Genomic DNA, 55466 nt, shown 5'->3' with positions numbered 1-55466 from the left:
CTGGCAGCCTGTAACAACCCCCGCGCGGGCGGCACGTTCGGCGGTGGCGGGGCCGATGGCTTCGGCAATGACAGCGGCTACGGCACCGGCATCAGCACAGGCGAGTTGGGAGACCCCAATGACCCCCGCTCGATCGCGCATTTCAACCAGCGCATCGGGGATCGCGTGTTCTTTACTGTCGACAGCTCCAGCCTGACCACGGAAGGGCGCGAAACGCTGAACGCTCAGGCGCGCTGGCTGAATTCCAACCCGCAATACGCCATCATTGTCGAAGGTCATGCGGATGAACGCGGCACCCGCGAATATAACGTGGCACTTGGTGAACGCCGCGCGAATGCCGTGCTGCAATATCTGGTCAGCCAGGGGGTCAGCGCCGGGCGTATGCGCACCGTCAGCTATGGCAAGGAACGCCCTGTTGAAGCCTGCGCTGCACAACGCTGCTGGGACATCAACCGCCGTTCGGTCACGGTCATTTCCGGCGGTCTGACGGGGTAACATCATGCGCATGCTGCGGATCACGACCATCGCCATTCTGATGCTGGGGCCGGTTTCGGCCCCGGCATTCGCGCAGCAAACGCCCCCTGCGGCGCAACAGGGCGACAGCGTTGCCCAGTTGCGCAGCGAAATCAGCGCCCTGAGTGCGCTTGTGGCGGGGTTGGCGGCGGAATTGTCCTCTGGTGCGGGCAGTCCGGAAAACCTGCAGGGGTTCGACGGCAGCGTGATTGACCAGATCGAACGCACCCGTCAGGAACTGGCCAGTCTGACCGCGCGGGCCGAGGCATTGGAACACCGCATACGTCAGGTCGTGGATGATGCATCCAACCGGATCGGGGATATGGAATTCCGCCTGACCGAACTGGAAGGCGGGGATACATCCGCCCTGCCGCCCACGCGCCCGCTTGGCGGTGGAACCGGTGCCGCCGCCGCTACGGGCAATGGGGTCAGCGATCCCGAAGCCGCGCCGCAGCTTGCCGCAGGCGAACGCGCGGCCTTTGATGCCGCGCAAGCACTGATCGACGAAGGCGATACCGATGCAGCCAAATCCGCGCTGTCGGTCTTTCTGGAAACCTATCCCGGCAGTCCGCTTGGCGCGCAGGCAAGTGCGCTGCTGGCACAAGCGCAGCGCGACAGCGGCGCGGAATCCGATGCGGCGCGCACATGGCTGAACCTGTATCTGGCCAATCCCGAAGGGCCGGACGCCCCGCCCGCACTTCTGGAACTGGGCAACAGTCTGGCGCGGCTGGGACAAATGGCCGAATCCTGCGTGATGTTCGAGGAACTGTTTACCCGTTTCCCGGATGCCGCACAGGCCGTTGATGCCCGCGAGGCCCATGGCCGGAACGCATGCCCCTGACGCGGGCAGATACCGGTCGGAACAGGCTGCAAAACGCATTCGCCGCCGAAATGGCGCGGGCGTACCAAAACGCCCCCCTCCGGCGTCTGGGTCTGGCGGTTTCGGGCGGGGGCGATTCGATGGCCCTGATGCGGCTGGCGCAAGATTGGGCGACCGCGCAGGGCTGCGAACTGTTTGTGGCAACCGTCGATCACGGCTTGCGTGACGGCTCCGCCGCCGAGGCTGCGATGGTCGCACGCAGCGCAACTGCTCTCGGCCTGCCCCATCAGACGCTTGCATGGCGCGGCTGGGACCGGCGCGGCAACCTGCAGGACATGGCACGGCAGGCTCGTAAACATTTGCTGGCAGAATGGGCGCAGGCCAACGCGCTGGACGGCGTGGCACTGGGCCACACGCGCGATGATCAGGCCGAAACATTGCTGATGCGCCTTACGCGCGGGTCCGGGGTCGAAGGGTTGACCGGCATTGCTGCGCAGGACCAGTCGCACGGCACCAGATGGCTGCGCCCGTTGCTGGCCATGGCCCGGGCGGAATTGCGCGACTATCTGCGCGCTTTGCAACAGGACTGGGCCGAAGACCCGTCCAATCTTGATACCGGCTTTGACCGGATCAAGGCGCGGCAGGCATTGCAGCATCTGGCCGTGCTGGGACTGGACGCTGCGCGGCTGGCGGCAACGGCAGAACGCATGCAGGCCGCCCGCGAAAGCCTTGATTTCCTGGCCGATACACAGGCGCAGACCATTCTGACACAGGATCATGGCGATTTCATTTTCGACGCGGAAGCATTGGCGGCCCTGCCCCGCGATACGCGCACAAGGCTTGTCGCGCGGGCCTTGCAGACCATTTCCGGTAATCCCTATCGCCCGCGTCTGGATGCGTTGAACGCGGCGCTTGCCTGCAAGACGCGGGCCACGCTTCATGGCTGCATCCTGACACGCAGCAAGGGCAAGCTGCGTATCACCCGCGAATACAGCGCCGTTGCGACGTTGCGCGCACCGCTTGGCGCGCCATGGGACGGGCGCTGGCGCGTGCTGCCTGTCACCGCCCCGCCCGATGATATGCAGAACCTGCATATTGCCGCACTGGGGCCAGAGGGCGCAGATCAATGCCGCCCGCGCAGCGCGTGGCGCCTGCCCTATGCGTCGCTGCTGGCCAGTCCCGCCATCTGGCGCGACACCACGCTTGTTGCCGCGCCACTGGCCATGACCGCCTGCGGATGGCAGGCAAAACCATGTCATGACGGGCTGAATGCGCATATTTGAGCAGATCGTGGATTGATTGCACAAGACTAATAGCTATGTAACAAGGGTATAAGCGCATCTTCGGGGTGCGACAGAATTCCAGACCGCGCCAGATGGCGCGAAAACAGGTAAATCCGCACCCCAGGTGCGGCAAAAACGCGAATTGTGGGCGGCATTGCGTGCTTTTGGGCCGGACTGGACCCGCACACTTTTCAATACAAAGGAGACGCGCGTGGGTAACGCACGGAATTTTGCTTTCTGGATCGTGCTGTTCTTGCTGATGATCATGCTTTTTAACATGTTCAGCAATGGTCAGGGCACATCATCGGCGCGCAGCGTGAATTATTCGGATTTCGTGCAGCGGGTTGATTCGGGCGCCGTCAGCCGTGTCACGATTGATGGCGAACGCATTGTGTTTGTCGGCAGTGACGGTCAGCAATATTCGACAGTGCGACCAGATGACGCAGGCCTGACCGAACGCCTGCTGGATGCCGGAATCCCGGTGGAGGCGCGTCCGCAGCAACAATCGGGCTTCCTGTCCACGCTGATGCTGTGGCTGCCCTTCCTGCTTCTGATCGGTGTCTGGATCTATTTCATGAACCGCATGCAGGGTGGCGGGCGCGGCGGCGCAATGGGCTTTGGTAAGTCCAAGGCGAAACTGCTGACGGAAAAGCATGGCCGCGTGACCTTTGATGATGTTGCGGGCATTGACGAAGCCAAGGACGAGCTGGAAGAAATCGTCGAATTCCTGCGCAACCCGCAGAAATTCAGCCGTCTGGGCGGGAAAATCCCTAAGGGCGCGCTTCTGGTCGGTCCTCCCGGTACGGGTAAAACGCTGCTGGCCCGCGCGATTGCAGGCGAAGCGGGCGTGCCCTTCTTCACCATTTCGGGGTCCGATTTCGTAGAAATGTTCGTGGGTGTCGGTGCCAGCCGCGTGCGCGACATGTTCGAGCAGGCCAAGAAAAACGCGCCCTGCATCGTTTTTATTGACGAGATTGACGCCGTGGGCCGGTCGCGTGGCGTGGGTTACGGCGGTGGCAATGACGAACGCGAACAGACGCTGAACCAGTTGCTTGTTGAAATGGACGGGTTCGAAGCGAATGAAGGCGTCATCATCGTCGCGGCCACCAACCGCCCCGATGTGCTGGACCCTGCCCTGCTGCGCCCGGGCCGGTTCGACCGCCAGGTGCAGGTGCCCAATCCCGATATCAAGGGCCGCGAGCGTATTCTTGGCGTGCATGCGCGCAAGGTGCCGTTGGGGCCGAATGTTGATCTGCGTATCATCGCACGCGGCACGCCCGGCTTCTCGGGCGCTGATCTGGCGAACCTTGTGAACGAAGCCGCGCTGATGGCCGCACGTTCCAACCGTCGCTTTGTCACGATGGAAGATTTCGAAAACGCCAAGGACAAGGTCATGATGGGCGCGGAACGCCGGTCCATGGTCATGACCGAGGACGAAAAGAAACTGACCGCCTATCACGAAGCTGGCCACGCTGTGGTCGGCCTGCATGTGCCGGAACATGACCCGATCCATAAGGCGACGATCATCCCGCGCGGGCGCGCGCTGGGTCTGGTGCTGTCCCTGCCCGAACGCGACCAGTTGTCGGTAAGCTATCGCAAATACAAGTCCAAGATCGCCATGGCGATGGGCGGGCGCGTGGCCGAAGAACTGATATTCGGCCCGGATGCCGTTACCTCTGGTGCGGCAAGTGACATCCAGCAGGTCACCAAGATCGCGCGCGCCATGGTCACGCAATTCGGCTTTGACCCCGAACTGGGCTATGTCGATTATGCCAATGAACAGCAAAGCTATCTTGGCAATTATGGCGGTGGGTCCAACCATTCCGGCATGACCCAGAAAATGATCGACGACAAGGTGCGCGAACTGGTGCAGGAAGGCTATGATACTGCCAAGCAAATCCTGACCGAACATGCCAATGATCTGGAAAACCTTGCGCAGGGCTTGCTGGAATATGAAACCCTGACCGGGCCGGAAATCGCGCGTGTCATGCGTGGTGAGCCGCTGAACCGCGGCGATGATGATGCTGACACCCCCAGCAACGGCACCCCGTCAGTTGCGGCAATCCCCAAAACCCGTGGCCGCAAACGCGACGACGAAGGCGGTGACGGTCTGGAACCCGAACCCTCGGCGTAAGGGACTGAGATACAAACAAAAGCCCCGGCCATGTGCCGGGGCTTTTTGCTGGCGCCTTGCCCTGTCCGGTGGAAATATGGAACGGATCGAAGCAGTGCTGAAACAGCGCGTGGCGGACGAAGCCCGCGCCACCGGTGGGCCGGGGTCTGCCGGTCCGGCGTTATAGGGATGCGCTTTATGCTGGCTGCATAACTCCGGCATCAAAGGCTTGAATTGACGCTGGCGGTATCGGCAGGCCGCGGGACGGCCCACCGGTGGTGCGGCGGCCTATCGGCCTTTGCTCCGCGCCTTTGGGAATTCCCCGCTACGCGCTTGCGCCGCCCGCACGCAAACGGCGTTGAACCCGCGCCGGGCAGTCAAATCACGCCTGAAGATGCCGCAGCCCCTGGGTTACATCGGTGCGCAGGGCCAGGCGCAGCGCGGCATCATCGCCCGCGCGCAACGCTTCCAGGATCAGGCGGTGATGCGGCGGTGCTGTCGTGCGGCGCAAGCGCGTGTAAAGCGCGCGCATGGTCGGACCAAGCTGCAACCACACTGTTTCCAGAAGCCCCAGCATGGCCGGGCTTTGCGCGCGCAGATACAAGGTGCGGTGAAATTCCAGATTGGTGCGGATATATTCCACAGGGTTTTGTTGGTTCACCGCACGGGCATTGGCATCATTGATGATATCCATCCGGTCAATCAAGGCCAGATGCGCCCGCCGCAAGGCGCGGCTGCCAAGTTCCGGTTCCAGCAGCGCACGGATCGAGGCCAGCTCCTCAATGCGTTCATTGCTGAGTTCCGGTGTGGTCACACGCCCCGACGCCGAGAGTGTCAGCGCTCCTTCCGCCGACAGGCGGCGCACGGATTCCCGTGCAGGCGTCATACTGACCCCGAAGGATTTGCCGATCCCGCGCAGGGTCAGCGCATGTCCGGGCGGCAATTCCCCATGCATGATTTGCTGGCGCAGGCCGCGATACACCCTGTCATGTGCAGACAAGGGCGCGGATTCGGCGGGAACAGTGGGGCGCAGGACGGATTTTGGCATGGAAAATTGTGATCACGAAATCAGCGTCGCGTCAATGCGCGTCCTGACATGGGCATCCCTGCCCGCAACCTGCTACGACCAAAGCGCGATTTTCAGATCGCGGCAAATACCCTAGGCTTGCGGCTATGGTTTGGCAAAGACAGGGACTCCCCCGATGCAGATGAACGATACTTGCAAGATCGCAGCCTCGCCGCAGCAGGTCTGGAATGCGTTATTCGATGCAGATGTGCTGAAAGCCTGCGTGCCGGGGTGTCAGGAATTATCCGGCACCCCTGATCAAGGCTATGAAGCCGTGGTGGTTCAGAAAGTAGGCCCGGTGAAAGCGACATTCAAAGGCATGGTCACTATGGCAGATGTGGTCACGGGCGAAAGCTGCACCCTGATCGGCGAGGGAAAGGGCGGCGTTGCAGGTTTCGCCAAGGGGCAGGCGCAGCTGCGGCTGGAACCGACAGATGATGGCGGCACCATACTGCACTATGGTGTTGATGCCTCTGTCGGGGGCAAGCTTGCCCAGTTGGGCAGCCGGGTTGTCGATGGCTTTGCACGCCGCATGGCAACGGAATTCTTCACCCGCTTTCAGGCACAGCTGGAGGGACCGGAAGACCCCGCCCCTGATGACGACGCTGAAACACCGCCTGAAGAAGCGCCTGAAAAACCAAAATCCTGGACCAGTCGCATTCTTGGCAGATAATTGGCGCGAAGCCTGCGCAGAGACTGGCTTGCGCGTTCCATCCTGATCAGGTAATAATTTTTTACCAATTTCGGGTTGTTCGCGATTTCAGGCGGGGGGACATCATGCCAGTCATCACCAATATCGAGGATCTGCGCCGTATTTATGAACGGCGCACCCCGCGCATGTTCTATGATTACGCGGAATCAGGCAGTTGGACCGAGCAGACATTCCGCGAAAACATCCGCGATTTCAGCCATATCCGGCTGAAGCAGCGCGTAGCGGTTGATATGTCGGGGCGCAGCACCGCGTCACGCATGATCGGGCAGGATGTTGCCATGCCCGTGGCCCTTGCCCCGGTCGGGCTGACGGGAATGCAATCAGCCGATGGCGAAATCAAGGCCGCCCGCGCCGCCGAAGCTTTCGGTGTGCCCTTCACCCTGTCAACGATGTCGATCTGTTCCATCGAGGATGTTGCGGAACACACGACAAAACCTTTCTGGTTTCAGGTCTATACGCTGAAGGATGATGATTTCATGCGCCGCCTGTTTGAGCGGGCGCGTGCAGCGCAATGTTCGGCCGTCGTTGTTACGGTGGATCTGCAGGTTCTGGGCCAACGCCACAAGGATCTGAAAAATGGCCTGTCGGCCCCGCCCAAACTGACCCTGAAATCCATTTCCAACATGATGACAAAAGTCCCGTGGGGGCTGGAAATGCTGGGCACGAAGCGGCGGTTCTTCGGCAATATCGTAGGCCATGCCAAGGGGGTCACTGACCCGTCATCACTGTCCACATGGACAGCGGAAGCGTTCGATGTCGCGCTTGACTGGAAACGCATCGCGCAATTCAAGGAATGGTGGGGCGGCAAGCTGATCGTCAAAGGCATCATGGAACCGGAAGACGCGCGCCGCGCAGTTGAAATCGGCGCGGATGCGATCATTGTGTCCAACCATGGCGGGCGCCAGCTTGATGGTGCGGTCAGTTCCATCCGCATGTTGCCTGCAATTATGGATGCGGTGGGCGACAAGGTGGAAGTGCATCTTGATAGCGGCATACGGTCGGGGCAGGATGTCCTGAAAGCGCTGGCACTGGGCGCGACCGGCACCTATATCGGGCGGGCCTTTACCTATGGTCTTGGCGCGATGGGTCAGGCCGGTGTCACCAAAGCGCTGGAAATCATCCATAAGGAACTGGACATCACCATGGCGCTGTGCGGGGAAACCGATATCCGTAACCTTGGGCCGCATAACCTGTATGTCCCGCAGGGCTTTGGCGACCCGACAGTGCCATTGTGATGTCATCCTGACCGCTCAGGCGCGCGTAAGGGGCGGGAAAACCCTTTTTTCCTTTTCAACCCACCGAATCTGCCCTATAGCCGCCTGACTTACAGCCCGCACCCTTGGAGGCGGGCATTTAAACTTGTAACATATGGAGAATTCCAATGGCTGGTGAGATCCCGGATCTTTTGGCCGAGGTACGGACGGGGACAGGCAAGGGGGCCGCTCGTCAAGCTCGTCGTGAGCATAAAGTACCCGGTATTGTTTACGGTGGCGGTGCAGAACCGTTGGCTGTGAATTTCAACTATCACTACCTGATCAAGCAGCTGAAGGCTGGTCGCTTCCTGTCACGGTTGTTCAACCTGAAGGTCGAAGGTCAGGAAGATGTGCGCGTGATCTGTCGCGGTATTCAGCGCCATGTCGTGAATGGCCTGCCCGAACATGTTGACCTGATGCGCCTGCGCCGCACCAGCCGGATCAACCTGTTTATTCCGGTTGAATTCATCAACCATGAAAAATGCGTCGGTCTGAAACGCGGTGGCATGCTGACAGTTGTCCGCCCCGAGGTGGAACTGAACGTGCTGGCTGGCGAAATCCCCGAGAAACTGGTTTTCGATCTGGAAGGTCTGAAAATCGGCGACACAATCACGATTTCGGCCATCGACCTGCCCGAAGGCACCAAATCGACAATCGACCGTGACTTCGTGATCGCAAATATTGCCGCGCCGCGCGCGCTGGTTGCATCCGACAACGAAGAAGAGGAAGAAACCGCCGAAGAATAAGGCCGTTTCGACATTCCCGGTTATATTACGAGGCACCTTTCGGGGTGCCTCGTTTTTTTTGTGCGGCTCAGGTCGCAGGGGTGTAAGGGCGCGACGCGCGCCATCGCCCACCCCAAAGCGCGGAACAAGGCCGACAGGCCGCCGCGCCACCGGTGGGCCGTCCCGCGGCCTGCCGGTTTTGCTGGCGTCATGCCAGGCCGTTGAGCTTAGGAGCATGCCGCCTGCATAAAGTGAACTTCTATAACGTCGGACCGGCAGACCCCGGCCCACCGCTGGCGCGGGCTTTGTCTATAATTCGGCACCTGTCGTTTCACGGACTCCCAAGCCGATTACCGCTATTGCCTGTAACGGGAATGGGGTAATGCACGTTCGGCGCTTTTCACGCCTGCGCTGCACCTTTATGCTGCGGCGCAGACAGGGGATATGTCATATGAAACTATTTGTCGGTCTGGGCAATCCGGGGGCGAAATACGCCGCCAACAGGCATAATATCGGCTTCATGGCCGTTGACCGCATCGCGGCGGAACACGGTTTTTCGCCGTGGCGATCGAAGTTTCAGGCAGAGGTAAGCGAAGGCAAGCTGGGCGCGGAGAAACTGGTCCTGCTGAAGCCCGGAACATTCATGAACCTGTCAGGGCAATCCGTCGGCGAGGCGATGCGGTTCTACAAGCTGGACCTGTCTGATCTGGTGGTGTTCCACGACGAACTGGACCTTGCCCCCGGCAAGATGCGCCTGAAACAAGGTGGCGGCCATGCGGGGCACAACGGGTTGCGGTCAATTCACGCGCATCTCGGCGCAGATTACGCGCGTGTGCGCCTGGGCATTGGCCACCCCGGGCACAAAGACCGGGTGTCGGCCTATGTATTGTCGGATTTCGCAAAATCCGATCAGGAATGGCTGGATCTTCTGTTGCAGGGTATCGCGGACGGGGCTGCGGCACTGGCCACCGGCGATGGCCCGCGATTCGCCAATCTTGTGGCGCTGCGCACTACCCCTGCGCGCAAACCCACCCCGAAACCTGATGCGCCAAAGCATACCCCCCAGCAGCCCGACGCCGCCCCAGCCGATATGCGAAGCCCGCTGCAACGGCTGATGGATCGCTTCAAATGACATTCCGGGAACATGCGCGCCAGCAGGCAGCCGCCTGTGCCGCCCTCGGATCGCCGCTGACAGCGCGCGTTCTGACACTTATTGCCGACCGGCTGGCACCGGGGCGCGCAGTTGCCGACCGGTTGCTGTACTGGCCGCAGAACCGCCTGAGACCTGATGCTGTGGCGCTGCGCCTTGCCGGTGCGTTGCATTATCTGGTGCTGCGCGGGCAGGCCCCCATTCTGGCAAGGCTGTATTCCGCGCCGGACACTGTGCCCGATCTTCAACTGTGGCGCGCGATTGACGCGCTGCTGCGCCTGCATGAAAGCACCATCCTTGCCACTTTGGACCACGCCCCCCAGACCAATGAATTGCGGCGTTCAAGTGTTGTCATTGCCGCTGCACATTGGTTGACTGCGGCCTTCAACCGCCCGCTGGTGCTGTCGGAACTCGGCAGCAGCGCCGGGCTGAACCTGATATGGGATCGCTATGCCCTGCAGGTGGATGGCGCCGATTACGGGCCGGATGATGCCGCACTGACCCTGACACCGAAATGGCACGGCGCACCACCGCCGATGGCGAAGCCCATCATCCGCGCGCGTGCGGGCGTTGACCTGAACCCGCTGGACCCTGAAACCGACAGGCTGCGGTTGCTTAGCTATATCTGGGCGGATCAGCGTGACCGGCTGAACCGGACAACGCAGGCGCTGGAACTGGCCGCGACGTTGCGGCCCGAAATTACGCGCGGTTGCGCGATTGACTGGCTGGAACAACGCCTGTCGCGTCCCCTGCCACAGGCGCTGCATCTGGTTTATCACACCATCGTCTGGCAATATCTGGACCCCGACCTGCAAGAGCGGGGCACTGCGGCACTGGCGCGTGCCGGGGCGCGGCTGCGCCCGGATGAGCCGATGGCACATCTGTCCATGGAAGATGACGGCCAGCAACCAGGCGCGAAACTGACGCTGACCCTGTGGCCTGGCGGCGAATGTCTGGATTTCGGGCGCGTGGATTTTCATGGCGCCTGGGTGGATTGGCGCGCACCCACACTTCCTGCCTGAAATTGTCGCTTTGCCTTGCCCTTGGCCGATTTTCTGTCACGCTGACCAACGCAGGCCACAGGAAGCAGGAGTAAACGCATGAGTCTGAATATGGCACCATCCGTGAATGTTCTGGGCGGCACATTGGAGAACTGCTCGCACGATCCGATGACGGGGTTCTTCAGAAACGGGTCTTGCGACACCTGCGCCCAGGATCAGGGCAGCCACACTGTCTGCGTCAGGATGACTGCGGAATTTCTGGCTTATTCCAAATATCTGGGGAATGATCTGTCAACGCCCCGGCCCGAATATGGTTTTCCCGGGCTGCAACCGGGGGATTACTGGTGCCTGTGCGCCGCACGGTTTTTGCAGGCGCATGACGAAAATGTCGCCCCGCTGGTACGCCTGCGTTCCACCCATCAGCGCGCTCTGGACATTGTGCCGCTTGCCATATTGAAACACTATGCGCGCGATCCGGAATGAACAGCGACAAGCTGCGCGCAGCTGAAGGCAACATCATTCAGGGTTTTGCGGTCTTGGCATCAGGGCGCAACGGCGCGGCGTCCATGATCAGATCATCGATGAACAGGCTCATTAACTGACCGCGCCCGTTGACCTCTGCCTTGCGGTAAATCGCGTTTGTCTGCGCCTTGACCGTTCCTTCAGACGTGGTGCGAAATGATGCGATTTCCTGAATGCTGAACCCTTTCAGCACAAAAAACGCAACATCACGTTCCGCAGGTGTCAGGCCCCAGCCGGTAAAGCGCTGGTCCATCAGGTCCAGAAACGCACTGGACGCGCGTTCAAGTTTTGCCTCGGCACGGCCAAGCCTGATCTGGGACTGCATCAGCAGCACCGCCGACATGACCAACCCGATGATCAAGGCGACCGCAGCGCCGATTTCCATCATCTCGCGCAATTGCCAGTCGATGGGCTGGCGCTCAATTCCCAGAAGCGACATCACAATCTCGCTGATGAAGAACAGCGCCCCTATTGCCTGAATCAAAACCATAAAAAGGATTATAAATTTCAGCTTCACCGCGCACCTCGTCCAGGGGGGGCAGCAAGAAGTCGGGATTGGCAAGAAAGACAGGTCATTCAATATTTTTCCTGATTCCAGGCAGCACGCCGTCATCAAGCACTGTGCCACCGCGCGGCATTTCACCGCTTATGCGGGGCGGGATTTTATCCGGGGCAAATTCCACGGCATAATCACGCAGGATCTGCCCTGCGGACAGATCCAGCACCACCTCGCGCCAGATATGCCCTGAAGACGCGACAACGCGAACACGGCCCAACATGGTCCGGGTGACGGATTCGATCGTATAGCCCTGATCCCGCAGCGCACCACTGACCATTTCGGGTGTGATACGGGGCTGCGAGTCTTCGTGCTGTGCATGTACCGGGGACATGGTGAAAGAAAGCGCAAGGCAGATGATCCCGATTCCACGCAGCATGGCGCATTCTCCATGGCATGCCCGGTGCAACTGACCGGGCGAAAAGAACGACCGCACCCCGTGTAATACTCACGGGATGCGGCGATACGCTTGATACTGATTACACATGCAAAAGCCAGCAGCAAATAAATGCGATGTCCTGATTCCCAGTCCAAGGCACACCATCGGCGTTCGGCGTCAGCCCACAATTTACGCATACTCATACACACAGGCACTGATACAAACTGGCACATAAAACTGACGCAAACGCCTTTTGGCCCTGCGGCTGAATTGGAAGCACACACAGACAACGATGTGCTGAAAGTGATATAAAATATCTCGCTTTCAGCACGGCCTAGCTAGCGCCGCTGAGTGGACGAATCTATTAAGAAAGGGTTTATTTTCGGCCTATAAACCTAAGTTTACGCGCTGATTTCCACGCCAAGATGCTTAGCCACAGTGAAAATGTCCTTATCGCCCCGCCCGCACATATTCATCACCAGAAGATGGTCCTGCGGCAGGTCCGGTGCAATTTTCAGGACATGGGCCAATGCGTGGCTTGGTTCCAGCGCCGGGATGATTCCTTCCAGCGCACAACAGGTCTGGAATGCGGCCAAAGCCTCGTCATCGGTGATGGAGACATATTGCGCGCGGCCCATATCCTTCAGCCAGGCATGTTCCGGCCCGATTCCCGGATAATCCAGCCCTGCCGAAATGGAATGCCCTTCCAGAATCTGGCCATGTTCATCCTGCAGAAGATAGGTGCGGTTGCCATGCAGCACGCCCGCACGCCCGCCTGTCAGGCTGGCGCAATGTTCCATCCGGTCGTCAACACCACGCCCGCCTGCTTCTACCCCGATGATATTGACGGATTTATCGTCCAGAAACGGATAGAACAGCCCCATCGCGTTTGATCCGCCGCCAATGGCAGCAATAATCGTATCGGGCAGACGCCCTTCGCGGGCCATCAGCTGTTCACGGGTTTCCTTGCCGATGATGGATTGGAAATCGCGCACCATCGCCGGATAGGGGTGCGGCCCTGCAACCGTGCCGATGCAATAAAACGTGTCATGCACATTGGTCACCCAGTCGCGCAGCGCATCATTCATCGCATCTTTCAATGTGCCGCGACCGGACCGCACGGCCACGACTTCGGCGCCCAGCAATTTCATGCGGAACACGTTCGGGGCCTGACGTTCCACGTCATGCGCGCCCATATAGACCACGCATTTCAGCCCGAACCGCGCACAGACCGTGGCCGTTGCCACGCCATGCTGGCCGGCACCCGTTTCCGCAATGATGCGGGATTTGCCCATACGCATGGCCAGCAGAATCTGCCCCAGAACATTGTTGATCTTATGCGCGCCCGTATGGTTCAGCTCATCGCGTTTCAGATAGATTTTCGCACCGCCGCAATGTTCCGTCAGGCGTTCGGCATAATACAGCGGCGACGGGCGGCCCACATAATGCGTCCACAGGTCATCCATCTGCGCCCAGAAACTGGCATCCGTCTTGGCGCGTTCATATTCGGCTTCCAGTTCCAGGATCAGCGGCATCAGCGTTTCCGACACGAAACGTCCGCCATAAATGCCGAACCGTCCCTGTTCATCAGGGCCGGTCATGAAAGAGTTGATCAGATCATCAGGCATGCGCGTTTCCTCAAACGGTTGTTGATGCGACTCCTAGCGCCGCGCGCCCTGTCAGACAAGCATATCCCGCCTATCTTTCCAGAATCAGCCGCTCGCCTTCGATGGAAATGCGCGCATAGCGGCGTAAATACCCCATTCCCAGAAGCGACACATCCAACTGGCCTTCGTTTACGAAAGCGGGCACGTTTGTATCATGGATTTCCAGATCGCCATGCGCAAGAATCACGTCGTCCAGACTGACCCGCGCCAGCCCGACAATGCCATTGGCCGTGCGCGCCTGCCCCAGATAGGCCAGCGTATCAGGGTCCAGCCCGACCCGCTCTGCATCAGCGCGTGACAAGACCAGATCAGATGCGCCAGTATCGATGATGAAACGCACAGGTTCGGAATTTATCTGCAGATCCAGATGGAAATGCCCGTCCCGCGCTGCGCGCAGCACAATCGCACCGTCACCGGTCACGGATACGCGGTTTGACTGCGTCACATCCTGCCACAACCCGTAACCTGCGGCCACACCCACGAAAATAAGGCCCCACAGCAATGCATGCCGCAGCGTCTGTCCGATATTCTGCTGGCGCGCGATCAGGAAATAACTGATCAGAACCGTGCCCCAGACCCCAAGATAGACCAGCCGTGCAACCTGATCACTGTCCATAATGCCCCTCTTTGCGCATGACCCTTATAATTGGGGGCGGTGGCGCTGAAAACCAGCAGTTTTCACCGGTGCGTGACATCAAAATCGTAGATCCAAGAAAACCGGCGCAATGGCGCATCGGGGCGCAGCCGGGATGCCAGCCGCAAGCCCGCATGTGCAATCTGTGCCAATGGCTGGCGCAGATGGTAATTGCGGGCATTGCGATTGGCCGCGTCAATCACCTTTGCGACGCGGGCATGCCGCGCTGTCTGATACTGCGCAAGCGCTGCGGGAATCGGTGCCTGTTGCAGGCACCGCACCAGTTGCCATGCATCTTCCAGCGCCATATTCGCCCCCTGCGCCATGAATGGCAGCGTCGGATGCGCCGCATCACCCAGAATCGCGGCATGGCCCTTATGCCAGTTCCGCGCGACCTTGTGGCGAAACAACCCCCACAGGAAAACGTGTTCTACCTGCGCCAGCCAGCCCGGCACGGGGCCATCAAACCCGGCAAAAGCTGCGCGCAGATTCGCAGGGTTATCAGGGTGATTCCACCCTTCGGCCACCCAGTCGCGGCGCGTTTGCACCGCGACAATGTTGCGCAGGCGCCCGTCATGCAGCGGATAGCTGACCAGATGCCGCCCCGGCCCCATGAAGACCTGCGCCTCGGCCGGGCAATCGGGCTGCTCGGGGATAAGCGCGCGCCATGCCACCTGCCCGGTGAAAAACGGCGCCTCCACCGCGCCGGTTTGCAGCGCGGGCCGCAAGACCGAATGCAACCCATCCGCCCCCAGTACCAGATCCGCAGCAAGGGTTTCGCCGCCCTGCAAGGTCACACTGGGGCGCGGGCCATCAGGACTGACCTGCGCCACCTGCGCCACGAAACGGGTTTCAACCCCGTCCAGCGCGCCCGCCAGCAATGCAATCAGATCCGCGCGGTGGACAAGATGGAACCCTGCCCCGTCATCCGGCAAATCCAGCCGCATGACCTGACGCCCGGTCGCACCGGCGCGCAGCACAACCGCTTTGCTGCGCATGGCGCATTGCGCCAGCCCGTCCGCAAGCCCCAACGCACCCAGCACGCGCGCGCCGTTGGGGCTGATCTGCAAACCCGCGCCAACCTCGCGGAACCCGCCGGCCTGTTCCAGAACCAGCACCTGCGCACCATGCTGGCGCAAGGCCGCCGCTGCGCAAAGCCCGGCAATACCGCCGCCGATGATGATGACTTCCAGACCTGCAAGCGCCACGCCATCCCCCTGTCTGCGCCCCGGTGACAGGGCAAATCAACTGGCAATACTGTCTGCGCGGGGGCGTAACATAAAAACACCGGGCCCATAAGGGAACCCGGTGTCGCAGTTCAGCCGCATCGCGCGCGATCAATCGTCGCGATGCACACGTTCCTTGCGTTCATGCGCTTCCTGCGCCTGCAATGTCATGGTCGCGATTGGTCGCGCATCCAGACGCTTCAGGGAAATCCGCTCGCCCGTGACTTCGCAATAGCCGAACTCGCCATTGTCGATCCGGCGCAGGGCCGCATCGATCTTGGAAATCAGTTTGCGCTGCCGGTCGCGCGTGCGCAATTCCAGCGCGCGGTCGGTTTCTTCCGATGCCCGGTCTGCAATGTCAGGAATATTACGGCTGCTATTGGCCAGATCGGCCAGCGTTTCCTGTGATCCCTTCAGGATATCTTCTTTCCAGACCATCAGTTTTCTACGGAAATATTCCACCTGACGGTCATTCATAAAAGGCTCGTCTTCGGCCGGTCTGTAGTCATCCGGCAGGAATGATTCTGGCTTCATGCCCCGTTCCCCTGTCTGTGCAGAATGATAGGTTTTGAGGTCTTCTTCCATCGCGCACCCATATTCGGCGGTCTGACGGGCAAATAGCTGATGGGCCAAGGAATGTCACGCCCTTTCGCACGGTTTCTTAAACCCGCCTTGCCGCGCCTGTCAGGGCAAGCTAGGTTCGGTTTCGGTCATGGCCGCACAGTTCAGGGAAAACATCAGTCACATGCGCTTCACGTCCACCGAATCCTATATTGCCAGCGACGATCTGCGCATCGCGGTCAATGCCGCCATCACGCTGGAACGCCCGCTTCTGGTCAAGGGCGAACCGGGCACCGGCAAGACCGAACTGGCCCGCCAGATTGCCGCGGCGCTGGATATGCCGATGATCGAATGGTCCATCAAATCGACCACCCGCGCGCAACAGGGGCTTTATGAATATGACGCCGTGTCGCGCCTGCGCGACAGCCAGCTGGGCGATGCGCGCGTCGGTGATGTGAATAACTATATCCGCAAGGGTAAATTATGGCAGGCATTCGAGGCGGAGGGGCGCGTGGTTCTGCTGATTGACGAAATCGACAAGGCCGATATCGAGTTTCCCAATGATCTGTTGCAGGAACTCGACCGGATGGAGTTTTTCGTCTATGAAACCGGCGAGATGATCCGCGCCCGGCATCGCCCGATTGTCATCATCACGTCGAATAATGAAAAAGACCTGCCCGACGCGTTCCTGCGGCGCTGCTTTTTCCACTATATCCGGTTCCCTGATCTTGATACTCTGAAAGCCATTGTCGCGGTGCATTTCCCCGACATCAAACCCGCCCTTCTGACCACCGCGCTGACCCAGTTTCTGGAAGTGCGCGAAACGCCCGGCCTGAAGAAGAAACCCTCCACATCGGAAGTGCTGGACTGGCTGAAATTACTGCTGGCCGAAGACCTGTCGCCTGAAGATCTGAAACGCAACGGGCAGGATGCGCTTCCGAAACTGCATGGCGCATTGCTGAAAAACGAACAGGATGTGCATCTGTTCGAACGGCTTGCCTTCATGGCACGCAGGCAGGGGCGCTGACATGGTACTCGACATCAGACCCGTCAGCGCACAGGACAAACCCCAATGGGCGCAGCTTTGGTATGCCTATCTGGATTTTTATGACACATCCCTGCCGCTGGATGTGTATGACGCGACCTTTGCCGCGCTGTTGTCGGATGACCCGCACAGCCCTTGCGGCTATATGGCATGGCAGGATGATCAGGCGACAGGGCTGGCGCATTACCTGTTTCACGCCCATTGCTGGCAACCCGAAGGGGTGTGTTACCTGCAAGACCTGTTCACCACCCCCGAAACGCGCGGCATGGGGGTGGGGCGCGCGCTTATTTCGGCGGTCTATGGCGCAGCGGATGCGCGCGGCGTGAAAAGCGTTTACTGGATGACACAGGATTTCAACGCCACGGCCCGCAAACTCTATGACAAGGTGGGCGAAGTGACCCCTTTCATCAAATACAAACGCCCCTCATGATGCGGGCTGCATTCGCCCTTGCCTGTGCAGGGTATTTTCTGGCGGGTTGCGGAATGGGGCCACCCGCGCCGGCAGAGCCACCGACGGACCTGTCGCTGCAGACCCGCGCAATCAGTTCGCAGGCCCTGTTCGGCCCGCCACGCCCCTTTGCACCCGCGCGCAGCAACGCCCAGATTGCGCAGGACATTCTTGAACTTGGGTTCCGGCTGGAATCCGGGCGCGAAATCCCACAGTTTTCGCGCTTTGACGGGCCTGTCACGTTGTCACTTCAAGGGCAGATACCACCGCTTGGCGTTATCGAAACCGACCGGCTGATAACACGGCTGCAACGCGAAGCGGGGTTGGATATCCGCCGCGTACCCGAACAGGGCCAGATCGTGGTTGAATTCGTGCCCCGCGCCACGCTGCGCCGCGTAGTGCCGGATGCGGCCTGTTTCGTGCTGCCCAATGTCGCCAGCTGGGACGCATTCCGCGCCGATCCGCGCGCGCCCGCACTGGACTGGACACGCATTGCACGCCGCACCCGTGCGCTTGTCATTGCCCCTGCAGACAGCACTGTGCAGGATATGCGCGATTGCCTGCATGAAGAAATCGCGCAGGCCCTTGGCCCGTTGAACGACCTGTTCCGCATAGGAGAAACCGTGTGGAATGACGACAATCTTCAGACTGTTCTGACCGGGTTTGACATGCTGGTACTGCGCGTCTGGAACGACCCGGCCCTTCAGCCCGGAATGACCCGCGCACAGGTGGCCGAACGCTTGCCCGCGCTGCTGGCGCGGCACAATCCCGGTGGCGCAAGCGCGGCGCTGCCGCTGGACCGGGTTCCCACCCCCCGCGCCTGGACCGAAGCAATTGAATCCGCACTGGGTGGGCGCACATCGCGGGCCAGTTTCCGCGCGGCGCAGCGCGCATTGGCCATCGCGCTGGAACAGGGTTGGAAGGACGAACGCCTAGCATTCAGCCTGTTCCTGTCGGCCCGCTTTGCCCCCCGCGAAGATGGCGCGCAGGCGCTGGATGCCATGCTTCTTGCTGCGCGCATCTATAACGACCGCCCCGGCACCGAAGCGCATCGCGCGCATATCTATTTGCATCTGTCCGCGCAGGCGCTGGCCAGCGGCCAGCATAATCTGGTGCTGCACCTGACCGACACTGCCATGTCCGCAGCGCGGCGCACGGAAAACGGCGCGTTGCTCGCGTCACTGATGTTGCTGCGCGCGCAATCACTGGAACACCAGGGCCGCCGCGATCAGGCTGAAAACCTGCGCCGTGACGCCGTGCCTTTCGCGCTTTTCGGTTTCGGGTCGGAACGTGCCGTTGACAGCCGCCGCGAGGAAATCGCAGCCCTTGCGCAGCGGAACTGAAGGAAGAGGAAGAACAATGATCGTCATTTTCGGATTGATAGCAGGCGCAATTCTGGGGCTGCGCAGCGCGCATCAGCGCGGCGGCAACCGGCTGGACAAGGCCCAATATGCCGCCGTGGGCGGCATTATCGGCGCGTTGCTGGGCCTGTTTGCCACGATCGGGCTGGAAAAACTGTTGTAACCCCATGTTTCTGCCGTTTTTCCAGAACCTGCGTGACCATGGCGTGCCGGTATCCCTGCGCGAATTCCTGGCCTTTCTGGAAGGGATGCAGGCCGGTCTGGTCACCTATGATATCGAGGGGTTCTATTACCTGGCCCGCCTGGCCATGGTGAAGGATGAACGCCATCTGGACCGTTTCGACCGCGCGTTTTCTGCAAGCTTCAAGGGCTTGGAAAATATCAGCCTTGATCAGGTTCTGGAAGCGGTTGATCTGCCGCGTGACTGGCTGGAAAAGCTGACGGAGAAACATTTAAGCGCCGAAGACCGCGCGCAGATTGACGCGCTTGGCGGCTTTGACAAGCTGATGGAGACCTTGAAGCAACGCCTGAAGGACCAGAAGGAACGCCATCAGGGCGGCAATAAATGGATCGGCACGGCCGGAACCTCGCCCTTCGGGGCCTATGGCTATAACCCCGAAGGGGTGCGCATCGGGCAGGACACATCGCGCCACCGGCGCGCGGTTAAGGTCTGGGACAAGCGCGAATTCCGCAATCTGGATGACAGCGTGGAACTGGGCACGCGCAATATCAAGGTCGCACTGAAACGGCTGCGCAAATGGGCGCGTGACGGGGCCGTGGATGAACTGGATCTCGATGGTACAATCCGTGCCACAGCCGAACAGGGCTGGCTGGATGTCAGGACACGGCCAGAACGAAGAAACGCCGTCAAGATATTGCTTTTACTTGATATTGGCGGATCTATGGATGACCATGTCCGCGTGGTCGAGGAATTGTTCAGCGCCGCACGCGCCGAATTCAAGCATCTGGAACATTATTATTTCCACAACTGCCTGTATGAATTTGTCTGGCGTGACAATTCCCGCCGCTGGAGTGACCGCATCGCGACCCATGATTTGCTGCGCAGCTATGGCAGTGACTGGAAATGCATTTTCGTGGGCGATGCGGCGATGTCGCCCTATGAAATCATGTATCCGGGCGGCGCGAATGAACATTGGAATGAAGAAACCGGTCAGGTCTGGCTGAACCGTGCGCGTGTGCAATGGCCGGATAATCTGTGGATCAACCCGACCCCGGAAAACCATTGGCGTCATACGCAATCCATTGGTATGATTGATAGAATATTTGAAGGGCGCATGGTGCCCATGACCCTTGACGGCATTACACGCGGGATCAGGGAACTGGGCCGCTAACGCCCCTTCGACGGGACGCACAAGGGCTGGTGGCATCCGGCGTGAAGCGGGCGGAAAGGCGCGGAATCAAGGCCACACCCGCCGCGTCACGCCCCACCCACAAACATGGCCGTTTTCGTTCCATCTGGACATGCCATAGTGGGAGTCACCGCATTAAACATAATCCAAGCATATTTCCGCCGGGCGATTTGCATGGTTGCAGCATGATCCCTAGCTAATGGCCAGCGCACGGCAAACCTGCCGCGCACTGTCCATGACACAGGAGATTGCAATGAGTCTGAAACAATTCCTCGCCACGACCGCGCTGGCCGCCACCATGGCAACTGCGCCCCTTCTTGCCCCGATGGCCGTGGCGCAGGATCAGCAGGGCCAGATTGACGGTGCCGCCATTGCCGCCGATTCCGACATGGTTGACGCCTTTATCGCGGCCGCGCTGGCTGTGAACGAGGTCCGCGAAGGTTATATGGCCCAGATCGAGGCCGAAGCAGACCAGAACGCCCAGATGGAAATACTGGAAGCCGCTGATGCCGCCATGCTGGAAGCAGTGGAGGAAACGCCCGGCATTACACTGGACGAATATATCGCCATCGCAAATGCCGCAGCAGAAGACCCTGAACTTGCCGCCCGCATCGATGCCCGCTTTACCGAAGCGCATATGGGCGGCTGACACGCTGCAAGATGCACTGAAATGAAAACGGGCGGGGACATACCCAGATGTTCCCCGCCCGTATTTTTGAATTTAACGCAGAACCTAGCGTTCGATCGTCACGCGCGCCATTCGGTCAGGTGTGCCAACCACGGCGCCGTTTCCGCCAGTGCCGCGCTTGATGGCATCCAGCACGTCGAACCCGTCAATCATCTGGCCTACAACGGTATATTGCCCGTTCAGGTGCGGCGCAGGTGCGAACATGATGAAAAACTGGCTATTGGCGCTGTCCGGGCTTTGCGAACGTGCCATGCCCAGAACACCGCGTTCAAACGGCTGGCTGGTGAATTCGGCGCGCAGATCAGGCAGGTCAGACGCCCCGGTGCCCCAGCGGCGCGCATTGCCGTCTTCCTTGCCGTGTTCCACATCGCCCGTTTGCGCCATGAACCCGTCAATCACCCGGTGAAAGACCACACCGTCATAATCGCCGCGTTCGGCCAGTGTCACAATGCGGTCCACATGGTCTGGTGCCAGATCGTCGCGCAGCGCGACGCGGATTACACCATTCGCTTCGCCCGCCACATCGATCACCATCACCGGGCCGGAATGGTCCGCAGGCACGGATGTGTCGGCATTGGCCTGCGTGATACTGTGCCAGGACGCGCCCAGAATCCCAAGACCAACCGCAAACAGCCCTGCAAACAGCAGTTTATCACGCATCGGCGGCCACCTTCACGCTGATCATCTTGTCGGGATTCGCCGGCGGCTCGCCACGGGTGATGGCATCAACATGGTCCATCCCCGCGATGACACGGCCATAAACCGTGTATTGCCGGTTCAGGAAATGGTTATCCCCGAAATTGATGAAAAACTGGCTGTTGGCGCTGTCGGGGTTTTGCGAACGCGCCGCCCCCAGCGTGCCGCGGTCATGGGGTACGCCGGAAAATTCCGCCTTCAGGTCCGGCAGGTCGGAACCGCCGGTGCCGGCGCGGCGCAGGTCAAATTCCTTTTCGGTATTGCCATTGGCCACATCGCCGGTCTGGGCCATGAAGCCTTCGATGACACGGTGGAACACAACATTGTCATAAGCCCCTGCCCGCGCCAGTTCTTTCATGCGTGCGCAATGGCCCGGGGCCACATCCGGCAGCAACTCGATTGTGACAGTGCCGGTTTTCAACTCCATCAGGATGGTGTTTTCGGGGTCTTTGATCTCGGCCATCTGGCGCTCCTTCTGATCTGGTCTGGCGCGCAACCTAATGCGTCTTGGCCCCAAGGAAAAGCCCCGCCTTATACCTGTCTTGTCGCAGGCAGGCACGACTTGGCATTGACCCTGCCCCCCCTTTCACGCCAGATAGCGGCAAGTTGAACGAACATGGGATGCGCAGTAATGGCTTTCAAAACACTTGACGACATGGATTTTGCAGGCAAGACCGCGCTGGTGCGGGTGGATATCAATGTCCCCCTGAAAGACGGGCGCGTGACCGACGCCACCCGCATTGAGCGGATCCTGCCCACGATCAGGCACATAACGGAAGCAGGCGGCAAGGTTGTGCTGCTGGCCCATTTCGGCCGCCCAAAGGGCAAGCCGGACCCCGACATGTCCCTGTCGCTGGTGCGGCCCGCGCTTGAAGCGGCCCTTGGCCAGCCTGTTGCATTTGCCGAAAACTGCATCGGTATTCCCGCCAAGAAAGCGGTTTCCGAATTGCAGGATGGTGGTGTTCTGCTGCTGGAAAACACCCGTTTCCACGCGGGCGAGGAAACCAATGACCGCATGCTGGTCGCCGGAATGGCCGCATTGGGCGACATTTACGTGAATGACGCCTTTTCCGCTGCGCATCGCGCGCATGCATCCACCGAAGGGCTGGCGCAATTGCTGCCATCCTGTGCGGGCCGCCTGATGGAAGCGGAACTGAAAGCACTGGACGCAGCCCTTGGCACGCCCGAACGCCCGGTTGCGGCAATCGTTGGCGGGGCCAAAGTGTCCACCAAGCTGGACCTGTTGTCGAACCTGATCACCAGGGTTGACCATCTGGTCATCGGCGGTGGTATGGCCAATACCTTTCTGGTGGCGCAAGGGCTGGCGATCGGCACGTCATTGGCGGAACGTGACATGGCTGATACCGCGCGCGACATCCTTGCCAACGCCGAGGAAGCGGGCTGCACCATTCACCTGCCCCGCGATATTGTCATTGCGCGCGAATTTGCCGCCGGTGCGGCGCATGAAACCCTGCCCGTCGATCAATGCCCCGATGACGCGATGATCCTGGATGCAGGGCCGGAAACGATTGCCGCCATATCCGCACTGTTTGCGGATTGCCGGACATTGGTCTGGAACGGCCCGCTGGGCGCATTTGAAATCGCGCCTTTCGATACGGCGACCAACGCCTGCGCACAGGAAGCCGCCCGCCTGACCGCTGCGGGGTCGCTGATTTCCGTGGCCGGTGGCGGCGACACAGTGTCGGCACTGAACAAGGCCGGCGTGGCGGATGATTTCACCTATATCTCCACCGCTGGCGGCGCGTTTCTGGAATGGATGGAAGGCAAGACTCTTCCGGGCGTGGCAGCGCTGGACAGTGAACAGGCGTCAAACAAGGACAAGGAATGGAATATCTGATCTGGACAGGGGCGCTGATATCAGTCGCGGGCATTGCCGGGCTGCTCTGGTGTATTGTGTATGTCATGAAGCTGCGCAAATCGGGGCTGGATGACAATGCCATGCGCGCGCGCATGCAAAAGGCGGTGTTGATCAATTTCGCCGCCCTTGCCGTGTCGACACTGGGCCTGATGATGGTGGTTCTGGGGGTATTTCTGGCCTGACCCCTGCGGAAGGGGATTCACAAAGCCCGCGCGCTGTGGCATTGTTCTGCGCAAGGGACAAAAAACACCCCATCCAGTGCAGGCAGACAACAGATGAAAAACCCCCGCCCCGCGATTGGTGCATTTTTCTACTTTGGCACCGCCAGTGTGCTGGCGATCTATTTTACCTTCGCGGCAGTGCAAGGGGCCTTTGGCCTGTTCAACCGTGTTCAGATCGAAGCCGAAATTGCCGATCTGCAAGTCACCCGCGACAGGCTGGCCATTGAACTGACCGAGCTGGAAAACCGCACCCGCCGCATGTCCGATGCCTATCTGGATCTGGACCTGCTGGATGAACGCGCGCGCGATGTGCTGGGCCTGATGCGCCCCGATGAAATCGTGATTCGCTGACATTCCGGCGCGGGTGCCGACGACATCGCGTCAGTCGTCATATCCTTCCACGATAACAAGATCAGCAAAGGAACAGGGCGCGCGCAGCGCCTTTGCCGCCTGATATCCGGCACTTTCATAGCACGCCCGCGCCATCGCCATATTCTTGAATTCGATCACAACTGTTCGCGCACGGGTTGTGCCTTCCATTTGGTATTGTCGGCCACCGCGAATGATGAATTTCGCACCGAATTCGTCAAACACAGCCGCATTCGCGCGGATATATGCTGCATAGGCGTCGATATCTTTGACATCGACATGGGCCACCCAGTATGCTTTGGGCATTCGTTTTTTCCTTTGTCCAGGACGGCAGACGCTACTATGCACCAGCTGGCTGGTATTTGCGCCAGGTCAAGGTCTCGTTATAATTTTGTGTGATACACGCGTATACGATAGAAAATTACAAGGCGTTCACGCAATAATGGTATCTTGCGATGTACCAGCGCCATCGGTCGCCAGTGCGCGAATCCCCGACCAAGGAGGAGGAACACCAATGATGGACCCCATTTCATTCTGGATGAAGGCAAATGTTTTCTGGATCAGAATGTATCAGAATCAGCAGGAAACCTGTTTGCGAATGCTGTGCAGCATGTCGCGCAGCATGCCGCGCGAAAGTGCCGCGGAAATCGGGGCAGAGGCAGAGTCGCTGAAAAACACGCTGCGGCCAGCGTCACGCAGCAGCACGCAGGCCAAAAGGCCGGTTCCGAAACTGGCGCCACGGGTAACGAAAGCTTCCGTACCCGTCTGACCAATGCCCGTCTGACTGATGCCCGACCAACCGGCGCACGCGCCGTGTCACCCCTTGGTGGTTTGGGCCAGATCGGCCAGAATCGGGCAATCAGGGCTATGGTCGCCCGCGCAGGCATCAATTAGATGCGCGAGTGTCGCGCGCATCTGCTGCAATTCTGCCAGTTGGTCATCCACACGTTGCAGATGTTCCCGCGCAAGCTGTTTCACATCCGCGCTGGAACGGGTCTTGTCATGATAAAGGCCGAGTAGCTGGCGGCATTCCTCGACCGAGAAACCAAGCGCGCGCGCACGGCGCAGGAATGCCAGCCTGTGCAGGTCTTCCTCGCTGAAGTCACGATAGCCGTTATCCATGCGCGCAGGCCGGATCAGCCCGATGTCTTCATAAAAGCGGATGGTTTTGGGCGGCAGCCCTGCCTTGCGCCCGACTTCGGAAATATTCATGCATCCTCCTGTCGTGATATCAGCATCGTAAAGCATGTGGCGGGATAGTGTTTGAACCGGTTTTGCGCTTCTCGGACACGCTATAGAGCCTTCCCAAAAGCGCGGAATCAAGGGCGTAGCCCGCCGCGCCACCGGTGGGCCGTCCCGCAGCCTGCCAGATACGCTGGCGTGTGGCCAAGCCTTAAATGGCGGGGTAATGCTACCCGCATAAAGTGAACTCATCCAGCGTGGAACCGGCAGACCCCGGCCCACCTATAGCGCGGGCTTTGTGTTTGCCCAACAGTTACTTAAGACCAGTACCATCACCCCGCCACCGCAGGCATGAACCGCAACCGCAGCGCATTGGACAGCACGAAAACCGAACTCAGCGCCATGGCCCCCGCCGCCAGCATGGGCGAGAGCAGCACTCCCATGGCCGGGTATAACACCCCTGCGGCAACCGGAATCAGCGCTGTGTTATAGGCAAACGCCCAGAACAGGTTCTGACGGATATTGCGCATGGTGCGGCGCGACACATCCAGCGCCTGCACCACGCCGCGCAGATCGCCGGACGCCAGCACCACATCCGCAGTTTCTACTGCGACATCGGTTCCGGTGCCGATGGCAATGCCAATATCGGCTTCAGCCAGCGCGGGGGCATCATTAATGCCATCGCCCACAAATGCCACGCTGCCCCAGTCCGCGCGCAGTTTTTCCAGTGCGTCTACCTTGCCCTTGGGCATCACATCGGCCACGACATGATCAATGCCCAGATCGCGGGCAATCGCTTCGGCGGTCGCGCGGGCATCGCCCGAAATCATCGCCACATGCAAGCCACGCTCCCGAAGGGCTGCAACCATCTGCCGCGCGCCCGCCTTGGGCTGATCGGCCACGGCAATCATGGCCAGCACCTGCCCGTCGCGCGCCAGATACAGCGGTGTGTGCCCCTGCCCGGCCAGTTCCTGCGCCTTGTCCCGCAACGCGCCCGGATCAATGCCCTCCTGCACCATCAACCGCTCGGCGCCCAGAACCACGTTGCGCCCGTCCACAACCGCGCGCAGCCCCAGACCCGTCAGCGATTTGAACCCGCTGACCGCAGGAAGCGTCAGGCCCTTATCCTGTGCTGCCGCCACAATCGCGCGCCCGATCGGATGTTCGGATTGCGATTCAAGCGCGGCTGCCAGCGCAAGTGCGTGATCTGCATCACCCAAAGCCTCCAGCGCGGTCAGGACGGGGCGGCCTTCGGTCAGGGTGCCGGTCTTGTCAAACGCCACGCCCCGCACCCCATCCATCAGTTGCAGCGCGCTGCCCTTACGAAACAAAACCCCCAGTTCTGCCGCGCGCCCGGTGCCCACCATAACGGATGTGGGCGTGGCCAGCCCCATCGCGCAGGGGCAGGCAATGATCAGCACCGACACCCCCGCCACCAGTGCGAATGTCAGATCCGGCCCAAAGGCCAGCCAGACCAGCACTGTCAGAACCGCAAGCCCGATAACGACAGGGACGAAATACATCGTCACCTTATCCACCAGCGCCTGCACCGGCAGTTTCGCGCCCTGCGCCCCTTCGACCATACGGATAATCTGCGCCAGAACCGTGTCGGCACCCGTGCGGGTAATGGTCATACGAAAGGCCCCGGCACCATTGACTGTGCCGCCCACCAGCTTGTCCCCCGGCCCTTTGGACACTGGCAGGGGTTCCCCGGTGATCATGGCTTCATCGATCAGCGCTTCGCCTTCTGTCAACGCGCCATCACCCGGAATACGTTCACCGGGGCGCACCAGCACCAGATCGCCGGGTTCCAGTTCCGCGGTTGCAATATCGTGCTCCACGCCATCACGCAGAACCCGTGCGGTTTTGGGCTGCATCCCCACCAGCCGCGCAATCGCGGCCCCTGTGCGCCCCTTGGCGCGCGCTTCCAGCCAGCGCCCCAGCAGGATGAGCGTGACGATCACTGCCGCGGCCTCAAAATAAACCGCGCGCGTACCTTCGGGCAGCAATGCGGGCGCGAATGTCGCAATGACCGAAAAGCCCCATGCCGCCGCCGTGCCCACGGCAACCAGGCTGTTCATATCCGGTACACCACGCCATAATGCAGGTACACCGCGCAGAAAAAACACCCGCCCCGGCCCCGCCAGAACGGCAGTGGCCAACAGAAACTGCACCACCCACAGCGCCTGCATGCCAATGGTATGATGCAACCAGTGGTGAAAGGGTGGAAAGGCATGCCCGCCCATTTCCAGCACGAATACCGGCAGGGTCAGTACCGCTGCTGTCAGGAATTTCAGGCGCATTGCTGCGGCTTCAAGCTGCTGGCGCGCGCGCGGGTCCGTGCTGTCCGCACCGGATATAACCCGCGCAGGATAACCCGCCTTTTCCAGTAAGCGCACCAATGCCGCGCTGTCGCCCTGCCCGTCCAGCACATCCACCTGCGCGCGCCCGGTATTCAGGTTAACACTGGCGCGCAGCACCGCCGGGTCAGCCGCCAGCGCGCTTTCAACCCGTGCAACACAGGATGCACAGGTCATATTGTCCAGTTCCAGATCAATCTGCGCAACGCGCATCGGATAGCCCGCCTTGCGCAGCGCCTTTTGCATGTCGTCCAGCGCCACATCCGGGCGTGCCTGAACACTCGCCTGCGCAAGCGCCAGATTGACACTTGCATCCTGCACCCCGTCAATTGCGTTCAGGGCGGTTTCCGCCCGTCGCACGCAGCCCGCGCAGGACAGGCCATCAAGATGAAAAGACCGGCTTTCGGTCATAGTGGCAGGGTGAACGTTCATCAGCGGCAACTCCGTCAGGCAAGGCATCTGCCACACCACATGGCCCTTCCAGTAGATGGAGGGTCAAGGCCCTTTGAACAAGACCTGCGAAAAAAACCGCGTCTTCGGTGGTCAGGGCTGTTTCTGCGCCTGCACCTGCGCCAGTTTACGCGCGATACTGGCCTTGGCCGCGTCAACGGCCTGCGCAATGCTCATTTCCGTTGTGTCAAGCAGAACGGCATCATCGGCAGGGCGCAACGGCGCATCGGCGCGCCCCATATCCCGCGCGTCACGCTCTCGTACCTGATTGAGCACATCTTCATAGCTTGCGGATTTTTCGTCGGCTTCCAGCCAACGGCGGCGGGCGCGGGTTTCGGGGGTGGCGGTGACGAACAGCTTCACTTCGGCCATGGGAAAAATCACAGTGCCGATATCGCGCCCGTCCAGCACCGCGCCACCTTCGCGGCGCGCGAAATCACGCTGGAACGCCACAAGTGCTGCACGCACTTCGGGAATCGCCGCCACACGGCTGGCCGCTTCGCCGGCTTCAAGACTACGCAGATCCGCGCGCGCAAGATCATCAGGCGTCAGTTCTTGTGCGGCCAGAACGGGGTTTCCCCCCTTTGCCCCGACGGCCCGGTATAACAGGCCCGTATCCAGATGAGCGAACCCGAATTCGCGGGCAATCGCGCGGCTGATCGTGCCTTTGCCTGCGGCGGCGGGACCATCAATGGCAACTGTGAACTGCATCATCCCCTCCTGAAGTACTATGCCCTCTTGCCTGTATTGTCACGCAACTGCAACGGTTTTGCCGAATTCTGCGGATGCAAAAAAGCCGTCATGGAAAGCGCGGGATTCAGCGCTATATCAGGTCTTGTGTCCCTGTAGCGCCGCTTTGCATGAAAGATCACTGCCCATGTCCCCCAATACCCGCAAATTCCTCGCCCCGTTTCTGATTGCCGCGCTCAGCATGACCACAACATCTGCGCTTGCGCAGGACCGCGCGCTGGCATTTTCAGTGACAGGTGGGGTCGCGACCGCGCCCAAATATTTCGGGGCGGACAGCAACCGCATTGCGCCGGGCGGTGCCTTCGGGTTCACGGGGCTGCGTTTTGGCAGTGCGCAGCTTGGCGACCCTGACGGGCCGACACAATTTGCCACTGGCACCGGGCTGCGCGGGTCGTTGCGCTATATCCCCAAGCGCAAGGGCGAAAACGAACTGGCCGGGATGGATGACGTGAAAGCCGCGCTTGAAATCGGGGCGGGCGTACATCACACAACCGAATTCTGGCAGGTCTTTGCTGATCTGCGCTATGGCGTGATCGGGCATAAAGGCGTGACTGGCGAAATCGGCGCGAATGCGATCTATCGTGGCGCTGATGGTCTGGTGGTGCATGCCGGCCCACGCGCCGGATCCGGCAATTCCCGCTTTGCGCGCAGCTATTTCGGGGTAAGTGCGGCTGAATCCGTTACTTCCGGCCTTGCTGCCTATACCCCTTCCGGCGGGGTCCATTCGGTGGGGGTGGAACTGGGCGTCTATCAGCCGCTGTCGGACGATTGGGGTATTACCGGTGCGCTACGCTATGATCGCCTGCGCGGCGATGCTGCCAGTTCCCCGATTGTGCAGCAAGGCAGCCGCGACCAGTTCGGCGCGTCCATCGGGATTACGCGGCATTTCAACTTCCGTTTCTGACGGTCGCGGCTGGGATTGAGGTCGGCCAGATCCGGCGTTGGACATTCGAAAGGCACGGAATCAAGGGCGTAGCCCGGCCCACCGCTGGCGCGGGCTTTGTGAATACGCCAAACCAGAACCACCCGCGAACAGGATGCCGCCATCTGATCAGGCTGCGGTCCGGGGCGCGCAGTGATACACCTTCTGATGGTGGCATTTACCCCGGCACCGCGCTAGGTCTTGGACCAAAGCAACCGAATCGGAGTGCCCATGCCCACCCCAGAATCGCCAGGCCCGGCGTCCCGCCCTGCAACCGGCCCGCTGTCGCCTGAATTCCTGCCCTTCGATCTGGACGATATCGTGGCCCATTCCGGCCATGTCACCGTGTTCGCCGATATCGACGCCCGTCTGCCGCGCGCCGCGCGCCGCGCTGACAAACTGACGCGGGGGGCAGTATCGCGTGCGGTTGGCAGCGCGGATTTCGCGGCACTGGAACCGGGCAGCGGGCTGGTACTGAAATGGCCCACAGGCATGCAGGCGGAAGCCTTGCAGATTATCCGTCTTAACAGGCGCGCGGACCGCGCTGCGCTGCGCAAGGCCGGGCTGAGCATTGGCAAAGCCCTGTCGAAATCCCCCGCGCTGATCTGCGCGGATTCCATGCCCCTGCCCGACATGCTGCAGGCCGCAGCGCTGCGCGCCTATCAGTATCAGGCACAGAAATCCGCCCCGAAACCGGATTTAGGCCCGCTGTCGGTCATGGTCCGCGATTTGGACAAGGCCGCAGATTGCGCCGATGCGCTGGCACTGGCGCGCGCAGTTCACCTGACCCGTGATCTGGTAAACGCACCGGCTAATGTGCTGACCACAACCAGCTTCGCCAACCAGATTAACGACATGCAGGCATTGGGCCTGAAAGTGGAAATTCTGGATGAAGATGACCTGAACCGCCTTGGCTTGCGCGCCATGCTGGCGGTCGGGCAAGGGTCTGACAGCCCGTCGAAACTGGCAATCCTGCATTGGCAGGGTGCGCAAGGCGCCCCGCTGGCAATTGTCGGCAAGGGGGTGATGTTCGACACTGGCGGCATTTCCATCAAACCTGGCGCAGGCATGGAAGAAATGACCATGGACATGGGCGGCGCGGCTGTCACTGTCGGGCTGATGCAGGCGCTGGCCGAACGCAAGGCGCGCGCCAATGTCGTGGGGCTGGTCGGGCTGGCGGAAAACATGCCCGATGGCCGCGCCCAACGCCCCGGTGATGTGGTGCAGTCCATGAAGGGTGACATGATCGAGGTCATCAATACCGATGCCGAAGGGCGGATGGTGCTGGCCGATGTGCTCTGGTATGCGCAGGACCGTTTCGCGCCGCGCGCTGTCATTGACCTGGCCACATTGACCGGGGCCATCATTGTCGCACTCGGGCATGACAAGGCCGGGGTTTTCGCCAATGATGATGCGCTTGCCAATGCCTTTCTGAAAGCGGCAGACCATATGGGCGAAGGCGCGTGGCGCATGCCGCTGGACCCTTGCTATGACAAACTCATCTCCTCGCGGATCGGGGATGTGAAAAACTCCGGCGGGCGGGCGGCAGGGTCGATCACGGCGGCGCAGTTCCTGCAACGTTTCATCAAACCCGGCACACCCTGGATGCATCTGGACATTGCCGGTGTCGCACTGCCGAAAACCGAAAGCGCGCATGCCCCCAAAGGCGCATCTGGCTGGGGGGTGCTGGCGCTGGATGCGCTGATCCGCGCGACATTCGAGGATGGTTAAGCCATGGGCAAGGTCATCTTCTATCATCTGACCCGCAATCCGCTGGAAGTGACCGCGCATATGCTGCTTGACCGCGCCCATCAGGCGGGATGGCGTGTCACAGTGCGCGGGCGCGACCCGGCGGTACTGGCGCGGCTGGATGAAACGCTGTGGCTGGGCGACAAGGCCGGTTTTCTGCCCCATGGGCTGGCAGGTGGCGCGCATGATGCCGACCAGCCCATCCTGCTGACACAGGACCATGCCTGCCCCAACAACCCCGCCTGCCTGATGGTCATTGACATGGCCGACGCCACCCCGCAGGACGCCGACGGGCTGGAACGGTTGTGGATATTGTTTGACGGCAATGATGCGGCGGCCACAGACCACGCGCGCGCGCAGTGGAAAGCGGTGAAAGCCGCAGGCATGCCAGCGGAATACTGGTCTGAAGAAAGCGGCCGATGGCAGATGAAGGCGCAATCAGGCAGCTGATGCGCCAGTCCTTGGGCTTTTTTTGAGTATTTTTGGCAAGATGAAGCCAAATCCGGTTTCCGTGCCGATAGCTGCAGGCTAGAAGGCGGCGAAATGGCACAACTTCGAGAGGCGCAGCGCATGATCCTTTATCCGGCAATTGATCTGAAAGACGGGCAATGTGTGCGCCTGTATAAAGGCGAAATGGATCAGGCGACCGTGTTCAATGACGACCCTGCCGCGCAGGCGCGCGCCTTCGCGGCGCAGGGGGCGGAATGGCTGCATCTGGTGGACCTGAACGGCGCGTTTGCGGGCACCCCAGTCAATGCCGCCGCAGTTGAATCCATTCTGGCGGCGGTCGATATTCCCTGCCAGCTGGGTGGCGGCATTCGTGATATGGCGACAATCGAAACGTGGCTGAAAAAGGGATTGCGCCGCGTCATCCTTGGCACTGTGGCTGTTGAAAACCCCGATCTGGTGCGGCAGGCGGCCGCGGCCTTTCCCGGGCAAGTGGCGGTGGGCATTGACGCACGCGACGGGCGCGTGGCCACCAAGGGCTGGGCCACCGAAACCGATGTCGAGGTGACAGACCTGGCCCGCCAGTTCGAGGATGCGGGCGTTGCGGCCATTATCTATACCGACATCAACCGCGACGGGGCCATGCAGGGGCCGAATGTCGCGGCAACGGCTGCACTGGCCCGCGCCACGGGGATTCCGGTTATCGCATCGGGCGGTGTGTCACGGCTGGAAGACCTGATTGCCCTGCGCGATTGTGGCGCGGCGCTGGACGGGGCGATTTCCGGGCGCGCACTGTATGATGGCAAGCTGGATCTGGCGCAGGCATTGGCGGTTCTGAAAGCCTAGCCCGGTTATGCTTCCGGCGGCATGTTGCGCGCGGCCTCGCGCTGCGCGGGCCGGCTGAGCGCCGCCCCCGGCCCTGCCAGAAACTGGCGCACGCGGTCGGGGTTGCGCCGCGACAGGTCGCGCAGCCACCACGCGACCGCCTTCTGGATGAAGCGGTCGCGGTCGGGCACAAGCTGTTCTGCCCAGCCCAGCACCTGTTCGCGCACCGCAATATCTTCGGGCTTCGGGTGCGGCAGCCGCGTCCATGGCAATGTCATGACCAATGCTGCGCGGCGCGTCCACATATTCGGGTGTGTGATCCATTCCGCCACTTGCGCCAGCCTGGCGGGATCCGCCTGCAACCGTTTGGCACCGGCGATTGCGGCATGATCGGCCAAGGCCCAGCTGTCAAAATCCTGTGCCCAGGCGGCAATCAAATCCCACGCAACCCTGTCATCCGGGCGCATGCGCGCCTGCGTCAGCAATTTGGCGGCCAGAATGCGCGCCTCATGAATGTCGCTGTCCCATAATGCGCGCGCCATGGCGCAGCGTTCGGCCACATCATGGTCGCGGCGCATATCGCGCGCCAGCTCATCCAGAACCTGCGCGGAAATACCAAGGAATTCGCGCGTGGTCTTGTGATAATCGGCCATTTCCGCGGCTTTGGCCGGGTCGGATAGCGTGCGCAGATGCGCCAGAAGTTGCGCTGCTGTTTCAGTCATTCGACGGTCACCGATTTGGCCAGATTGCGCGGCTGGTCCACATCCGTGCCCAGATGCAGCGCCGTGTGATAGGCGATCAGTTGCGCAGGCACCGCATAGACGATCGGCGCAATCAGTTCCGGCACAGTGGGCATTTGCAGGCTGCGCGGCACAGTCCCGGCAGCGGCCAGCCCCGGTGCATCGGATATCAGCAACACCTGCCCCTGACGCGCCATCACTTCCTGCATGTTTGAGATGGTCTTTTCAAACAGATCATCATGGCGGGCAAAAACGATGACAGGCAGATCTTCATCGATCAAGGCGATGGGGCCATGCTTCAGCTCACCTGCTGCATAAGCTTCGGCGTGTATATAGCTGATTTCTTTTAGTTTAAGCGCACCTTCAAGTGCAATGGGGTACATGACCCCACGCCCCAGAAACAGCACATCGCGCGCCCTGGACAGGGTTTCGGTGATGCGGCGTATTTCATCCTCCCGGTCCAGCGCCTTGGCAACAAATCCGGGGGCACTGCGCAATTGCGCAACCAGTTCAGCATGTTCTGCCGCAGTGATATGCCCGCGTGCCAGCCCGGCATGCAGCGCCAGCAAGGCCAGAACCTGAAGCTGCGCGGTAAACGCCTTGGTCGAGGCAACGCCGATTTCCGGACCCGCATGAATGGGCAGCGCAATGTCGCTTTCGCGCGCAATGGACGATGTCGGCACATTCACCACCGACATAACCTGCGCGACACGCCCCTGCACGTGGCGCAGCGCGGCCAATGTGTCGGCGGTTTCGCCCGACTGGCTGACAAATAACGCCAGATTATCCGGCCCCAACACCGGTTCGCGGTAGCGGAATTCGGATGCGATATCCAGTTCGACCGACAGGCCCGCGTATTTCTCGAACCAGTATTTCGCCACCTGACAGGCATAGAACGCCGTGCCACAGGCCACCATGATCAGCCGGTCAGCGCGCGCGAATTCCAGCCCTTCAGGAAGCGCGATTCCCGCAGGCCCCGCATATTGTTCCAGCGCGGCGCGCAACACCGCAGGTTGTTCGGCGATTTCCTTGGCCATGAAATGGCGGTGGCCGGATTTGTCCACGCGCGCCGCTTCGACATTGATATGTTGCAGGCGGCGGTTGGTCTGGCGGTCATCGGCATCGAAAATCTGCGCACCCGCGCGGGTAATGACCGCCCAATCCCCGTCTTCCAGATAGGTGATGCGGTCTGTCATCGGCGCCAGCGCAATGGCGTCAGACCCAAGGAACATTTCGCCGTCCCCATGCCCGATGGCCAGCGGCGAGCCGCGCCGCGCGCCGATCATCAGGTCATCCTCGCCTTCAAACAAGAAGGCCAGTGCAAACGCGCCTTCCAGCCGTTTCAATGTGGCGCGCGCGGCCTGAACCGGGGTCATGCCCTGATCCAGATAGCTGCTTGTCAGTTGCACAATGGTTTCAGTGTCGGTTTCACTGCTGAACTGCGCGCCGGCCGTGCCCAGTTCGTCGCGCAGCGCGCGGTAATTTTCAATAATGCCGTTATGGACCACAGCAACCCGCCCCACCTGATGCGGATGGGCATTTTCAACCGTGGCGGCACCATGAGTGGCCCAGCGGGTATGGCCGATCCCCGACCGCCCCGGCAGCGTGTCATGCACCATCACATCGGACAGGTTTATCAGCTTGCCAACGGCGCGGCGGCGGTCCAGATGCCCGCGATTGACCGTTGCAATACCCGCACTGTCATAGCCGCGATATTCCAGCCGCTTCAGCGCGTCCAGAATCAGCGGCGACACTTCATGATTGCCCAGAACACCAACAATACCACACATCGCACTTATCCTTTCACGCCGGCGGCTTTGGCCGCGCGCAACCGGTCCATCAGGCGTTTACCCAGTCCCGGTTTGGTGTCCTGCCGCGCCCGCCCCAGCGCCAGCGCCCCGTCCGGCACGTCGCTGGTGATAACCGAGCCCGACCCCGTCATGGCATGCGCGCCCACGCTGACAGGGGCAACCAGCATGGTGCTGGACCCGATGAATGCCCCTTCGCCGATATTGGTGTGGTGCTTGAACACCCCGTCATAATTGCAAGTCACCGTGCCCGCGCCCAGATTGGCGCGTGCGCCCACATGTGCGTCACCCACATAGCTGAGGTGGTTGACCTTCGCGCCTTCATCCAGCGTGGCATTCTTGATTTCGACGAAATTGCCCACGCGCACATCTTCGGCCAGTTCCGCGCCCGGACGCAGCCGTGCATAGGGGCCGACCACCGCGCCACGGCTGACATGCGCGCCTTCCAGATGGCTGAATGCGCGGATTGTTGCGCCCCCTTCGACACTGACACCGGGACCAAACACGACATAGGGTTCAATGATACTGTCGCAGCCGATCACTGTGTCCTGCGCGAAAATAACCGTGTCCGGGGCCTGCATCGCCACGCCGTTTTCCAGCGCTTGCGCACGGGCACGCGCCTGAAAGGCGGATTCCGCTGCGGCCAGTTCGGCGCGGGTGTTGATGCCCAGCGTTTCGCCTTCGGGGCAGATGACGACACCGGCCGACAGCCCGGCGGCACGGGCCCGCGCGACAATATCCGTCAGGTAATATTCCCCTGCGGCATTGTCATTACCAATCTTTTCCACAAGCTCGAATATCTGCGCACGACCGGCGCATATAACACCACTGTTACAAAGCGTTATATCGCGTTCTTTATCCGTTGCATCCTTGAATTCGACAATCCGTTCCAGCTGGTCGCCTTGCGTGATCAACCGCCCGTAGCGCCCCGGATCATCGGCATGGAACCCCAGCACGACAACATCATGCGTGGCGCGCGCATCGCGAAGCGCGTGCAGGGTGTCTTCGCTGATAAAAGGTGTGTCGCCATAAAGGACAACCACATCCCCGCCCACGCCTTCCAGTGCCGGGCGCGCCTGAGCTACGGCATGTGCGGTTCCAAGCTGCTGGTCCTGGGTCACGACCTGCGCGCGGTCATCTTCGGCCTGCACAACAGCGGCCACCTGCGCAGCCCCATGCCCCACGACAACGACCACATGATCCGGGTCCAGCGCACGCCCGGCACGCATGGCATGCACCACCAGCGGCACCTGCGCCAAAGGATGCAGCACCTTCGGCATATCCGATTGCATGCGACTGCCCTGACCGGCGGCAAGAATGATCAATGAAACCGACATACTGCCCACTCTTTCTGTCATTATTCTTTGCGCCGTTCTGCCCCAGTTACCCAACCGGGTGCAAGCCACCCAAGCTTCACTTCTGATTTCAGTCTGAAACAGGGATAAAATGGTATGTATCATTTTCCAGTTTGACAGAAATCAACGTCATGGGTGATGCTGGGTGCCACACTATGACCAGCGCAACAGGACAATGAAGGACCTGAACATGTATGGACGAATAATCGTTGCTGTGGATCTGGAACATATTGATCAGGCGAAAGCGCTGTTCAAACGTGCCCAGTCCCTGCTGGATGCGGGCGGTGAAATCCGCCTTGTCCATGTGCTGGAAGAATTGCCGGGCTTCATTGCTGCGGAACTGCCGCATGATGTGGAAACACGCCGCAAGGCCGAAGCCATGGTAGAGCTGAAGGCATTGACCGACCCCGCGTCGGGATTGCGCGTGGTTCCTGATCTGCGCCATGGCGCCGCATCAGGCCAGATCATGAAAGCCGCAGAAGACAGCAATGCCGACCTGATCATGATTGCCAGTCATAAACCCGGCCTGCGTGATTATTTCATCGGTTCCACCGCTGCGCGCGTGGTACGTCATGCAACCTGTTCAGTGCTGATTCAGCGCTAGACCCGATAACCAGACCCTAAAAAGGAAACCTGACTCATGTATTCAACTATTGTCATCGCTGCGGCATTATTCAACGAAGGCGCGACCACCCGCGCCGCACTGGAAAAGGCACGCAAGCTGCTTTCCCCCGGCGGCAAGATTACGCTGGTTCATGTGATTGACGAAGTTCCCGGCTATGTTGCCGCAGCGATCCCGCAATCCCATATTTCGGCGCGCAGAAAGGATGTTCAGGATCAGCTTGCAGCAATCGCGGCAGAATTTTCCGATATACCTGTCGAACCTGTTATCCGTCAGGGCCAACCCTCGGCGTCTATTCTGGGATGCGCGCAGGAAGCGGGCGCGGACCTTATCATGATTGCCAGCCATAAACCGGGGCTAAGCGATTATTTCATCGGCTCTACCGCCGCGCGCATTGTCCGGCATGCGCAAGTGTCCGTTCTGGTAACACGCTGAACCCCTGCGCCCCCCGCGCGGTCACTGGTGACAATGCGGGGGGTTTGCTTTGCGCGACCGGCTGTGCCATCCTTCACGAAACCACCACTCAGGGAGGAACCGCATGTATCAGTCCATCGTCGTTGCCGTGGCGCTATTTAATAAAGGTGCCACGAGTCGCGGCATGATCGAGAAGGCGAACAAACTTGTCGATGCAGGTGGTTCCGTCACGCTGGTTCATGTCATGGACGAAATTCCGGCCTATCTGACGGCTGCGGTGTCCAAGGAACAACTTCTGAATCACCGCAAGTCCATTCGTGCGCAACTGGAATCGCTGGCCGCACGGGTAAAGGCAAAGAATGTGGATATCGACCTGCGCGGTGGGCGTCCGTCTGAAAACATTCTGAAATGCGCGAAGGACTGCAACGCAGACCTGATCATGATTGCCAGCCATAAACCGGGGATGAGCGATTATTTCATCGGCTCCACTGCTGCGCGCGTCGTCCGGCATTCCCCGATTTCGGTTCTGATTGCCCGCTGACGGTTTTTTCTGTCCGCATGCCGCGTTCCGGCCTTTCATGTCGCGCAGAAGCCGTTATCTGAAAGGAACCAGACAGGAGGCGGCAGATGTCAGACGCGTTGGTTATTTTCACGCCCTCGGGCAAGCGGGGGCGTTTTCCTGTGGGAACCCCTGTTCTGACAGCGGCACGGCAGTTGGGCGTGGATCTGGATTCGGTCTGCGGCGGGCGCGGTATATGTTCCAAATGCCAGATTTCACCGGGATATGGCGAATTTTCCAAACATGGTGTCACCGTTGCCCCTGATGCCCTGTCGGAATGGAACGCGGTTGAACAACGCTACCATGAAAAACGCGGGCTGAAAGACGGGCGCCGTCTGGGCTGTCAGGCGCAGGTCATGGGCGATGTGGTTATCGACGTGCCTGCCGAAAGTCAGGTTCACCGGCAGGTGGTGCGCAAGGCCGCCAGCGCACGCCCCATCACCATGGACCCCGCAACGCGGCTGTATCTGGTGGATGTGGCGGAACCGGATATGCACGAACCCTCCGGGGATTTTGAACGTCTGGCGCGCGCGCTGCGTGAACAGTGGCAAATTGATGACATCACCGCGTCCCTTGATGTATTGCGCCGCTTGCAACCAGTGCTGCGACAGGGCGCGTGGCAGGTCACGGTCGCCCTGCACAAGGACCATCTGGCCGGGCCGTACCGGGTGCTGGACATCTGGCCGGGGCTGAATGAATCCGGGCTTTACGGGCTGGCCATTGACCTTGGTTCCACCACCATCGCCGCGCATCTGTGTGATCTGCGCACAGGCGAGGTTGTCGCGTCTTCGGGCATCATGAACCCGCAGATCCGCTTTGGCGAAGATCTGATGAGCCGCGTCAGCTATGCCATGATGAACCCCGGCGGCGATGTCGAAATGACACGCACTGTCCGCGAAGGCATGAACACCCTTATCGCGGCGCTGAGCGACGAAGCGGGCATAACGGCGCGCGACATCATGGAAGCGGTGATTGTGTGCAACCCGGTCATGCATCATCTGTTTCTGGGCATTGATCCGGTCGAACTTGGTCAGGCGCCGTTTGCACTCGCCATGTCCGATTCGCTGTCGCTGGATGCACGTGCACTTGATCTGCACGCACTGAACCCGGCTGCGCGCGCCTATCTGCTGCCCTGCATTGCCGGGCATGTCGGCGCGGATGCGGCAGCCGTAGCCCTGTCGGAAAGCCCCGAATCATCCGATGATCTGGTGCTGATTGTTGATGTGGGCACGAATGCCGAAATCCTGCTGGGCGACAAGCGCCGCGTTCTGGCATGTTCATCGCCCACCGGACCAGCGTTTGAGGGGGCGCAGATTTCATCCGGCCAGCGCGCCGCCCCCGGCGCGATCGAGGCGATTCGCATTGACCCGCAAACACGAGAGCCGCGCTTCCGCGTCATCGGCTGTGACCTATGGTCCGACGATCCGGGTTTCGCACAGGCGACGTCCGCGACCGGTGTAACCGGTATCTGCGGCTCCGGCATCATCGAGGCGGTGGCCGAAATGCGCATGGCCGGGCTGGTCGATGCATCGGGCCTGATCGGCTCGGCAGAGCAGACAGGCACCTGGCGTTGTCAGGCCGAAGGGCGCACACATGCCTATCTGATCCATGATGCCAGCGCGACCGGCGGGCCGCGCATTACCGTGACCCAGGGCGATATCCGCGCCATTCAACTGGCGAAATCCGCGCTATATGCCGGGGCCCGCCTGCTGATGGACGAAATCGGCACTGACCATGTGGACCGCGTGGTGCTGGCAGGTGCGTTCGGCGCGCATATCAGCCCCAGACATGCCATGGTTCTGGGCATGATCCCCGATGCGCATCTGGACAAGGTGACAAGTGCGGGCAATGCCGCGGGGCATGGCGCGCGGATCGCATTGTGCAGCGTGTCGGCGCGCGCGGCGATTGAAGCGACAGTGCGGCGCATCCACAAGGTGGAAACCGCCATTGAGCCGCGCTTTCAGGAACATTTCGTCAATGCCAGCGCCCTGCCCCATGCCGTGGATACATTTCCCGAACTGGCGCGGATCGTCACCTTGCCCGATGTCAGTTTCAACACGGGCGGTGGTGACGGGGATGGCGGACGCCGCCGCCGCAAGCGCGGATAATTATCCGCCCTTGTGCAATAAAAAAGCCCGGATGCGCATGCATCCGGGCTTTGTTTTTTTATAATATAGTCAAATCAGTTGCCGGTCAGTTCGCGCAGACGGTCCACTACCTGTTGCAGCAATTCGGGGTTGTCACCCGCAGCTTGCAGCAGACCTTCAACGGTCACACGATCTGTCATGCTCAGACCGGCGGCTTCAAGCTGCGCACGAATGGCGTCAGCGGACAGGTCCAGCCCCAGTTCCTGCGCATCAACTGCATCTTCGATCACGTCCGCTGTGGTTTCGGCCGCGTCTTGCGTCAGGTCTTCGGCGGCATCCTCGACAGCTGCATCAACTGTTGCCGGGTCGGTGCCTGCATCTTCGTCACCGATGATGTCTTCGACAGCATCTTCAACGCTTTGCGATTCTGCGTCTACGGACCCTTCGACAGCTGCATCCACGGTTTCGTCAGCTTCTTCGGCCACTTCTTCGGACAGGTCCTCGACGGTCGGTTCTTCTTCGACAACCGGCTCCATCGGGGCGGGTTCCGCGATCGGGTCTTCGACAACGGTTTCGGGTTCAGGTGCCGGCACCGGTTCTGCGGTTTCGCGCGACTGTACACCCAGCCAAATGGCCACCACAACCGCTGCGGCGGCAATAGCGATCAACACGGATTTGTTCATATGTGGTTTCCTTTACCATGATACCAAACTGGCGCCGGTTTATCGCAGAGTTTGTTGTGCTTGCAAAGCATTGATCGACAACAATCTTCAAACAAGCATGTTACTGCCCATAGACCTGAATCTTCGCGCTTGAATCACATGACTTGCGGCTTTATCTTGCGCCATCAATGAAATGTAAGAAGGAATCCTACCATAGCCCGCAGACCGCATAATGCCCCGCCGCAACGCGACACTGGACCGCGCGTCAACGACCGTATCCGCGCACCGGAAATTCGCCTGATCGGGGCCGAAGGTGAAAATCTGGGAGTGGTGAAACCCTCTCAGGCGATGATGCTGGCCGAAGAGGCCGGCCTGGACCTTGTCGAGATATCTCCCAATGCGACCCCGCCGGTCTGCAAAATCATGGATTTCGGCAAATACAAATACGAACTGCAAAAGCGCGAGGCCGAAGCGCGCAAGAAGCAGCACATCATTGAGATCAAGGAAGTAAAATTCCGCCCCAATACCGACACGCATGACTATGACGTCAAGATGCGCAATGTCATCCGTTTTCTGGAAGCCGGCGACAAGGTCAAGGTTACCCTGCGTTTCCGCGGCCGCGAAATGGCACATCAGAGTATCGGCGCCGAATTGCTGCACCGTGTCGCGGGCGATATAGAAGAGCTTGGCAAGGTCGAAAGCATGCCCAAGATGGAAGGTCGGCAAATGATCATGATGATCGCGCCGCGCTGACAGCTTCCGAATTTTTCAGACAATGGCCCGCTGCATTCTACAGCGGGCCTTTTGTTATGCGCTGGCGCTTTCCGTTGGACGCGCCCATTGGCGGTTCTGTTCTGACCTGAAGCGGACGTTGACCTATGCACAAAGCCCGCGCCACAGGTCGGGCCGGGGACTGCCGGTCCCACGTAGGAGAAGTTCACTTTATGCAGGCGGCATACTCCGACATCCAAGGCTTGGCATGACGCGGGCGGGATCGGCAGGCCGCGGAACGGCCAGACCTATGGCGTGGGCCAGCCTGCGGCCTTGATTCCGCACCTTTGAGTGACTGCTTCAGGCCAGATTTGAACAGCGCCTGCGGCTGAAACCAATATGATCAGAGGACAGGGGTCAGACCGCCAGTTCCGGGGCCTGCTGGGCCAAAGCCTGTGCAATAGCAGGTTCCAGGTCCGGGGGTGCCGTGTTCAGGATGAACCCCAGCGTCATATACATGCCCACTGTCGCCATCAGGTCCAGCGCGCCGGTTTTGCCCACCATCGCCACCACATCATCCAGCTGCGCGGGGGCAAGGCGTTTATGATCCACCAGCGCATCAACGGCCCCGGCCAGCGTTGCATCCGGCGCAGTCATTTGCGCCAGTGATCCGCGCAGGCTCGCGATGCGCCCTTTGTCCAGCCCGGCCGCCAGTGCCCGGACCACATGCTGGTTCCATTCATAGGCACAGTCCAGCCGATGCGCGAGCCGCAGAATCACCACCTCTGCGCGTTGTGGACCAAGCGCTGTGTTCTGCACGATATGAGTACGCAGATCACCCCATGCCCGCAATAACGCCGGATGATGCGCCATGATGCGGTAAACATTCAGCTGGCCCGCAAACCCTGCGCGCATGTCCGCCACCATGTCGGGCCAGTCGCTGTCCTGTCGCGGGGCAAAACCAGCCGGACTCATGCGGCCAGCGCGGCCTTGACCGCATCTGACAGGCGCTGCGTTATGTCCGCCAGATCGGCCTTCGTCACGATGAAAGGCGGGGCCAGCAGCACATGATCGCCCTGCACCCCGTCAATCGTACCCCCCATCGGATAGACCATAAGCCCGCGTTCCATCGCTTCGCGCTTGATATGGGCATGGATTTTGCGCGCCGGGTCAAAGGGCGCTTTGCTGTCACGGTCGGCCACAAGTTCAATCGCCTGAAACAGCCCGCGCCCGCGAATATCCCCGATATGCGGGTGTTGCCCGAAGGCCGATTGCAGGTTTTCACGCAGCACCGCGCCCATGTCCTGCACATTGGCCAGCAGATTGTCGCGCGCGATCACTTTCTGCACTGCCAGACCGGCGGCAGCAGCCATGGGGTGGCCCATATAGGTATGGCCATGCTGAAAGAACCCCGATCCATTTGCGAAGGCATCATATATCTTGCGGCTTAGCAATGTTGCGCCAATGGGCTGATACCCGCCGCCAAGACCCTTGGCGATGGTCAGCAGATCGGGCGCAATACCGTCCTGTTCGCAAGCATAAAGGCTGCCAGTGCGCCCCATGCCACACATGACTTCATCAAGGATCAACAACACCCCGTAACGGTCACAGATTGCACGGATATGCTTGAAATAGTCCCCCACCGCAGGCACAGCACCCGCCGTTGCGCCAACCACAGGTTCGGCCACGAATGCCGCAACCGTGTCGGGGCCGAGTTCCAGTATTTTCGCTTCCAACTCACCTGCGGCGCGCAGGGCATAGTCGGCATCCGTTTCGCCCGCGCGCTGGTCGCGGTAAGCATAGCAGGGCGCGATGTGATGGGCCTGCATCAGCAGTGGTCTGAACTGCGCGCGGCGCCATTCATTGCCCCCTGTTGCCAAGGCGCCGAGCGTGTTGCCATGGTAGCTTTGACGCCGCGCAATGATATGGCGGCGCTGTGGCTGGCCGGTTTCGGTGAAATATTGCCGCGCCATTTTCAGCGCCGCTTCCACCGCTTCCGACCCGCCCGACACCAGATAGGCATGGCTTAACCCAGCTGGCGCGCTGGCGATCAGCGTATCGGCCAGTTCTTCAGCCACATCAGAGGTAAAGAACCCGGTATGCGCATAGGCCAGCCGGTCCAGCTGCGCATGCAGCGCTGCCAGCACATCAGGATGCGCATGCCCCAGACAGGACACCGCCGCCCCGCCGGATGCATCGATATACTGCTTGCCTGCGGCATCGGTAAAATGAATGCCACTGGCGGAAACCGCCTTGCGGGGCGGGGTGTGGATGGTGCGGTGCAACAGATGGGTCATGGTTCGGCCTTGTCGTCCGGAAATTGAAAAAACGTGTTCAGCGTAGCCAGCTGGCGGTCCAGCCCGTCCAGCCGTGCCAGCGTCGCGGGGTCATCCGCGCGCGCGACCAGCGCCGCCAGAATATCGGCCATCAGAAAGGCCGGGGTCATGGCATGCAGAAAGGATGCACTGGCAGTGGGCACGACCAGCGCGGTATCATCCGGCCCGACCAGTGGCGAAAACGGGCTGTCGGTAACGGCCACGATGCGCAACCCGCGCTGGCGGGCCTGTTCAGTGGCATCGACCACGGCACGGGTATAGGGCTGCACACAGCACACAAACAACGCATCCCCCGCGCCCGCCCGCATCAGCGGGTCAAACCCGGTCCCCCCTGTCATGTCCAGCAGCACGGAGCGGTCACTGACCAGCGACAGCGCATAATAGAAATGCCATGCCACAGCATGGCTGGACCGCTGCCCCAGACAGAATATGCGCGCCGATTGCGACAACTGCGCTGCCGCGTGTTCCAGTGCATGCAGCAGATCGGAATTGGCAAGGTCCGCAATCTGGGCCGCCGCATGGGCAATCATCGCATCGGCCATACCCGCCGGTGTACTGACATCCAGTTTCAGGCGTTTTTGCGCCTGCCCGCTTAGCCCCTGCCCCATACCGCGCAGAATATCGGCATGTTGCGCGCGCAATTCGTCGAATCCTTCATAGCCAAGCGCCTGCGCCAGCCGTGTCATGGATGCAGGCTGCACGCCTGCACGTCGCGCCTGTTCGCGCATGGACAAAAGCGCCACATCGCGCGGGTTATCCACAATCCATTGCGCAGCGTGACGCAATTGACCGGGAAGGTTGGGCAGATGGGCTGCTATGCGGGACTGGATTCTTTGCATGATACAAAAGAGTATAACACATGGTGCAATTGGCGCAACATTCATTGCAAATAATAAAACAATTGTTTCATGCATCGCCGTTATCGTGTCGCAGCTATATTATGAAGCTACAACATCGTCTTGCGCGCGGGAAACATCTCATAGCCTGCATCAAATGCCGTGCCCTGTGCCAGCAGGCACATGCGGCCATCGGGCAAGGTTACCGTGACGGTCCAGTCGGTGCTGTCAGTTGCGGCGAACATTTCCATCACGGCACGCCCTGACAAGCCGATGGCACGGCGTGTCTGGGTCTTGTCAGCCAGCATATTCAGCATATCGGCGCGCGGTGCGCATGCCATCCCCTGCGCGTGCAACGGCGCGACAAAACCGGACGCCGCGAGAGCGAGCGCAGCAGCAGAAACAAATAGACGCATCTTATGATCCTTTAAATGGGGTTTTCGGGACAGGACCAACCTGCCACGCCCGCCCCAAAACCCGGTTAACGCACCGCGCGCCCGCGCCAGTTACGCCGCGATGCAGCAAAACAGGGCTTGCCAAATGTGACTGAAACTGCTGTGTTGCGCGCAATTATATTACGAGGAGAGACTCATGGATACGCGCCCCTTTCGTTCGGTTCTGTATATTCCCGGCTCCAGGGAGCGGGCGCTGGAAAAGGCAACCGGCCTTGCAGCGGATGCCATCATCTTTGACCTGGAAGATGCTGTCGCGATTGACGAAAAACCCAATGCGCGCAAGTTATTGGCCGAAAAGCTGTGCAGCCTGAACTATGGCACGCGCGCAAAGCTGGTGCGCATCAATGCGCTGTCATCTGCATGGGGACGTGATGATCTGGACGTGATCGCTGCCGCGCGGCCAGAAGCCATCCTGCTGCCCAAAGTGGACAGCGCCGCCCATATCGATGCGTTGGCCCGCCTGCTGGATGGGCGGGCGGAAACTGCCGACACCCGCATCTGGGCTATGATCGAATCGCCCCTTGGGGTGCTGAACGCGCTGGAGATTGCACAGGCCCCGCGTATGGCAGGGTTCATCATGGGCACCAATGATCTGGCCAAGGATATGGGCTGCCGGTTCCGCGCAGACCGCCTGCCGCTGATGTCGGCGCTGCAACTGCCGCTGATGGCCGCCAAGGCCGCGGGGATTGTGGCTGTGGACGGGGTGTATAATGCCTTCAAGGATGATGATGGGTTGCGCGCGGAATGCGAACAAGGCCGCGATATGGGATTTGACGGCAAGACGCTGATCCACCCCGCGCAACTGGACATCGCCAATCAGGTCTTTGCCCCGTCTAGTGACGAAATTGCCCTCGCGCGCCGCCAGATCGCAGCATTTGAAGACGCAACAGCAAAAGGCGAAGGGGTGGCGGTCGTGGATGGAAAAATCGTTGAAAACCTGCATATTGTGACTGCACAGCAAATCCTTGCGAAGGCAGATGCCATCGCATCATTGACGGAGTAGCCATAATGGGAACCACCCTTCTGATCCTTGGCGTTGCCCTTTGGGCGGGCGCGCATCTGTTCAAGCGCCTGGCACCGGCACAGCGCACAGCAATGGGCGAGAAGGGCAAGGGGGCAGTGGCGCTGGCATTGCTGGGCGCTATTGTGCTGATGGTCATCGGCTACCGCATGGCGGACCCGGTCTGGCTATGGGTGTCGCCGCCATGGATGACGCATGTCAACAACCTGCTGGTGTTCATCGCGTTCTATCTGTTTGCAGTGTCGGCACTGCAAACCGGCCTGCACCAGCGCATCCGCCACCCGCAACTGTCGGGATTCAAGGCCTGGGCGGTCGCGCATCTGCTGGTGGTAGGCACGCTTCAGGGGGTTATCCTGTTCGGCGGCCTACTGGCCTGGGCCGTGGTGTCGGTCATCCTGATCAACCGTGCCAACCGCGACTGGACACGCCCGCAGGATTCCGCAATGTGGAAAGAAGGCGTGGCCATTGTCGGCGCGCTGTTTGCCATGCTGGTCGTGGGCCAGATTCATGGCTGGCTTGGCCCCTGGCCGTTCGGAGGATAAATCATGCGTGCCTATCGTTTGCTGACCGCAGAAGACACAGCGGCCTTTTGCCACAAGGTGACAGAAGCCCTGTCCAAGGGCTGGGAATTACACGGCTCCCCCGCCTATGCCCATGACCCGGCCACGGGAACCATGCGCTGCGCACAGGCCGTCATAAAGGATGTAGAGGGCGAGTATGACCCTGAAATCCGGCTTGGCAGCCTGTGACAGGCACGAAGCTTCCGTCAGAATAAGTGTTTTTCCAGGATGAAGAGGGCAGGATGAGCAAGACCAGTGCGGGGCATTTCTTTGAGGATTACCAGATCGGGCAGGTGATTTCCCATGCTGTGCCGCGCACGGTTTCGGGCGGGGAGCGCGCGCTTTATCATGCGCTTTATCCGGCGCGTGGGGCGCTTTATTCATCCGATGAATTTGCGCGCGCCTGTGGCCTGCCCGGCAGCCCTGTGGATGACCTGATTGCCTTTCACATCATATTCGGCAAATCGGTGCCTGATATCAGCCTGAACGCAGTGGCCAATCTGGGCTATGCGGCGGGGCGGTTTTTGCGCCCCGTCTATCCCGGTGACACATTGACAAGCAGTTCCGAAGTCATCGGGCTGAAGCAGAATTCCAACGGCAAATCCGGTGTCGTTTTTGTGCGCACGCGCGGGCGCAACCAGCGCGGCGAAGTGGTGCTGGACTATGTGCGCTGGGTAATGGTGCGCAAACGCGATCCGGATGCACCTGCCCCTGAAACACTCGTGCCCGATCTGCCGCAGGTGGTGGGCGCGCAGGATCTGACCCTGCCAGAGGGGCTGGATTTCACCCGCTATGATTTCGCCGCCGCGGGAGAGCCGCATCGCTGGGGCGATTACACTGTGGGCGAGGTGATTGACCATGTGGATGGCGTCACCATTGAAGAGGCAGAACATATGCTGGCCACGCGCCTGTGGCAGAACACCGCCAAGGTGCATTTTGACGCCACATTCCGCCCCGATGGCAAGCGGCTGATCTATGGCGGGCATGTCATATCGCTTGCCCGCGCGCTGTCGTTCAACGGGCTGGCCAATGCGCAGATGATTGTGGCGATCAATGCAGGCGCCCATGCCAACCCCTGTTTTGCGGGTGACACTGTACGCGCCTGGTCGGAAGTACTGGACCGGGCAGAGACCCCTGCCCCCGGTGTCGGCGCGCTGCGGTTGCGGCTGGTGGCGACCAGGGGCGCGGCCGGCATATTGCGCGGTGAGGACGGCAAGTATCATCCCGATGTGCTGTTGGATCTGGATTACTGGGTGCTGGTCCCACGCTAGAATGCGGCCCGAGTCGGAGGTTTTGCGGACAGGTGATCACATAGCGGCAAGAAATGTGATCACAAGCTGGCGGCGTGTGATCACATTTTTCATTTTGCCTGCGATTTTATCGCAAACGTAACGGATTTTACGGTTCAAACCTGCCACGGCGCGTGACATTCGCGTAAAATCCGCTATTGAAAGGACCAGAGCTGAGGCACTTGAGCCAGGCTGCCGCGTGCAGCCCGCCAGACAGAAGGGAGCCATATATGGCCGACGTGAACAGGGGCAACCGCCCGCTTTCCCCGCATCTGCAGATCTACCGCCTGCCACTGGCTGCCATTTCGTCTATCCTGAACCGGATTACCGGTATCGGCATGACATTTGCTGCAATGCTGATCATCTGGTGGTTTGCCGCCGGGGCATTCGGGCCTGCATATTTCGAATTTGTCGATGGTCTGCTGACTTCCATATTGGGGCATCTGGTGCTGATCGGGTCGCTGGCGGCACTTTGGTACCACATGCTGAATTCGATCCGGCACCTGATCTGGGACACTGGCCGCATGATGGGTGTCGCGATCGTTGAAAAGACAACCTATGTCGTCTTTGCAGGGACTGTCGTGATGACAGCTCTGACGATCATCATCATCTAGGAAAGGGCAGGATCATGGGATTCAAGACAGATTATGCCCGCGTACACGGGTCCGGTTCCGCAGGCGAAGGCGCGCATCACTGGTGGTCACAGCGCATCACCTCTGTTGCGCTGATTCCGTTGACATTGCTGTTCATCATACCGTTCGGGCGCGCATTGGGATCGGGGTATGACGCATTCGTCGCCACCTATTCCAACCTGTGGCACGCATTGGTCGCGGTGTTGTTCATCATCGCTGTTTTCGCGCATCTGCAGCAGGGGCTGCAAACTGTGCTGGAAGACTATGTGCCAAACAAATCGGCGCGCACTGTGGCGCTTGTGGCCAATACATTGCTGTGCTGGGCCTTCGGCGTTGCCGGTGTCCTGTCGGTTGCATCCGTCCTGTTCAGCGCCTGAGGAAAAGACATGTCTGCTTACAAGATCGAAGAACATACCTATGATGTGGTCGTGGTCGGCGCGGGCGGCGCGGGGTTGCGCGCAACCCTTGGCATGGCCGAACAGGGGTTGAAAACCGCCTGTGTCACCAAGGTATTCCCGACCCGTAGCCATACTGTGGCCGCTCAGGGCGGCATTGCCGCAAGCCTGTCGAATATGGGTCCGGACCATTGGCAATGGCATATGTATGACACTGTAAAAGGGTCGGACTGGCTGGGCGATACGGACGCCATGGAATATCTGGCGCGCGAAGCCCCCAAGGCCGTGTATGAGCTGGAACATTACGGTGTGCCGTTTTCGCGCACCGAGGATGGCAGGATCTATCAGCGCCCCTTTGGCGGCCACACAACCGAATTCGGCGAAGGCCCGCCCGTGCAGCGCACCTGTGCTGCCGCTGACCGCACCGGACACGCCATGCTGCACACGCTGTATGGCCAGTCGGTCAAGCAGAAGGCCGAATTCTTCATCGAGTATTTCGCCACTGACCTGATCATGTCCGAAGATGGCGTGTGTCAGGGCGTTCTGGCGTGGAAACTGGATGATGGCACGTTGCATCTGTTCAGCGCCAAAATGGTGGTGCTGGCCACAGGCGGCTATGGCCGCGCCTATTTCAGCGCCACATCCGCCCATACCTGCACCGGCGACGGCAACGGGATGATTGCGCGCGCGGGTCTGCCGCTTCAGGACATGGAATTCGTGCAGTTCCACCCCACCGGCATTTACGGCGCGGGCTGCCTGATCACCGAAGGCGCGCGCGGCGAAGGCGGTTATCTGACCAATGCCGAGGGCGAGCGTTTCATGGAACGCTATGCGCCCCATTACAAGGATCTGGCCCCGCGCGATTATGTCAGCCGCTGCATGACAATGGAAATCCGCGAAGGGCGCGGTGTGGGCGATGGCAAGGACCATATCCACCTGCACCTGAACCACCTGCCGCCTGAAACCCTGAAACTGCGCTTGCCCGGTATTTCCGAATCCGCGCGCGTCTTTGCGGGGGTGGATGTGAACAAGGAACCGATCCCGGTTCTGCCGACCGTGCATTACAATATGGGCGGCATCCCGACGAATTACTGGGGCGAAGTGCTGAACGCGGATGCGGAAAACCCCGACCGTGTGGCACCGGGCCTGATGGCCGTGGGCGAAGCCGCCTGTGCATCGGTGCATGGCGCAAACCGGCTTGGATCCAATTCGCTGATTGACCTTGTGGTCTTCGGGCGGGCTGCGGCCATCCGCGCCGGTCAGGTCGTGGACCCGAAAGCACCCAATCCGGTGCTGAACAAGGCCAGCGTGGACAAGGCGCTGGAACGGTTCGACAATTTCCGCAATTTCAACGGCGCAGTGCCCACTGCGGATTTGCGGCTGGACATGCAGAAGGCGATGCAAGCGGATGCGGCGGTGTTCCGCACAGACAAGACCCTGGCCGAAGGTTGCGGCAAGATGCAGGAAATTGCGGGCAGGATGGGCGATCTGAAGGTCACGGACCGCAGCCTGATCTGGAACAGCGACCTGATGGAAACGCTGGAACTGGACAACCTGATGCCCTGTGCGCTGACAACCATCACGGGGGCAGAGGCGCGCAAGGAATCGCGCGGTGCCCACGCGCATGAGGATTACCCCGACCGCGATGACGCCACCTGGCGCAAGCACACGCTGGCCTGGGTGGATGGCGCGACAGTGCGGCTGGATTACCGTCCGGTCCATACCGACCCGCTGACGCCCGAATCCGAAGGCGGCATCTCGCTGAAGAAAATCGCCCCCGCCGAGCGCAAGTTCTGACGGGCCGGGCGCCGATGGCTTTCATCAGGAGACACGTTTTGACTGGTCTGAGAATACACATAGGGTTGGCCTGTGCTGCGCTTCTGGCACTATCCGCCTGTGCCGATATGCAAGACCAGCTGGCGCGCGACGCGGCGCGCAGTGTCGTGCGCCCTGCGCTGGCGGATAACTTTCCCGGCGTGCCGTTGGAACCTGCCAGCGATTGCGTGATCAACAACGCCAGCGCAAGCGAATTGACGCGGCTTGCACTGGCAGCGGGGCAACCCACCATCAGCCCCCAAACGAACGCGCTGGTGGTCGAAATCGCCACGCGACCCGAAACGATTAGATGTCTAGCCACAGACGGGCTTGCCCCGTTCCTGCTTTAAGGAGGCGAAAATGGTCCAACTGACCCTGCCCAAGAACAGCCAGATGCGCACCGGTAAGACCTGGCCCAAGCCCGATGGCGCCACCAATCTGCGCAAATTCCAGATCTATCGCTGGAACCCCGATGACGGGGAAAACCCGCGTGTTGATACCTATTTCGTCGATATGGACAATTGCGGTCCGATGATTCTTGATGCGCTTATCAAGATCAAGAATGAAATCGACCCCACGCTGACCTTCCGGCGGTCCTGCCGCGAGGGGATTTGCGGGTCTTGCGCGATGAATATCGACGGGCAGAACCGGCTGGCCTGTATCTTCGGCATGGATGACGTGAAGGGGGATGTCAAAATCTACCCGCTGCCGCATATGCCGGTGGTCAAGGATCTGGTGCCGGACCTGACGCATTTCTACGCACAGCATGCTTCGGTCAAGCCTTGGCTGGAAACCAGGTCAAATACCCCCGCCAAGGAATGGAAACAGTCGATTGAAGACCGCGAAAAACTGGACGGGCTTTATGAATGCGTGATGTGCGCGTGCTGTTCGACATCCTGCCCCAGCTATTGGTGGAATGGTGACCGCTACCTTGGTCCGGCAGCGTTGCTGCATGCCTATCGCTGGCTGATCGATTCCCGCGATGAAGCAACGGGTGAACGTCTGGATGACCTGCATGACCCGTTCAAGCTGTATCGCTGCCACACGATCATGAACTGCGCGCAGACCTGCCCCAAAGGGCTGAACCCGGCCAAGGCCATTGCCGAAGTCAAAAAAATGATGATTTCCCGCACGCATTGACCACTGCGCGCGCGTGATCTGACAGGAAAGGCCGGTTGCATCTGCACCGGCCTTTTTGCTTGGGTCTGCTTGAAACGGTTTGTATGCACATCCCAAAGCGCGGGCTTGGTGAATGCATCAATATCTGAAACGCCGGAACCACCGTCATTCAACGCTTGACCACATGCCAGCGCAGCCGTCAGTCACACGCTTCAGCCTGCATATCCATGCAGCTTTGCGCCAGTGCTGCGGCATCTGCCTGCGCATCCGCGTGCATGACGTCGCGCAGGGCGTATATCAATTCCTGCGCGGGGTCATGACCTGCGGCTTGGGCGTTCAACGCCCATGCCAGTGCAACGCGGTAACTTCGGTGCCCGCCCTGCCCGCGCGCCTGCATCAGCGCCAGATTATACATCGCAGGCCCGAACCCCGCGCGCGCCGCACGCAGATACCAGCCGCGCGCAGCATTTCTGTCCTGCGCCAGCCCGTCACCGGCGGCAAGTGCGCGCGCCAGTTCAAACTGCGCCACAGCATGGCCCTGCAACGCGGCATGTTCAAACCAATGCGCGGCTTGTTCAGGTTTGTCCTGTTCCGCCAGCAGGGTGGCCAGCGCGAACTGGGCCTGAAGGTGCCCTTGAGTTGCGGCCATTTCATACCAATGCGCAGCGGCATGCAGGTCTTGTTGTCCGGCCAGCGCCTGATCATGGAAAAAACCGGACATGAATTGCGCGGTCACATCGCCTGCCTGCGCGGCCTGTTCATACCAATGCGCGGCCTGCGCCCAGTCCTGCCGGTCAAGCATCAGATCCGCCAGCGCGGTCTGCGCGCGCAGATACCCTGCCTGCGCGGCCTGATGCAACCAATGCGCGGCCTGTTCATTGTCCATGCCGCCCTGCCCCGTCAGCGCCAGAACACCCAGATTATACTGCGCCAGCACATCCCCTCGCGCCGCCAGCCGAACCAGTATCTGAACCGCTGTATCGCCTTCGCCCTGCTCCAGATAGACCAGCGCGTCATCCACGCGCAACTGCGCATCCGCGCTTGCAGGTATGGCCACCAGTGCCAGCGTCACACACAAGATTCGGATCACGTCCCGGCCCCGCCTTTTCCCTGATTTCGCTTCTATACTTTGGGGTTGCGGCACTGTCACGCCTTTGTGACACCCCTGCGACAGCTTGCGCCGGGCCGGCCCGCGCTTTATGCCAGACCCGCCAGCAGGAGGCCCCATGACACCAGACCAGATTGAACCGCTTTTCACCCGTTCCGATGGCAGCTTCCTTTGCGCGCGCTGGGGGCGGCCCATTGTGCCGGTCATCTTTGGCGTGGATGATGCCACGCTGGCCACCATGAAGGGCGCAATCGAAGCCGTTGTTGCGCTTGCTAGTCACAAAATGGCCGAAACGGACCCTGAACTTGGCGCGAACCTGATGATCTTCGTCTTTCGCGAATGGGCGGAATTGCTGGAAGTGCCGAATCTGGATCAGCTTGTTGACGGGCTTGACCCATTGGTCGCGCGGTTGCAGGCGGCGGGCGCGAACCAGTACCGTGTGTTCCGGTTTGACGACCAGAACGCCATTCGCGCGGCTTTCGTGTTTATCCGCATGGATGAGTCACTCTCCCACGTGCCTGCGGACGTGCTGGCACTGTCACAGGCGGTGCAGGTCATTCTGCTGTGGTCCGAACGCGCATTCACAGACATATCTGCACTGGCTGTGCATCAGGACCAGACGATCCTGCGGCCCGAAATTGCAGATGTCATCCGGGCAGCCTATGACCCTGTTTTGCCCGCTGTCGCCGATAACCCCGCCCATGCGCTACGCCTGTCAGCGCGTATCCCCCCGCGCCAGTAGGTGCCTGGATCAAGCCCGCGCTATCGGTGGGCCGGGGACTGCCGATCCCACGTTACAGGGATGCAGTTTATGCCGGCGGCATACTCCTGACTTCAAAGGCTTGAACTACCCTCGGGTCATCGGCAGGCTGCGGGACGGCCCGCCGATGGTGCGGCGGCCTGCGGCCTTGCTCCGCGCCTTTGGGTGACTGCTTCAGGTCATAATCGCCCCTCCTTCCCCTCATCAGGCGCTTTCGCGCTTGCCCAACACGGGCGCGAACTGGCACAAGCAGCCCATCCCTGCGCCCAGCAAAAGGACCGGATCATGAAAATCGCCAGTTTCAACATCAATGGTATCAAGGCCCGCGCGGGCGCGCTGACCCGGTGGCTGGACGAGGCCGCGCCAGACCTGCTGGTGATGCAGGAAATCAAATCCACTGACGAGACATTCCCGCGCGAGTTGATCGAGGATCGCGGCTATAACCTGCACACGCATGGGCAAAAAGGGTTCAACGGCGTGGCCATAGCCAGCAAACTGCCGCTGGAAGATGTGGTCTGCGGCCTGCCCGGCGATGACACGGATGTTCAGGCGCGCTGGATCGAAGCCACGGTCACAGGCAGCGCGCAGGCGTTACGGGTGTGCGGGTTGTATCTGCCCAATGGAAACCCCGTGGAGCTGGACCCGCAGGGCCAGCCAGTGGCGGGCGGGAAATATGCCTATAAACTGGCATGGATGGCCCGTATGGAGGACCGCCTGCGTGACCTTCTGGCGATGGAAATGCCGCTGGCGGTGATGGGCGATTACAACATCATCCCGCAGGCCGAAGATGCTGCGCGCCCCGATGCATGGGTCGATGATGCGCTGTTTCGCCTGCCGTCGCGCATGGCGTTCCGGCGCATGGTGCATCTGGGGTTTACTGATGCTTTTCGCGCCATCAATCAGGCACCGGGGCAATACACATTCTGGGATTATCAGGCCGGGGCATGGAACCGCAATGATGGTATCCGCATTGACCACATCCTGCTGAACGCCCATGCCGCCGATCTGCTGCGCGACTGCCGGATCGACACGGACGCGCGCGCAGGCGACAAACCGTCAGACCATGTACCAATCTGGGCGGAACTGGCGGTTTAATGAATGACGGAATCTGCTTAAAGCGGCGAACTTGAAACTTGAATCGGTGGATTCCCTTTCGGTTTGATCTGTGATTCATCCTTTGCAGGAGGATGTTTCATGTCAGCAGCACTGCCGCATGCGCTCAGGGCGCGTTTTCAAGCA

General features: G+C 60.5%; 62 protein-coding genes (1 of these 62 running past the window's edge). 40 read left to right on the top strand and 22 right to left on the bottom strand.

The genetic code is table 11. The annotated features are described in order from the left end of the window. The 4 genes from pal to ftsH form a co-directional block, all read left to right on the top strand. On the top strand, positions 1–495 hold the 3' portion of the coding sequence (gene pal, locus PUT78_RS04450; protein WP_274350962.1) for a peptidoglycan-associated lipoprotein Pal. 45 nt of this gene lie to the left of the window's left edge; only the last 495 of its 540 coding nucleotides appear in the window; its start codon lies beyond the left edge, outside the window; it ends in the stop codon at positions 493–495. A 4-nt stretch (positions 496–499) separates the two neighbouring features. After that, positions 500–1354, top strand: coding sequence for a tetratricopeptide repeat protein (locus PUT78_RS04445; protein WP_274350961.1), 855 nt, complete (start codon positions 500–502; stop codon positions 1352–1354). Beyond that, positions 1345–2616, top strand: coding sequence for a tRNA lysidine(34) synthetase TilS (gene tilS / locus PUT78_RS04440; RefSeq protein ID WP_274350960.1), 1272 nt, complete (start codon positions 1345–1347; stop codon positions 2614–2616). The genes PUT78_RS04445 and tilS overlap by 10 nt, the downstream gene beginning before the upstream one ends. Before the next feature lie 211 nt (positions 2617–2827). Further along, positions 2828–4750 (top strand): ATP-dependent zinc metalloprotease FtsH, encoded by a 1923-nt coding sequence (gene ftsH / locus PUT78_RS04435; protein WP_274350959.1) that lies wholly within the window; start codon positions 2828–2830, stop codon positions 4748–4750. A 361-nt stretch (positions 4751–5111) separates the two neighbouring features. Here ftsH and PUT78_RS04430 read toward each other — a convergent pair whose 3' ends face one another. Beyond that, on the bottom strand, positions 5112–5777 hold the full coding sequence (locus PUT78_RS04430) for a GntR family transcriptional regulator (protein ID WP_274350958.1): 666 nt from the start codon (positions 5775–5777) through the stop codon (positions 5112–5114). Between the two features lie 154 nt (positions 5778–5931). On the opposite strand from PUT78_RS04430, the gene PUT78_RS04425 reads away from it, so the two are divergent. The 6 genes from PUT78_RS04425 to PUT78_RS04400 all read left to right on the top strand — a co-directional run bounded on the left by PUT78_RS04425 (position 5932) and on the right by PUT78_RS04400 (position 11119). Continuing rightward, positions 5932–6468 (top strand): SRPBCC family protein, encoded by a 537-nt coding sequence (locus PUT78_RS04425; protein ID WP_274350957.1) that lies wholly within the window; start codon positions 5932–5934, stop codon positions 6466–6468. A 104-nt stretch (positions 6469–6572) separates the two neighbouring features. Next, the gene (locus PUT78_RS04420; RefSeq protein WP_274350956.1) at positions 6573–7742 is read left to right on the top strand and encodes an alpha-hydroxy acid oxidase; all 1170 of its coding nucleotides are present in this window, start codon (positions 6573–6575) and stop codon (positions 7740–7742) included. A gap of 146 nt (positions 7743–7888) precedes the next feature. After that, on the top strand, positions 7889–8506 hold the full coding sequence (locus PUT78_RS04415) for a 50S ribosomal protein L25/general stress protein Ctc (protein ID WP_274350955.1): 618 nt from the start codon (positions 7889–7891) through the stop codon (positions 8504–8506). A 430-nt stretch (positions 8507–8936) separates the two neighbouring features. After that, positions 8937–9617: an aminoacyl-tRNA hydrolase gene (gene pth, locus PUT78_RS04410; protein ID WP_274350954.1), complete on the top strand. Its 681-nt coding sequence runs from the start codon at positions 8937–8939 to the stop codon at positions 9615–9617. Beyond that, positions 9614–10657, top strand: a complete 1044-nt coding sequence (locus tag PUT78_RS04405; protein WP_274350953.1) for a DUF2332 domain-containing protein — start codon at positions 9614–9616, stop codon at positions 10655–10657. Before pth ends, PUT78_RS04405 begins: the two co-directional genes overlap by 4 nt. 78 nt (positions 10658–10735) lie before the next feature. Then, a complete protein-coding gene (locus PUT78_RS04400; RefSeq protein ID WP_274350952.1) occupies positions 10736–11119 on the top strand; it encodes a DUF2237 family protein in 384 nt (127 codons plus the stop codon). Positions 11120–11156: 37 nt separating this feature from the next. Here the strand turns inward: PUT78_RS04400 and PUT78_RS04395 are convergent, their stop codons facing one another. From PUT78_RS04395 to dksA, 6 genes are all read right to left on the bottom strand, one after another. Further along, a complete protein-coding gene (locus PUT78_RS04395; RefSeq protein ID WP_274350951.1) occupies positions 11157–11648 on the bottom strand; it encodes a helix-turn-helix transcriptional regulator in 492 nt (163 codons plus the stop codon). A gap of 82 nt (positions 11649–11730) precedes the next feature. Continuing rightward, positions 11731–12093 (bottom strand): hypothetical protein, encoded by a 363-nt coding sequence (locus PUT78_RS04390; RefSeq protein ID WP_274350950.1) that lies wholly within the window; start codon positions 12091–12093, stop codon positions 11731–11733. Between the two features lie 401 nt (positions 12094–12494). Further along, positions 12495–13721: a tryptophan synthase subunit beta gene (trpB, locus tag PUT78_RS04385; RefSeq protein WP_274350949.1), complete on the bottom strand. Its 1227-nt coding sequence runs from the start codon at positions 13719–13721 to the stop codon at positions 12495–12497. Positions 13722–13791: 70 nt separating this feature from the next. Beyond that, the gene (locus PUT78_RS04380; protein ID WP_274350948.1) at positions 13792–14376 is read right to left on the bottom strand and encodes a retropepsin-like aspartic protease family protein; all 585 of its coding nucleotides are present in this window, start codon (positions 14374–14376) and stop codon (positions 13792–13794) included. Between the two features lie 62 nt (positions 14377–14438). Then, positions 14439–15602: an FAD-dependent monooxygenase gene (locus PUT78_RS04375; RefSeq protein WP_274350947.1), complete on the bottom strand. Its 1164-nt coding sequence runs from the start codon at positions 15600–15602 to the stop codon at positions 14439–14441. 129 nt (positions 15603–15731) lie between these two features. Further along, positions 15732–16154: an RNA polymerase-binding protein DksA gene (dksA, locus tag PUT78_RS04370; protein WP_274350946.1), complete on the bottom strand. Its 423-nt coding sequence runs from the start codon at positions 16152–16154 to the stop codon at positions 15732–15734. Positions 16155–16365: 211 nt separating this feature from the next. On the opposite strand from dksA, the gene PUT78_RS04365 reads away from it, so the two are divergent. From PUT78_RS04365 to PUT78_RS04340, 6 genes are all read left to right on the top strand, one after another. Continuing rightward, the gene (locus PUT78_RS04365; protein WP_274350945.1) at positions 16366–17208 is read left to right on the top strand and encodes an AAA family ATPase; all 843 of its coding nucleotides are present in this window, start codon (positions 16366–16368) and stop codon (positions 17206–17208) included. Between the two features lies 1 nt (position 17209). After that, a complete protein-coding gene (locus PUT78_RS04360) occupies positions 17210–17656 on the top strand; it encodes a GNAT family N-acetyltransferase (RefSeq protein ID WP_274350943.1) in 447 nt (148 codons plus the stop codon). Continuing rightward, positions 17653–19017, top strand: coding sequence for a DUF2927 domain-containing protein (locus PUT78_RS04355; RefSeq protein ID WP_274350942.1), 1365 nt, complete (start codon positions 17653–17655; stop codon positions 19015–19017). Before PUT78_RS04360 ends, PUT78_RS04355 begins: the two co-directional genes overlap by 4 nt. 16 nt (positions 19018–19033) lie before the next feature. After that, positions 19034–19198: a hypothetical protein gene (locus tag PUT78_RS04350; RefSeq protein ID WP_274350941.1), complete on the top strand. Its 165-nt coding sequence runs from the start codon at positions 19034–19036 to the stop codon at positions 19196–19198. A 4-nt stretch (positions 19199–19202) separates the two neighbouring features. After that, the gene (locus PUT78_RS04345; protein ID WP_274350940.1) at positions 19203–20387 is read left to right on the top strand and encodes a vWA domain-containing protein; all 1185 of its coding nucleotides are present in this window, start codon (positions 19203–19205) and stop codon (positions 20385–20387) included. 271 nt (positions 20388–20658) lie between these two features. Then, positions 20659–21054: a DUF4168 domain-containing protein gene (locus tag PUT78_RS04340; protein WP_274350939.1), complete on the top strand. Its 396-nt coding sequence runs from the start codon at positions 20659–20661 to the stop codon at positions 21052–21054. Between the two features lie 84 nt (positions 21055–21138). Here PUT78_RS04340 and PUT78_RS04335 read toward each other — a convergent pair whose 3' ends face one another. Continuing rightward, on the bottom strand, positions 21139–21753 hold the full coding sequence (locus PUT78_RS04335; protein ID WP_274350938.1) for a peptidylprolyl isomerase: 615 nt from the start codon (positions 21751–21753) through the stop codon (positions 21139–21141). Next, complete coding sequence (locus PUT78_RS04330; RefSeq protein WP_274350937.1) at positions 21746–22252, bottom strand: peptidylprolyl isomerase; 507 nt, start codon at positions 22250–22252, stop codon at positions 21746–21748. Before PUT78_RS04330 ends, PUT78_RS04335 begins: the two co-directional genes overlap by 8 nt. 168 nt (positions 22253–22420) lie before the next feature. On the opposite strand from PUT78_RS04330, the gene PUT78_RS04325 reads away from it, so the two are divergent. From PUT78_RS04325 to PUT78_RS04315, 3 genes are all read left to right on the top strand, one after another. Beyond that, positions 22421–23647, top strand: coding sequence for a phosphoglycerate kinase (locus PUT78_RS04325; protein WP_274350936.1), 1227 nt, complete (start codon positions 22421–22423; stop codon positions 23645–23647). Continuing rightward, positions 23635–23850: a hypothetical protein gene (locus PUT78_RS04320; protein WP_274350935.1), complete on the top strand. Its 216-nt coding sequence runs from the start codon at positions 23635–23637 to the stop codon at positions 23848–23850. The genes PUT78_RS04325 and PUT78_RS04320 overlap by 13 nt, the downstream gene beginning before the upstream one ends. 93 nt (positions 23851–23943) lie before the next feature. Then, positions 23944–24240 (top strand): FtsB family cell division protein, encoded by a 297-nt coding sequence (locus PUT78_RS04315; protein ID WP_274350934.1) that lies wholly within the window; start codon positions 23944–23946, stop codon positions 24238–24240. A 30-nt stretch (positions 24241–24270) separates the two neighbouring features. Here the strand turns inward: PUT78_RS04315 and PUT78_RS04310 are convergent, their stop codons facing one another. Continuing rightward, on the bottom strand, positions 24271–24564 hold the full coding sequence (locus tag PUT78_RS04310; protein ID WP_274350932.1) for a DUF1330 domain-containing protein: 294 nt from the start codon (positions 24562–24564) through the stop codon (positions 24271–24273). A 208-nt stretch (positions 24565–24772) separates the two neighbouring features. Here PUT78_RS04310 and PUT78_RS04305 point away from each other — a divergent pair, with 208 nt between their 5' ends. Continuing rightward, entirely contained in the window at positions 24773–25027 is a 255-nt protein-coding gene (locus PUT78_RS04305) for a hypothetical protein (RefSeq protein ID WP_274350931.1), read from the top strand. A 47-nt stretch (positions 25028–25074) separates the two neighbouring features. Here PUT78_RS04305 and cueR read toward each other — a convergent pair whose 3' ends face one another. The 3 genes from cueR to PUT78_RS04290 all read right to left on the bottom strand — a co-directional run bounded on the left by cueR (position 25075) and on the right by PUT78_RS04290 (position 28961). Next, complete coding sequence (gene cueR / locus PUT78_RS04300) at positions 25075–25470, bottom strand: Cu(I)-responsive transcriptional regulator (RefSeq protein ID WP_274350930.1); 396 nt, start codon at positions 25468–25470, stop codon at positions 25075–25077. A gap of 302 nt (positions 25471–25772) precedes the next feature. Then, positions 25773–28232 carry a heavy metal translocating P-type ATPase gene (locus tag PUT78_RS04295; RefSeq protein ID WP_420793456.1) on the bottom strand — a complete coding sequence of 820 codons (2460 nt, stop codon included), beginning with the start codon at positions 28230–28232 and terminating at the stop codon, positions 25773–25775. 111 nt (positions 28233–28343) lie between these two features. Continuing rightward, the gene (locus PUT78_RS04290) at positions 28344–28961 is read right to left on the bottom strand and encodes a (d)CMP kinase (protein ID WP_274351228.1); all 618 of its coding nucleotides are present in this window, start codon (positions 28959–28961) and stop codon (positions 28344–28346) included. A 166-nt stretch (positions 28962–29127) separates the two neighbouring features. On the opposite strand from PUT78_RS04290, the gene PUT78_RS04285 reads away from it, so the two are divergent. From PUT78_RS04285 to hisA, 4 genes are all read left to right on the top strand, one after another. Then, positions 29128–29904, top strand: a complete 777-nt coding sequence (locus PUT78_RS04285) for a MipA/OmpV family protein (RefSeq protein WP_274350929.1) — start codon at positions 29128–29130, stop codon at positions 29902–29904. Between the two features lie 249 nt (positions 29905–30153). After that, positions 30154–31653 carry a leucyl aminopeptidase gene (locus PUT78_RS04280; RefSeq protein WP_274350928.1) on the top strand — a complete coding sequence of 500 codons (1500 nt, stop codon included), beginning with the start codon at positions 30154–30156 and terminating at the stop codon, positions 31651–31653. A gap of 3 nt (positions 31654–31656) precedes the next feature. Next, entirely contained in the window at positions 31657–32121 is a 465-nt protein-coding gene (locus PUT78_RS04275) for a DNA polymerase III subunit chi (RefSeq protein WP_274350927.1), read from the top strand. A gap of 120 nt (positions 32122–32241) precedes the next feature. Then, positions 32242–32964 (top strand): 1-(5-phosphoribosyl)-5-[(5-phosphoribosylamino)methylideneamino]imidazole-4-carboxamide isomerase, encoded by a 723-nt coding sequence (gene hisA, locus PUT78_RS04270; protein ID WP_274351227.1) that lies wholly within the window; start codon positions 32242–32244, stop codon positions 32962–32964. A 5-nt stretch (positions 32965–32969) separates the two neighbouring features. Here the strand turns inward: hisA and PUT78_RS04265 are convergent, their stop codons facing one another. From PUT78_RS04265 to glmU, 3 genes are read right to left on the bottom strand one after another with little or no spacing between them, the layout of a single operon-like run. Then, positions 32970–33665 (bottom strand): DNA alkylation repair protein, encoded by a 696-nt coding sequence (locus PUT78_RS04265; protein ID WP_274350926.1) that lies wholly within the window; start codon positions 33663–33665, stop codon positions 32970–32972. Then, positions 33662–35473 (bottom strand): glutamine--fructose-6-phosphate transaminase (isomerizing), encoded by a 1812-nt coding sequence (gene glmS / locus PUT78_RS04260; protein WP_274350925.1) that lies wholly within the window; start codon positions 35471–35473, stop codon positions 33662–33664. Before glmS ends, PUT78_RS04265 begins: the two co-directional genes overlap by 4 nt. Before the next feature lie 5 nt (positions 35474–35478). Continuing rightward, on the bottom strand, positions 35479–36828 hold the full coding sequence (glmU, locus tag PUT78_RS04255; protein WP_274350924.1) for a bifunctional UDP-N-acetylglucosamine diphosphorylase/glucosamine-1-phosphate N-acetyltransferase GlmU: 1350 nt from the start codon (positions 36826–36828) through the stop codon (positions 35479–35481). A gap of 208 nt (positions 36829–37036) precedes the next feature. Here glmU and PUT78_RS04250 point away from each other — a divergent pair, with 208 nt between their 5' ends. From PUT78_RS04250 to PUT78_RS04235, 4 genes are all read left to right on the top strand, one after another. Further along, positions 37037–37450 carry a universal stress protein gene (locus tag PUT78_RS04250; protein ID WP_274350923.1) on the top strand — a complete coding sequence of 138 codons (414 nt, stop codon included), beginning with the start codon at positions 37037–37039 and terminating at the stop codon, positions 37448–37450. A 36-nt stretch (positions 37451–37486) separates the two neighbouring features. After that, on the top strand, positions 37487–37903 hold the full coding sequence (locus PUT78_RS04245; protein WP_274350922.1) for a universal stress protein: 417 nt from the start codon (positions 37487–37489) through the stop codon (positions 37901–37903). Between the two features lie 103 nt (positions 37904–38006). Further along, complete coding sequence (locus PUT78_RS04240; protein ID WP_274350921.1) at positions 38007–38423, top strand: universal stress protein; 417 nt, start codon at positions 38007–38009, stop codon at positions 38421–38423. Between the two features lie 86 nt (positions 38424–38509). Further along, positions 38510–40549 (top strand): ASKHA domain-containing protein, encoded by a 2040-nt coding sequence (locus PUT78_RS04235; RefSeq protein ID WP_274350920.1) that lies wholly within the window; start codon positions 38510–38512, stop codon positions 40547–40549. A gap of 74 nt (positions 40550–40623) precedes the next feature. Here the strand turns inward: PUT78_RS04235 and PUT78_RS04230 are convergent, their stop codons facing one another. Then, the gene (locus PUT78_RS04230) at positions 40624–41211 is read right to left on the bottom strand and encodes a hypothetical protein (protein ID WP_274350919.1); all 588 of its coding nucleotides are present in this window, start codon (positions 41209–41211) and stop codon (positions 40624–40626) included. A gap of 192 nt (positions 41212–41403) precedes the next feature. On the opposite strand from PUT78_RS04230, the gene infC reads away from it, so the two are divergent. Then, positions 41404–41943 (top strand): translation initiation factor IF-3, encoded by a 540-nt coding sequence (gene infC, locus PUT78_RS04225; protein ID WP_274351226.1) that lies wholly within the window; start codon positions 41404–41406, stop codon positions 41941–41943. A gap of 375 nt (positions 41944–42318) precedes the next feature. Here infC and PUT78_RS04220 read toward each other — a convergent pair whose 3' ends face one another. From PUT78_RS04220 to PUT78_RS04205, 4 genes are all read right to left on the bottom strand, one after another. After that, positions 42319–42876 (bottom strand): carboxymuconolactone decarboxylase family protein, encoded by a 558-nt coding sequence (locus PUT78_RS04220; RefSeq protein ID WP_274350918.1) that lies wholly within the window; start codon positions 42874–42876, stop codon positions 42319–42321. Next, a complete protein-coding gene (locus tag PUT78_RS04215; RefSeq protein WP_274350917.1) occupies positions 42873–44198 on the bottom strand; it encodes an aspartate aminotransferase family protein in 1326 nt (441 codons plus the stop codon). Before PUT78_RS04215 ends, PUT78_RS04220 begins: the two co-directional genes overlap by 4 nt. After that, on the bottom strand, positions 44195–45076 hold the full coding sequence (locus PUT78_RS04210; RefSeq protein ID WP_274350916.1) for a MurR/RpiR family transcriptional regulator: 882 nt from the start codon (positions 45074–45076) through the stop codon (positions 44195–44197). Before PUT78_RS04210 ends, PUT78_RS04215 begins: the two co-directional genes overlap by 4 nt. A 107-nt stretch (positions 45077–45183) precedes the next feature. Further along, on the bottom strand, positions 45184–45489 hold the full coding sequence (locus PUT78_RS04205) for a hypothetical protein (protein WP_274350915.1): 306 nt from the start codon (positions 45487–45489) through the stop codon (positions 45184–45186). Positions 45490–45664: 175 nt separating this feature from the next. Between PUT78_RS04205 and PUT78_RS04200 the strand changes: the two genes are divergently transcribed. The 9 genes from PUT78_RS04200 to PUT78_RS04160 all read left to right on the top strand — a co-directional run bounded on the left by PUT78_RS04200 (position 45665) and on the right by PUT78_RS04160 (position 52380). Further along, positions 45665–46531 (top strand): HpcH/HpaI aldolase/citrate lyase family protein, encoded by an 867-nt coding sequence (locus tag PUT78_RS04200; protein WP_274350914.1) that lies wholly within the window; start codon positions 45665–45667, stop codon positions 46529–46531. Positions 46532–46536: 5 nt separating this feature from the next. Then, a complete protein-coding gene (locus PUT78_RS04195) occupies positions 46537–47091 on the top strand; it encodes an NnrU family protein (RefSeq protein ID WP_274350913.1) in 555 nt (184 codons plus the stop codon). A 3-nt stretch (positions 47092–47094) separates the two neighbouring features. Beyond that, positions 47095–47298, top strand: coding sequence for a DUF1737 domain-containing protein (locus PUT78_RS04190; protein WP_274350912.1), 204 nt, complete (start codon positions 47095–47097; stop codon positions 47296–47298). A gap of 53 nt (positions 47299–47351) precedes the next feature. Next, the gene (locus PUT78_RS04185; RefSeq protein WP_274350911.1) at positions 47352–48380 is read left to right on the top strand and encodes a MaoC family dehydratase; all 1029 of its coding nucleotides are present in this window, start codon (positions 47352–47354) and stop codon (positions 48378–48380) included. Positions 48381–48628: 248 nt separating this feature from the next. Beyond that, positions 48629–49012, top strand: coding sequence for a succinate dehydrogenase, cytochrome b556 subunit (gene sdhC, locus PUT78_RS04180; protein WP_274350910.1), 384 nt, complete (start codon positions 48629–48631; stop codon positions 49010–49012). A gap of 14 nt (positions 49013–49026) precedes the next feature. After that, positions 49027–49407: a succinate dehydrogenase, hydrophobic membrane anchor protein gene (gene sdhD, locus PUT78_RS04175; RefSeq protein WP_274350909.1), complete on the top strand. Its 381-nt coding sequence runs from the start codon at positions 49027–49029 to the stop codon at positions 49405–49407. Between the two features lie 9 nt (positions 49408–49416). Then, positions 49417–51222, top strand: coding sequence for a succinate dehydrogenase flavoprotein subunit (gene sdhA, locus PUT78_RS04170; protein ID WP_274350908.1), 1806 nt, complete (start codon positions 49417–49419; stop codon positions 51220–51222). A gap of 38 nt (positions 51223–51260) precedes the next feature. Beyond that, positions 51261–51590, top strand: coding sequence for a succinate dehydrogenase (locus PUT78_RS04165; RefSeq protein ID WP_274350907.1), 330 nt, complete (start codon positions 51261–51263; stop codon positions 51588–51590). A gap of 10 nt (positions 51591–51600) precedes the next feature. Beyond that, positions 51601–52380 (top strand): succinate dehydrogenase iron-sulfur subunit, encoded by a 780-nt coding sequence (locus PUT78_RS04160; protein WP_274350906.1) that lies wholly within the window; start codon positions 51601–51603, stop codon positions 52378–52380. 178 nt (positions 52381–52558) lie between these two features. Here PUT78_RS04160 and PUT78_RS04155 read toward each other — a convergent pair whose 3' ends face one another. After that, on the bottom strand, positions 52559–53449 hold the full coding sequence (locus PUT78_RS04155) for a tetratricopeptide repeat protein (RefSeq protein WP_274350904.1): 891 nt from the start codon (positions 53447–53449) through the stop codon (positions 52559–52561). Between the two features lie 136 nt (positions 53450–53585). Here PUT78_RS04155 and PUT78_RS04150 point away from each other — a divergent pair, with 136 nt between their 5' ends. Beyond that, positions 53586–54209: a hypothetical protein gene (locus PUT78_RS04150; protein ID WP_274350903.1), complete on the top strand. Its 624-nt coding sequence runs from the start codon at positions 53586–53588 to the stop codon at positions 54207–54209. A 303-nt stretch (positions 54210–54512) separates the two neighbouring features. Further along, entirely contained in the window at positions 54513–55322 is an 810-nt protein-coding gene (gene xth, locus PUT78_RS04145; protein ID WP_274350902.1) for an exodeoxyribonuclease III, read from the top strand. Positions 55323–55466 lie beyond the last annotated feature (144 nt).

It is taken from the genome of Roseinatronobacter alkalisoli (assembly GCF_028745735.1).
In the GTDB taxonomy this organism is placed as follows: domain Bacteria; phylum Pseudomonadota; class Alphaproteobacteria; order Rhodobacterales; family Rhodobacteraceae; genus Roseinatronobacter; species Roseinatronobacter alkalisoli.
This window is presented reverse-complemented; position numbering and strand designations above follow the sequence as displayed.

Bases quoted from the DNA above. Each gene is read 5' to 3' on its own strand.
- PUT78_RS04345 (WP_274350940.1), top strand. From the start codon at position 19,203: ATGTTTCTGCCGTTTTTCCAGAACCTGCGTGACCATGGCGTGCCGGTA.
- PUT78_RS04340 (WP_274350939.1), top strand. From the start codon at position 20,659: ATGAGTCTGAAACAATTCCTCGCCACGACCGCGCTGGCCGCCACCATG.
- PUT78_RS04250 (WP_274350923.1), top strand. From the start codon at position 37,037: ATGTATGGACGAATAATCGTTGCTGTGGATCTGGAACATATTGATCAG.
- PUT78_RS04355 (WP_274350942.1), top strand. From the start codon at position 17,653: ATGATGCGGGCTGCATTCGCCCTTGCCTGTGCAGGGTATTTTCTGGCG.
- PUT78_RS04395 (WP_274350951.1), bottom strand. From the start codon at position 11,648: ATGGTTTTGATTCAGGCAATAGGGGCGCTGTTCTTCATCAGCGAGATT.
- PUT78_RS04245 (WP_274350922.1), top strand. From the start codon at position 37,487: ATGTATTCAACTATTGTCATCGCTGCGGCATTATTCAACGAAGGCGCG.
- PUT78_RS04295 (WP_420793456.1), bottom strand. From the start codon at position 28,232: ATGAACGTTCACCCTGCCACTATGACCGAAAGCCGGTCTTTTCATCTT.
- PUT78_RS04305 (WP_274350931.1), top strand. From the start codon at position 24,773: ATGATGGACCCCATTTCATTCTGGATGAAGGCAAATGTTTTCTGGATC.
- tilS (WP_274350960.1), top strand. From the start codon at position 1,345: ATGCCCCTGACGCGGGCAGATACCGGTCGGAACAGGCTGCAAAACGCA.
- PUT78_RS04215 (WP_274350917.1), bottom strand. From the start codon at position 44,198: ATGACCCATCTGTTGCACCGCACCATCCACACCCCGCCCCGCAAGGCG.
- PUT78_RS04195 (WP_274350913.1), top strand. From the start codon at position 46,537: ATGGGAACCACCCTTCTGATCCTTGGCGTTGCCCTTTGGGCGGGCGCG.
- PUT78_RS04160 (WP_274350906.1), top strand. From the start codon at position 51,601: ATGGTCCAACTGACCCTGCCCAAGAACAGCCAGATGCGCACCGGTAAG.
- PUT78_RS04405 (WP_274350953.1), top strand. From the start codon at position 9,614: ATGACATTCCGGGAACATGCGCGCCAGCAGGCAGCCGCCTGTGCCGCC.
- PUT78_RS04425 (WP_274350957.1), top strand. From the start codon at position 5,932: ATGCAGATGAACGATACTTGCAAGATCGCAGCCTCGCCGCAGCAGGTC.
- PUT78_RS04415 (WP_274350955.1), top strand. From the start codon at position 7,889: ATGGCTGGTGAGATCCCGGATCTTTTGGCCGAGGTACGGACGGGGACA.
- PUT78_RS04420 (WP_274350956.1), top strand. From the start codon at position 6,573: ATGCCAGTCATCACCAATATCGAGGATCTGCGCCGTATTTATGAACGG.
- pth (WP_274350954.1), top strand. From the start codon at position 8,937: ATGAAACTATTTGTCGGTCTGGGCAATCCGGGGGCGAAATACGCCGCC.
- PUT78_RS04380 (WP_274350948.1), bottom strand. From the start codon at position 14,376: ATGGACAGTGATCAGGTTGCACGGCTGGTCTATCTTGGGGTCTGGGGC.
- PUT78_RS04335 (WP_274350938.1), bottom strand. From the start codon at position 21,753: ATGCGTGATAAACTGCTGTTTGCAGGGCTGTTTGCGGTTGGTCTTGGG.
- PUT78_RS04350 (WP_274350941.1), top strand. From the start codon at position 19,034: ATGATCGTCATTTTCGGATTGATAGCAGGCGCAATTCTGGGGCTGCGC.
- PUT78_RS04190 (WP_274350912.1), top strand. From the start codon at position 47,095: ATGCGTGCCTATCGTTTGCTGACCGCAGAAGACACAGCGGCCTTTTGC.
- PUT78_RS04430 (WP_274350958.1), bottom strand. From the start codon at position 5,777: ATGCCAAAATCCGTCCTGCGCCCCACTGTTCCCGCCGAATCCGCGCCC.
- PUT78_RS04275 (WP_274350927.1), top strand. From the start codon at position 31,657: ATGGGCAAGGTCATCTTCTATCATCTGACCCGCAATCCGCTGGAAGTG.
- xth (WP_274350902.1), top strand. From the start codon at position 54,513: ATGAAAATCGCCAGTTTCAACATCAATGGTATCAAGGCCCGCGCGGGC.
- PUT78_RS04240 (WP_274350921.1), top strand. From the start codon at position 38,007: ATGTATCAGTCCATCGTCGTTGCCGTGGCGCTATTTAATAAAGGTGCC.
- PUT78_RS04320 (WP_274350935.1), top strand. From the start codon at position 23,635: ATGGAATATCTGATCTGGACAGGGGCGCTGATATCAGTCGCGGGCATT.
- sdhD (WP_274350909.1), top strand. From the start codon at position 49,027: ATGGGATTCAAGACAGATTATGCCCGCGTACACGGGTCCGGTTCCGCA.
- sdhC (WP_274350910.1), top strand. From the start codon at position 48,629: ATGGCCGACGTGAACAGGGGCAACCGCCCGCTTTCCCCGCATCTGCAG.
- PUT78_RS04310 (WP_274350932.1), bottom strand. From the start codon at position 24,564: ATGCCCAAAGCATACTGGGTGGCCCATGTCGATGTCAAAGATATCGAC.
- trpB (WP_274350949.1), bottom strand. From the start codon at position 13,721: ATGCCTGATGATCTGATCAACTCTTTCATGACCGGCCCTGATGAACAG.
- PUT78_RS04185 (WP_274350911.1), top strand. From the start codon at position 47,352: ATGAGCAAGACCAGTGCGGGGCATTTCTTTGAGGATTACCAGATCGGG.
- cueR (WP_274350930.1), bottom strand. From the start codon at position 25,470: ATGAATATTTCCGAAGTCGGGCGCAAGGCAGGGCTGCCGCCCAAAACC.
- PUT78_RS04285 (WP_274350929.1), top strand. From the start codon at position 29,128: ATGTCCCCCAATACCCGCAAATTCCTCGCCCCGTTTCTGATTGCCGCG.
- PUT78_RS04200 (WP_274350914.1), top strand. From the start codon at position 45,665: ATGGATACGCGCCCCTTTCGTTCGGTTCTGTATATTCCCGGCTCCAGG.
- PUT78_RS04400 (WP_274350952.1), top strand. From the start codon at position 10,736: ATGAGTCTGAATATGGCACCATCCGTGAATGTTCTGGGCGGCACATTG.
- PUT78_RS04330 (WP_274350937.1), bottom strand. From the start codon at position 22,252: ATGGCCGAGATCAAAGACCCCGAAAACACCATCCTGATGGAGTTGAAA.
- PUT78_RS04315 (WP_274350934.1), top strand. From the start codon at position 23,944: ATGAAAAACCCCCGCCCCGCGATTGGTGCATTTTTCTACTTTGGCACC.
- PUT78_RS04390 (WP_274350950.1), bottom strand. From the start codon at position 12,093: ATGCTGCGTGGAATCGGGATCATCTGCCTTGCGCTTTCTTTCACCATG.
- dksA (WP_274350946.1), bottom strand. From the start codon at position 16,154: ATGAAGCCAGAATCATTCCTGCCGGATGACTACAGACCGGCCGAAGAC.
- PUT78_RS04280 (WP_274350928.1), top strand. From the start codon at position 30,154: ATGCCCACCCCAGAATCGCCAGGCCCGGCGTCCCGCCCTGCAACCGGC.
- PUT78_RS04290 (WP_274351228.1), bottom strand. From the start codon at position 28,961: ATGCAGTTCACAGTTGCCATTGATGGTCCCGCCGCCGCAGGCAAAGGC.
- PUT78_RS04365 (WP_274350945.1), top strand. From the start codon at position 16,366: ATGCGCTTCACGTCCACCGAATCCTATATTGCCAGCGACGATCTGCGC.
- PUT78_RS04360 (WP_274350943.1), top strand. From the start codon at position 17,210: ATGGTACTCGACATCAGACCCGTCAGCGCACAGGACAAACCCCAATGG.
- PUT78_RS04220 (WP_274350918.1), bottom strand. From the start codon at position 42,876: ATGAGTCCGGCTGGTTTTGCCCCGCGACAGGACAGCGACTGGCCCGAC.
- glmU (WP_274350924.1), bottom strand. From the start codon at position 36,828: ATGTCGGTTTCATTGATCATTCTTGCCGCCGGTCAGGGCAGTCGCATG.
- PUT78_RS04445 (WP_274350961.1), top strand. From the start codon at position 500: ATGCGCATGCTGCGGATCACGACCATCGCCATTCTGATGCTGGGGCCG.
- PUT78_RS04235 (WP_274350920.1), top strand. From the start codon at position 38,510: ATGTCAGACGCGTTGGTTATTTTCACGCCCTCGGGCAAGCGGGGGCGT.
- PUT78_RS04230 (WP_274350919.1), bottom strand. From the start codon at position 41,211: ATGAACAAATCCGTGTTGATCGCTATTGCCGCCGCAGCGGTTGTGGTG.
- PUT78_RS04205 (WP_274350915.1), bottom strand. From the start codon at position 45,489: ATGCGTCTATTTGTTTCTGCTGCTGCGCTCGCTCTCGCGGCGTCCGGT.
- glmS (WP_274350925.1), bottom strand. From the start codon at position 35,473: ATGTGTGGTATTGTTGGTGTTCTGGGCAATCATGAAGTGTCGCCGCTG.
- PUT78_RS04210 (WP_274350916.1), bottom strand. From the start codon at position 45,076: ATGCAAAGAATCCAGTCCCGCATAGCAGCCCATCTGCCCAACCTTCCC.
- PUT78_RS04265 (WP_274350926.1), bottom strand. From the start codon at position 33,665: ATGACTGAAACAGCAGCGCAACTTCTGGCGCATCTGCGCACGCTATCC.
- sdhA (WP_274350908.1), top strand. From the start codon at position 49,417: ATGTCTGCTTACAAGATCGAAGAACATACCTATGATGTGGTCGTGGTC.
- PUT78_RS04325 (WP_274350936.1), top strand. From the start codon at position 22,421: ATGGCTTTCAAAACACTTGACGACATGGATTTTGCAGGCAAGACCGCG.
- PUT78_RS04150 (WP_274350903.1), top strand. From the start codon at position 53,586: ATGACACCAGACCAGATTGAACCGCTTTTCACCCGTTCCGATGGCAGC.
- hisA (WP_274351227.1), top strand. From the start codon at position 32,242: ATGATCCTTTATCCGGCAATTGATCTGAAAGACGGGCAATGTGTGCGC.